Genomic DNA, 57,671 nt, shown 5'->3' on the forward strand with positions numbered 1-57,671 from the left:
ATCTGAGTATTCAGAGCGAGAATGCTCTGGATCTGTCTCATTGTGTAATTATGTGTATCCGGCTCAAAGATCAATCGTTGTAAACTGTACACCAGATCGGCGTGCTCAGGTTCTAAGGGCATGATGGACTGATAATCCAGCGGAATATGCCTGTCTATGTCATGAATATGGGAAGCCAGATCGTTAAGAAGGCTCGATAGATTGATGCCCGGAAACTGCCGGAGTCCTGTTGCAATCCTTGCCAGTACGGTCTGATTATTTCCCGACGCCGCGTATTGATTCATGTCATCTATCAAGCCAGCTATAAATGTTTCCCGCTGTCGGCGATCGGATGAAAACAGACTGTCTTTAAAGCGATAGCTATGATGTCTATTCGTGCTGTACGCTTCCAGCGATTCGCGGAATGCCTGCACACAGGCCTCGCGGGCCTGGATGCGCTGCAACAGCGCGCTATAAATATTTTGTTGCAGCGCCAGGCGATTCCGAATGGCCTGCTGCCGTGCCTTGAGGGCCTGAGTATGCTCGTTGCTGAACAGATCCAGATGTTCATCTGGAGAAAACGCCGCTATATCGTGACTAATACTCTCCAGAGCAGCAGCAATCCGGTCTCGAGCCATCAACGTCTCTTCATAATTCAAGGCGCTCAGCTGGGTTTCCCGCGCTTCGCAGACGTTGTCGAGCTGGCATAGGGCCTGAGCGCGTCTCGCCAGAATTTGCTCTGAGAGGTTGAGGCTCAAAGCCTGCAATTCCTGCACGGAGTTATTCATGTCCTGTATGACCTGGTCATTTGTAGAAACATGCAGGCTGGTCAGCGCGCTGTTCAGATTCTGAATCAGCAGGGATTGTTGCTGCAGAGCAGCCGGTATGGGCCGCATGGCAGTCAGCCACTGGTTAATCAGCAATAGAGAAGGAGCGTCAGTCTCAGCCTGTTCTCGTCCTATTGCATTGAGGCTTGACGCCAGAGCAGCCAGCTCATCGCGGATAAGCGTATTGCTCGAGTGTATTTTACTTTGTATTTGCTGTGTAATTTGATCTTTAATGTTTGACAGCAGGGGGGATATTGTTGCCAGTCTTTGTTCCCATGCATTTGCCTGCGTCAGGCCGGACACGTGTTCGGTCAGCGACTGCAGCTGAGTGGACAGGCTCTCTAGCCTGTCGTTAAATGAGATGAAGGTATCGGGTAAGGACGGGGCATTGATAAAATCCTGTGGGTCGTCTGCTGTTGTCGTTAGCTCGTTTTGCAGGGTTTCACTGTCTTTGAGTAAGGACCGCAAACGCATTAATGCCTGGATATTACCCACGGTTTCGCTGGTTTCCGTGGGGATGATTTTGTTGCGTCGCTTCATTTCCTTTTGTTGACTGATCAGCTCATTATACAGTTTTACCGCTGAGCACCGTTGCTTTTCGTTGCAGAGCCTGTCATTTTGCAGCCCCTCGCTGGCGGCCAGTACGTCAGCCAGACCTTGTCTTGCCTCGTCCAGACTGATTTTTTTCTGCTTGAGATCAATTTTCTGCTCAAGCGCCCTCTGTTTATGGACAATGTGAGCGCGCAACTGGCTGAGAGCCTGCTGATATTCGTCTTTTGATGGGCGGATCCTAAGGCGTGAGTCCTGCCGGCTTTGAAACTCTTTCCAGTCAATGCCATGCGCTTCAGAGGAGCTGGAAGAGGAGCTGGAGCTGGAAGATGAGCTGGCTGAACGCTGAGGGCCCGTTGCATCAAGACCGATCATAGACAGCAACGCATCAAAATGCGCGCAGGCCAGTTCCCGTCCGTTTTCCCTGAGGAATGTATCGATGCCCTGAAACGGTATCTGGGTTTCGTCCTGGAGCATGTCGAGAACCTGGCCAAGCAGACGGATTAGCTTATCCGGGTGCTCAGGCAGGCTCTGCAGCGACTCGACCTGTTCATCTCCTGTGCCTGACAGCATAGCGGCAAGGGCTGTTTGAGCCACTGTTACGTCTTCCTGCCGGCTTACTATCTGGGGTTGCAGTGCACGGATACGCTCGGTCAGGTCGCTTTCGGCAGCCGTCAGCTTATCGATCACCGTCAGCTGCGATTTAATTTTATCGTTAATCAAAAGAGATTCTGCTTTCAGCGTATCCTGTTCCGTGCGAAGACGATTCAAATGCGCTTCCTGTTCCCGCTGCAGCTCCTCCAGTTTATCGGGTGCGGCGGATTGCATGCTGCGATAAAACGCTTCGTCCGCCTCAGCCCTTTGCAGGCGATTCTGCCAAAACTCCCGGGTTCGCAGCAGGGCTGTGTGCGAGGCATCGCAGTGCTGCAGAAGCAGACCAATGCGGCTGTCCACTTGATGAGTGAATTGCATCAGCTCGTTCTGCAGGTTTTTTTCCGCATCATGTGCGACAACGGCTTCTGGCAGCTGCGTTTCCTGGTCGGCATGCTGAGCCAGATCATTTAAGGTCAGTGACACTTGAGCCAGCTTGTCAATCAAGTCATCCACAATGCTGAGCTGAGTCCGTATCTCATCGATGGATATGACCTGATTTCGAGCATTATTAGCCTGATTTTGATCAATTTCTATAATCCGTTCCTGCTGTATTTCCAGGGTGTCATGAAGTTGCTGAATGTTGGTCTGGCGCGCGAGCTTAACCTTATCTTTCCAGAGCGTTATCGCCATCTCCAGGCGTTTATCGAGGTCAGTCCATTCATTCCGATTACACTGTGCAAGCTGTGCCAGTGTCTGCAGAGAGGCTTCTGCGTAATGCGTCAGATGGTTTTTGACTGGCGTTATGGACAAAGTATCCGAGCCGCTCTGTTCAACAAAAATTACCGAGGGTAATAGAAACTGGCCATATTCCGCCTCCATTCCTTCGCTCATCCCGGCATGGTCAAGCAATAAATCCCGCACCAGCTTCGTTTGAACGGCATTACGCTTTTCTTCGATGAGCTGACACAGGCTGAGGTTTTCTTCGGCCAGTTTCTGTCGCCGACTCCGCTCGGCCTGCAGGTTTTGAACATAAACTTCCGTATCTGGGGAATAAAGGGGCGGATAGTGATCGACGGCCGTCATATGACGGCCCAGGCGAGTGCCAATATCTTCCAGCTCAGCCTCGTGAAATGCCTTCAAAACGCAGGCATGTTTTTTTTGGTATACAACTTCTTCCGCTTCTGGATACTCGCGGAACCAGACTTCAATTTCCCTTAGAATATCCTGAGGCAGTCGATTGTAAACGTACTGAAAATTTACGGTCTTCGGGCCAGAGGCCGATTGTATGGCATATCGATAGGATGTCTGCTGTGGATCATGGCTTTCCAGACGCTGGATATCAATAATATATCCCAGTTTGGCCAGAACAGATTTCAGTCTTTCGGACTGGAGATGATGGGTCAAAACATCGGGGTTGAAAAAGGGAATAACACGCTCAAGTTCCGGTGGCAGTTCACCCAGATGCTGAAGGAGGCTGTTCAGCAGCTCGAAGGTCATTGGGTGGGAAATCCGGACCTCATGGGTATAAGGCAGATTATCGCCGCAATCAAAAAATCCATCCTGTAGTTTTTTTAACAGGCCGTCTATGACGTCGGAATCGCTCAGGTTGCTCTGATTATCCAGCTCGAGGGAGCGTATCTGGTGTATCAGACGCGTCAGCAGGCTTTCCATATCGGGGCCGGGAACTTTTTTGGCCCTGGCAGACACCTGGTCTTTATGCGACTGTAATTTATGGATAATCCTGTCGGTTACTGAAGAAGTGGACGAACTGCTGGAAGGGTAGCTCTGTTTCAGAGTTTTTTTAATCAGGCTCTGTGCGGACTGAAGCAACAGATATTTTCGACTCTGGGTCACAGATTTGAGCTGACTGAGTGAGTGGATTTTGCGCGCGATGGCTATCATGCCAAATACACTGGGAATCGCCTGCTCGTCGAACTCAGGTAGAACATTCCTGTGCATTTCTGTCAGCATGGTTTTGAACATGGCCATGATTTTTCGGGCATGTCTGGTTTCCATGCTCTCGTTCCGCTGCCGGGGATATTTTGCCTTGATTGTCTTTATGTCCCTGAGAACGGAGACGATAGTCTTGCCAAGCAGACTGTATTGATAAGTATTGTCGCCCATGATTGTTACCACCTGATCACTGCATCGGAATTAAAAAATCGAAATATGACTGTTTCTTCAAAAACAAAGGAATAATTACCGTTGTACCTCGTGGTGTCAAGCAGGATTTGCAGGCGCTTCCACGACAGTAATGTGGCATAATGGAATACTGTTGAAAACACACCCGGAGCCGATTGATTTATGGATGAAACGAAAGCGGTCATTAAAGCGTGCCAGTCTCTTGTATTTGCGGGTTTTTTATTGAGTTCATGCAGCGTAAATGCTTCCTTTATTGAGTCAACAATCGGTGCCGCCGTTGTGAATGATGCGACAGCGGCGTATTTTAATCCGGCAGCATTAACCCTGTTAAAAAACACTCAAATTATAGCGCTCGAATCGTTTGCTGAGTCTCATGGCAGTTTTTCAGGCCGTACTATTCGTGCAGGCACCGGTTTTACCCAGACGGGGATAGCCAATTCCAAATCGAATTATTTTTTACCCTCGGGTTATTGGGGACGACCATTAAGTAATACGGTGAGTCTTGGTCTGGCCATCGTTGCCAACTCGTTTAACAAAAACATTGAGGAGAATTCTGTCCTGCGTTACGACCAAAGTGGCAGCCGTGTGCACAGCGTGGATCTGGTGCCGGCGGTGGGGGTTAAAGTCAATGACTATCTGTCCCTGGGGGCGGCCATCAATCTCACCTGGGCTGATATTCTTCTGAGACCTCTGACCGGTTTTCCTGAGCTGAATATTCCTGACAGCCAGAGTCGCAATGACAGCCGTGGCGGCGGGGTGGGAGGGGATGTTGGTATGCTGATCAAACCCTCGTCATCAACCATTATGGGATTGAATTATCGCAGCGCCATCACCTATCGGCTCAACGGAAAAAGCGTCTTTGAAGGCAGTAGAGACGTTGTATCAAGGCAGTACGGCTTTCAATTCTGGACGCCGGCAAGGACGGTGTTTTCCATTAATCATATCCTTAGCCCGAAGCTGGGTCTGACGGGAACTGCGCAGTATCTGCAATGGGATATTTTTAAACAGATTACCATTCGTGGCATTGCCAGCGAAGTGGGTACGCAAGCGCTGATTCTTAATGCCACGGTCCCTTATCATTTGCATAACGCATGGCTGCTGACCCTGGGCGGTCAGTATCGAATGACCCCGGAATGGGTTATTCGTGGGGCCGGCACTTTTAGCCAGTCACCCGGAAACCCACGTGAGCAACTCAGCAACGGTGATACGGTTATCGCTGGTTTATCCAGTGGTTACACGCTCGGTCAAAATCTTTCTATTGATGCCAGCTACGCGCATGCGTTCATTCAGCAGCAAAATATTCATATCAGTAATGCCAGGCATCGTATCGATGGAGTCAATACCGGAGTCAGAGATTCGGTATCGTTAAAACTGACGTTTAACCTGGGGTAAGAGTCGATCAAAATCTCAATGGTTTTTGATGCCTGTGTCCGGCAAAAATTTTCAGGCCGTCTATACTCAGAAAACATGCTCAAAAATAAATCAAAATCGGGGCGCATTTTATTTTGCCGGAGGTAATTCCCATGTTTAGATTTTCTGTCCTGGACAACATCAATATTATTTCTGAGCAGGCCTTGAGCACTCCAGAGCAAATTAAAAAAGAAATCAATCTGTCAGATAAACTGAAGGAAGCCATCTGTCTGGATCGGCTGGAAATATCGAGAATTATTCAACAAAAAGATAAACGATTACTGGTTATTTGTGGACCTTGTTCTATTCACGATATCAAAGGGGCCCTGGATTATGCCGAACGTCTGGCCGCACTCAGGAAAAAGTACGCCAAAACCCTCAACATCGTGATGCGCTCCTATTTTGAAAAACCTCGAACAACCATAGGGTGGAAAGGGTATATCAACGATCCGCATCTTGATGGCAGCTTCGATATTGAGTACGGCTTACGCAAGGCTCGCTCATTATTGAAATCACTGGCGGAAATGGGATTGCCCCTGGGTACCGAGGCGCTGGATCCCATCAGTCCTCAATATATTTCTGAATTCATTTCATGGTCGGCTATCGGTGCCAGAACGTCCGAATCGCAAACGCATCGGGAAATGGCTTCCGGGTTGTCTATGCCGGTCGGTTTCAAAAACGGAACAGATGGAAGTGTTACGGCTGCTCTGAATGGAATCAAGGCCGCGTCTAAATCTCAGGTGTTTATGGGGATTAATCAACGCGGTCAGGTTGTCCTGCTGACCACCAGGGGAAATCTGGATGGGCATCTTATTTTGCGGGGTGGCAGTCAGCCTAATTATGATGAAACCAGCATCAGAGAGGCTGTACATGCCATGGAGGCTCAAAATCAAATGCCATCCATAATTGTTGATTGCAGCCATGAAAACTCAAAAAAAGATCACCGTCAACAGCCGCTTGTTGCTGAACATGTTCTGAAACAACGACGTGATGGGAATGAATCCATCATTGGAATCATGCTGGAATCCAACCTTTATGAAGGGAATCAGAGCAGTACCATTCCAAAGCACGAGATGAAATACGGTGTTTCTGTTACGGATTCCTGCATGAGCTGGGAAACAACAGAGGGTGTTTTAGCCATGTGTCATGACTATATGAAATAACAGGGTGGGATATGAACACAAAGCTACTCCAGCTTCGCAGCGAAATAGATGCAATCGACAGACAACTGTTGGATTTAATTGAGCAGCGGTTGAAACTGGTCAGTCAGGTTGGTGAACTTAAATCCATGGAGGGTCTGTCTTTGCACGATGCTGAGCGCGAAGCCAACATGATTGCTCATCATCGTCAAATGGCGATTGCACGACATATTTCTCCGGATTTCTTTGAAGACATTCTCAAGCGTCTGATTCAGGAATCCTATGAAAATGAGCTGGGCTCTGGCTATTCTCAGGTAAAGCCAGACGCCGGTAAAATCGTTGTTCTCGGTGGTCGGGGTAAAATGGGGCGCATGTTATGCAGGCAATTCGAGCTGTCGGGATATACGGTTGATGTTATAGAAAAGGAAGACGAACCCTATGACGCGATGCGTTTTGCGGATGCCGCCCTGGTGCTTGTCTCGGTGCCTATCGCGCTGACCCTGGAGGTCATCAGCAAACTGCCAAAGCTGCCTGAGTCCTGTATTCTGGCTGATTTAACCAGTATCAAGGAAAAACCCCTGCAGGCCATGCTGCAGACGCATTCCGGCCCGGTTCTGGGCCTGCACCCGATGTTTGGCCCTGGCGTTAAAACCTTTGTCAAACAGCTCATCGTTCAATGTGATGGCCGCCTGGCTTCCGAATACGAATGGCTCATCAGGCAGATTCGGATATGGGGTTGCCGTGTGGAGGTCTGCAAGGCCGTGGAGCATGATAAATCCATGGCTTACATTCAGGCTCTGCGGCATTTCATCACTTTTGTCTATGGCAGCTTTTTGTTGGATGAGCAGGCTGACCTGGATATGCTGATGAAATTCAGCTCACCCATTTACCGTCTCGAGCTGGCCATTGTAGGGCGAATGTTTTCACAGTCTCCGGAGCTTTATGCGGATATTATTCTGGCTTCAAAAAACAATATCACGGTCATTAATCGTCATTTTCATTCCTTCTCAAAGGAACTGAGCGAGCTGACAAAAGAGGACCGCGAGCATTTTATTCAACGGTTCCAGTCGGTTGCTGAATATTTTGGTCATCACGCTGATTTATTTCAGGCGGAAACGGACTTTATGCTGGAAAAATAAATGGAGTGCTATTGTTCACATGTGATACAATCCGCTCGATTTAACCGAAATATCAGGAGTCAGCCATGTTCAGTATGTTTAGAAAACTCGATAGCAGGCGAGGTGAAGACACAAGAGACCAATCCAGAGAGGCGAGCAGATCTGTCATTAGCACCACATCCTCCGCAGAAGAAAAACAGGCCAGAAAAAAGAGCGCGGATGAGAAGCTTACCGAGTCTATTAAGTGCACTTTTTAAAGCGTGGTTTACAATCAACAAGGCTGCTGATTTTTATAATAATAAGAAGGATCAATTCCCATGCCCATGACCATAGAGATACTAAACGACAGCGTTCTTAATTACGCAAAACGACAGTTACTGTCGTCACTGCAATTGCCCTCGTCAGGTGAGCAGAATGTTGAATTCATTCGTCAGGTTGTCGACAGAATAGAGCGGCGCGAACTGTCTGATATACCCAGTCTTTTTGCCGCTCTCGGCATTAATGCGCAGGTGAAGCCTGAGATCTCAGACCGTGTAGCCAATGTTATTTATGCCTTCCTCCGGCAGTGTCTGACCGATCAGGACAAGCTCTGTCATACGTATCTGATGTACGCCGTGCAGGAGCGGGTCGACACATTGTCTCAGGTCATGGCCGTCTACGAGTTGCTGCAACCGACAGATCTCTATGATGCACTTGTACTGATGGATAAGAAGGGTGTCAATCCGCATGAGTTCGCATTCAAAAACAAGCCAGAACTGGCCTGTCTCTTACTCCCGTTATCTGATCGCCTGACGGAAGCGGATCAAATCAGGTTTCTGGCGCAGAACAAGGCTGCTATCTGCCATCTTGCCTTTGAAAAAACGGCGGAAACAGGTGAGGCTTTGCTGCAGCGATTACAGCATCTGGCAGAGGATCACCCAGCTGAGGTTCGGCAGATAACTGAGACGGAGTCAGACCAGGCACGCCTGTTGCTGGCTACGGCCATTTATCACCAGTCTGCAATGACCATGGGTCTTCTGACACTGATTTATGGACTGGAAAATAAACTGAATCAGCCACTGATAAGTCACCTGTTCAAGGCATCAAGACTCAGGCTGCTTGATACAGCGATTCATCACCATCCCGACATGGTGGATCCTTTACTGAGCTATTTTGATCATTTAGGCGAAACAGACAGGCAAAAGCTGCTGGCACATCGCGATGGTTTGTGCCCTTTGAGTGTCGCTGTTCTGAATCAGCCCGCTCTGATCATGCCGGTTCTGCAAAGGGTGATTGAGCTGAGGCAGCACGCAGGTCATTCTTTGCTGCTGGATGTTATCCGGCAGGTATTTCTTCAGCAGGAGGTTCCATCAAGGGATCGCTGGCTGTTTATCAAGCCGGTGATTGAAGCGCTGATATCTCTGGAGGAGAGACAATCCGTTATACTGACTCGGACTTTTGAAAACACTGTTCTTTCCTTACTTGAGAATCTTAATTTCACACAACCTGGCCTACTGGATTTATTGAGTCCGCTTATCAATAAAATCATGGAAAAGGCATGGTTAAAGACCGAGTATGGCCCCAGACTGATGCGCAATTTTCAAGGAAATTATCCTGTATTGTTGCCGGCCATGCAGGCGCTGGATGCCGAGTCAAGGCAAACTCATCTTCCCAGACTGATAAGTGGCATACTTGAGGCTGGCAACACTGGTGTTTCAGCTGTCTTCGCCGCCAGTCTGGATTCGCAACAACAGAAGCACTTCAACAACATACTGCGTTTATCGCTGTCGAGGCTGTTATGGGCTGCCCTGTTTGAAAGGAAAGCGCACTCCATCAAGTCATTTCTTGACGAGTTCAAACGCTTTTCGCAGGAAGATCAGCGCGACATTATGTTAAGACAAGATCTGAATGTTACGAGATCAGGCGCGTCTTTATTTGAGCAGATTGCCGTGGCTGACGATAAGGTATCGGTTAATCAAAAGCTGCTCTGCCAGTTACTGGTCACAGTCCGGAAATCAAATCAGGGATTGTTTAACGAGCTTTGCGAGCTGGTTGAAAAGAACAGTAAGTATTCTGTGGGGGAGTTCCTGAATAAATATAAGCTGGAGCCCATGCAGCAATACAGCCAGGCAAGCAGCAGTGAGAGCGGTACAGAGGAGCAGCCAGATACGGTAGTAGAAGTTCCTGAGCCCCCCTTGCCTTCGCACGTAGCTGGCACAGCGTCTGCCCCTTCACGCTGGTTTGCTGGAGGAATGAGCCTGTTTAATAAGCTGCCACCCGTGGCTACAGCCTTGTCGGCGTTGAAAGAGGCGACTTCAAATCCATCACAGTCAATCTAGATCAGCAGGGTGGGCGTAGGAGCCGTAGGTTGGGCCAAGGCCCAGCCTGCCTTTATGCGCATTATCAATGCCATTCTGTCAGGATGTATAAAAAAACGTTGCTTCGTGCTTGTTGTAAAACATATTCACAATGCGCGAGTCTGGAATTGACTGAAACTGGCGGATGGTTTCCAAATCTGTCTTGCCCTGCAGTTTAATGGTAAAAATCATGTGTCTTGCTTTGGCGGATTTAATCCATTTCAGAATAAGCGCGTAGGCGCGATCCGGGTAACAGGCCACGTCTGAAAGAACCCAGTCGTAAGCTTCGTCCAGCTTGTCCGGCTCTATTGAAAATGCACTTTGCTGCAGGCTTGTGACGCCGGGCAGGCTGGCAATATCGGGGTTGAGCGGCGCTTTATCGACGGCGGTGACACGTGCGCCGAGCGACTGCATCACATAGGTCCATCCTCCCGGCGAGGCGCCCAGATCCAGCGCGCTGTCACCTGCACCAGGATACTTATCCAGCAAAAACAAGGCTTCCCATAACTTGAGATAGGCCCGGTTGGGAGGGTTGACTTTGTCTTCAATAAAAAAGCTTTTGCCGTCCGGCCATTTCTTTTGCCGATGCGTGCTGTAAATCAGGGTATTTTGATCCAGCAGGCAGAAACCGCCAATGTCTGGAACCTGTATATCCCTCGTAAAGTGGGTCATCAGGGAAGGGGGCCGTCTCAGCTGCTCTTCAATCAGGCGGGAGCGTCTCACTTGATTGAGGGGGTGGAGATACCAGTATTTTCCAGCCTGGCGCAGAATTTTCACCGCCTCAGAAATGGATTGAAACGAAACAATCTGTGGTTCCTGCCAGACATCCAGAGCAAAACAGGCCTGAGTATCTGGCTGGGATGAAAACACCATGTCCTGCTCAACGTGGGTTTTCCCCTGCAGTTCGCTGCAAAGCTCGCTGATGAACTCGGGTTTGGCGATATAAATACTGGCGGTGTTGTCTGGCAAGGGCATGGCGGTCATTCAACTGGGTAGTCACATCATATTAACCGGCGATTGTACCTCATCTTGAACCATAATAGGAATCAGCAAAAAAATACCGTATGATTTTTCAGGTTCAGGGGATTATTTTGCCAACGCGCAGGATGGTCGGAACAATTACTCATACTTTTAATTAAGGTGCGCTCAATGAAAAGCCTCAATGCAAGGAAGTTGCTGAATAAGTCGGTGTTATCAGCGCTGGTTATATCTCTGTTACCTGCCACCTCATCACTCGCGGCTACGTCCTGGAGGGGATTAATTGGAGTGGATTATCAGCCAAACCATTATCCGACCAACAATGCCTTTAATTTTCATAACGTTTTTTACGTTGGAATGAACAGCAAAAAACAGGCAGTTACCAACGTGTACGCAGAGCTGTCGCAATTAAAGGCGGCGGGTTTTAACACGGTTCGCTCTTACCAGACCACCGATTACTCCTGGATAGACATCATCAACCAGGCGCACACTCTAGGCATGAAGGTGGTGTATGAAGCAGTGATACCTCAAAACGGCAGCACAGCCGATATCAATGCTGCTACGGCACTTTTAAATACCGTGATCACTAACGTAGGCCAGTCAACATTCAACAGCACCGTAACCCTGGTGCTGGCCGGTCACGAAAACTACTGTGATACCTGTGGGCCGGGAGGTGGGAGCAACATTGCCTATCTAACCCAGGCGGTTTCTGCATTACAGACTGTTGTTCCCACTATTCCGGTGAGCTCGGCGCTGGTCAGCGGGGATTTGGTAGCACCTCCTTCAAGCGATATCACCACTCTGGTTAACAGTTATTCACCTACGGCACCACTGGGTTTTGATCCTTACCCCTTCCAATGGGGGGTTCCCGTTGCCCAGTCGGTAGAAACGGTCAGCAGTGGTTCAACACTTAACTCAATAGGCTGGGACTATTACCAGGTCAGTCAGCAGAGTTATTACGTGCCGCCACGCCCGGTCTTGATGGCCGAGTCAGGATGGGCATCGGCTGGAACAACCAACCCCGGCTATGCCTGTGGTAATAACTGTAAGCCCAGCATCGCAAACGAGGCCACGTACCTGACAGACCTGTATAAATTTGTGCGTGTGCCGGGCAATAACAGCGGTCTGCTGGTGTTTGAAGCCTACGATGAGCCGGCCAAGGTTCCTGGTGGTACCAGCATGGAAAATTACTATGGCATGTTTGACAGTAACTGTAATTTAAAGGGACCCAATAATACCGCCTTATTGCCGAACACCCGTTATTCTCCGACAGCGAATCATGGATGTCAGGGCTACAGTAAAGGTGCGCTGATGACGATAGTCGGGTTTGGGCATCCTTATACGCTTATCATCAGCCAGAAAAACCCGGTCACAAAAGAAGATGCCAGCATCCAGCTTAAAAGTAACGGGATTGCCGGGCCTCTGGCAGACGCACCGTGGCCTGAGTATCTGGTTTTCCCCGGAGCCACCATCACCATCAGGGGAAATCCCTCCTGCACCAGTAAGATAGCCTCCATCAACAGCGCGCAGCAGATCACATTTTCTGGCAGCTGTAACTGCACCAATGATAATTTGAATAATTGTTATTATTAAGGTGACATTAGTGAAACAGCAGTGTATATACGCTGCTGTTTTACTGAATTTTTATGGAGAGTTACCATGCAACACATCGGATTGCGTTTGTCTGCTTTGAGCCTGTCGAGCGTCATGTCTTTTGCCTTTGCAGGCACAATGGGGCCGATAGCCTCTGAGCCTGTCAATCTGACAGGCTTTTATGCCGGTCTTGGTGGCGCATACAATTCCACGCGGGTGGAGACCAGTACCTCAGCGCGCCTGAGCGCCGTGTCTGGATTCCCACCTCTCGGTACGTTCAGAGGACGTACAGGAAATTACGCACGAACGCAGCAGGTTTTTTCACCTGAAGCTCAGATTGGTTATTTTGAACACATCCAGAACAGTAACTGGCTGTGGGGACTTGAGCTGGCCTATCAATATTCCGGTATCGAAGAAAAAGCCAGTGGCGATGCGCGTGGTGCACACATTACGGTGAGTAATCCCAACATTGCTCTCAGCAACGATATACGTTTCAGCGGCGTGAAAACCAGCGTTGACTCAGTTCTGATGATGCCTGCCATACTGGGCCATTCATTTACCAACGGCTTTGTTTATGCAGGCTTTGGCCCGTCCTTGTTCCAGACTAAGCGGCAGGTTGGCGCGGCGTCAGATGAATTGTCGGCTCTGTATATTGGCAGTGCACCTGGGTATTCTCATACTCAGTGGATGTGGGCTGGTGCGGCACAGGCTGGTGCGGCTTACTATCTGAACCCATCATGGTTCCTGAAACTGCACTACACTTATGCGGAAACAGGTCATTATTCGAACCGTCATACAACGTATTTCAACCCTGCGGTAAACGGTGGGCTTAACACTGGCCGGGTTACATATAACAGCACGCAACGCCTGGTTGCGCAGGAGCTGTCGCTGTCGATTAACAAGGTGTTTTCACTGTAACTGCATCTCTGTACAGGACAAAAACTCCGGTCTGTCATTCCCGCACAGGCGGGAATCTACCTGAAGCTGGCCCCGAGCCAGATTTGACCATGGTCCCCGCCTGTGCGGGGAAGACAAAACAATGTAAATCCATGCCCAGATTATGCTCTGCGAATCCGGGTGTCTGCTGTTTTGACTTTGCCTGTTAAACCCTACACAATAACTTCGCTTTAAACGCTGCTAACAACAGGGAGTTATATCTGATGAGGAACATGGTCAAAGCGAGTCTGCTTCTTTTGTGCACCCAGACGTTTTCCGCTCCCGGTCTCCACTATCCCGCGTTGAATTTTGAATACGGTATGGCCATGGATTATTTTGACTGCAATGATGAAAAGCCAGTCACCAGCGACATGCAGCAGGCCATGTATAAAAAAATACCTGAATTTCAACAGTTCTGGGCAGACAATGGCCCGGAATTACTGGAACAGGTAGTCGCGATATTTGGTAAGGCCCTCGAAGAGAATCACCAAAACATTCATGTTGGTTTGATTTTATGTCAAAAGAAGGGATCGTTTAGTTTTCCTTTTATCGTGAACGCTGCCCGGTATTTTTCTTCAGCCGATCGAGAGGCTTATCCCCTGACTGATTTCACCTATACTGTTTTTCATCTGATGCTGCATCGCTTTTTATGGCAAAACTATCCTGAGCTGGATGTGCAGTCATCGCTTTTGCAGCACTACAAAAACGAAAGCCCGACCGTCAGGCAAAACCTGCATCTGCAATCCATTATCAAACAGGTTTTTATGAATTTACATAAAGAGAACGAACTGCAGGCGCTGATTAATGACTCCGCCAGCTATACCGACCCTGGCTACAGTCGGGCCTGGTTTATCATCAATAACGAGACGGGACATCAGGCCTTTATTAATGAACTGTTGGCTTATCAGTAATACCCGTCATGAATGCTCTTATTTCAAAGCAGGGCCTCGCGCCACCAGACCCATTTCCTCTTGTATGCTCTTGACCATTTCCTTAGTATTGTCGGACATGTTCTCCAGGTTTTTTTTGGCAAATCCAGTCATCTTCATGCTTTCATCCATTCGAATCTTGAAACATACGGGCCTGCCACTGCTTTGAAAACCTGCCAGTTCGATTTCATGATGCTTAACGCCTTTAGCTGGATTGGCCATGCGAACATCTGTAAGAAACAGATTGTCGGCGGCGCGCATATCACGCAAAAGGGCAAACTTGAGATCGGGCCGCTCCTGATGCTTGTTAAGGTAAGCACCGACTGCCGCGTCAAAAAACATTACAGCACCCCTCATGAAATGATCATCACCGTGTATTTTTATTCCGGGCATGGCTGCTCCATCTGGTAATATATTGTACTTAAAGTATATGCATAAATTAAATAATTAAAAATCTGAACAAATATTTGGGTGAAAAAAAGAAACATAAATTCCAAAATATAATCAAATAATGTACAATATGCTCCTTTGTGGCCGAGCGGCCAGTTTTGAGGACCATCCAGATGCCAGACGATTTTAAAATGACGCGCAAAGATATATACAAGGCGAGAAGGGCTGCGGCCTATCAACAGAACAAGAGTGCGGGCCTACCTGTTTGCGCCGGGACTCTGCAGGCGATCATGCGGGGCGGCCTCTCTCAAGAGGCTACCCTGGCCATCTGTCTCCTGCTGGTGGCAGGTGCCTGTGTGGGTACGTATATGCATATGCAGACGCAAGGTGATGCCGGCAGACGCCATGCGCTCGTGCCTCAGCCGCCTTCGGCCGCTTCGAGTTCATCAACGCAAAGTGCTTTTGCCTTTTTTAATACCGTCGGCGGTGAGAGGGTACTCTGGAAGCCTCAATGGTATCAGGACGTCATCCAGAGTGTTAACGCAACCTGCCATAAACTTAGAACAACCAGTGGACTCAGGCCCTTCAACAATGCACCTTATTTCCGCGAGGAAAGATACCCCGGCTTCAGTGGTAAGCGCTGGGTCTCTTTTCCTAAGGAAATAGAGACATCAATCACAAGTATTCACAGACAAATCAGAGACATTAAGTTCCGTATGACAAATACCGTGGCGAGTACTTTTAAGGAAGAGCTTGAGCGAAACAGACGGAAAATAGAGAATGAATTGGCGTCGCGGGTCGATATAGAGGGTTGTTCCCAGGAAGAATACGACATCAACTATGCTGTTTGGAAAGCTCCCGTTTATGAGTACTTTCGCCTTATCTTAATGCTGATTGAGCTTCACGTGAACGAAGCCGTGGTTAAGCTCATAGGGGGAGGCCTTTCCCGCGAGTTTGCCAGCCTGTCCGCTCTTGCGATTCTTCGCGACCTTGATGAGCTCAGCCTCCCCAGGATGCCGAGCATAAACATCACCACATTATCCCATGTCTATGGCGAAGATACGCCACATGCCATGGTACGTGTTCGCCAGGAAGAGCCGAAGGATTATCCGGAAGAAAAACCTTTCTATTGCGATCCATGGCTGCACCCCGAGCAGGGTCAGCCTTTTTTCGAGGGGATGGAAAATCATTTCTTCATGAGGGGCGGAGTCGGAGAAATAACCGTTGAGGCTGGCGCGGAGGTTGGACGCACGCCAGACCTGAGTGCTCATCCTGCCTTTATCAGGGAGATCTTTGAGCGCTGGCGGAAGCGTTGCATTCATGAGTCTTTCCAGATTCCTAAAGAGGAAATGTCACAGCTGGAAAAGCTTGGCAGTGCGTTACGATTCAACATGGGCAAGGCAGATGCCCGCTTTGATCAGGATAAAAGTCTGAGTACCGTACGGGAGAAGCGCATGCGTTAGGGAGTGTGACAGGTTCATTGCAATTCCTTCTAAATTATGGTAGAATTTTCTACAATTTGTAGTATTAAATCAAAGGATTCCAGGCATGGCAACGGCAAAAAAACCAAGTGTGACGAATGATGGTAAGATTGAAGGGCAGGTTACCAATGCGCAGCAGGCTCTTGTTGATTCACCGATTTTCCAGTTGTCTCTGGGCTTATTCAAAATCGCCGCAGCCAAACAGTTTCAGACAGCAAAGGCTCAGCAGGAAGAGCTGCAGAAAGCACTGGATGCCGCTGGCTCTTCGCTGTCGCCAGCCCCCAGTACATAAAACAGTAGCTTGGGCCTTGGCCCAACAAAGAATATCTCTCCAGGTCTATTGTTGGGCCAAGGCCCAACCTACATCTGCTATCTCGCCCTGGTCCCGGGACGGGCCTGCATTGACAAACACCCGGTCCCTGCCTAGATTTAAAGTGTCAGAGTCTGGTGTGTAATGTGTGTTGGAGAACATCATGATTGAGTTCAGAATCAATGCCCAGCCGGATGATGAATCCTGTGGGCCAACCTGCCTGCATTCCATCTACAGCCATTACGGTCTTGATATTACCTACGATCAAGTGGTTGCAGAGGTTGAGCGTTCTCTGTCTGGCGGCACGCTCGCCCCCTTTCTGGGCAAGCACGCTTTGCAGAACGGATTTAAAGTGACCCTGTATGTTAACAATCTGCAGCTCTACGATCCAACCTGGTTTAATGAAGATGGCTCATCTGATGTCAATGTTCTTAGAGAAAAACTGAAAGAGCAGATGCGTTTTAAACGTAATCGTTTTCTTGCGCAGGGAACGCACTCGGTATTGGATTTTCTGACGCTGGGTGGCAGCATTCGCTTTCAGACCTTAACCGCTGAATTGTTGATGCACTATTTTGAACTGGGCATCCCGGTGTTGACCGGTTTGAGCTCGACGTATCTGTATAATTCCAGCCGGGAGCTGTTTAAGGACGGCAAGTCGGTTCTTGATGATATCCGTGGTAATGTCTGCGGCCATTTTGTTGTTTTATGCGGATTCGACAAAAATAACCAGATCGTTGTTGCAGATCCCTTCCGGGAAAACCCAGTCTCAGGCAATCACTATTACACCGTGACCTGCGAGCGCCTGATTAACGCCATCCTCCTTGGTATTACTACCTTTGATGGTAATTTATTAATTATTGAGCCTCAAACTGCCCTTTAACCAGTTTTTTCCTTCAACCAGTCGCGCAACCAGCAAGGCTGAAATACTGTTGCCCGTGACGTTGAGCATGGTAGCCAGTGGATCGATGATCATGCTGATGGCCGCGATGATAATCAGTACCGATGACGGCAGTCCGTATATTTTCAGTATGAGAAGCTCACCCAGCATGCCGCCGCCGGGGATAGCGCCCATGACGGTTCCCACCATCAGCGAAACAACAAAAGCCGTGCTTAAAACGCTCAGCCCACTAAAACTTAAATGAAAGAGACCAAAGAGGAAGGCGATTTTGAACATGCCGCCAATAATCGACCCATCTTTATGAATAATCGTTCCCAGAGGCGCCAGCGTTTCACTGATTTCGGCCGGTACCTGCATGTTTTTCATGGCTGCCAGATTAGCCGGGATGCTGGCCGCGCTGCTGCACGTGGCCAGGGCTGTCATGGCAGGAATAAGCACGTGTTGCCAGAACAGTCGTATCCCGCGGGTTTTGGCCGAAAGATACGCGAACACAGTGTAGACAACCAGGAAATACACAACCCCGGCCGAATAATAAATCATGGCCATGCGCAGATACGATCCCATCAGGCGGCTGCCAAAATCATCGACCAGAATGGCAAACCAGGCGAAAAAGCCAATCGGGGCAAAATACATAATCAAGGAAAAAACGCGCATAAAAATCACTTCGCCGGCTTTCAAAAAACCGGCAAACTGTCTGCCTTTGTCATCGCCAGACGTGGCTGTTGCCAGTCCGATAAGTGCTGCGAACACGATAAGCGCGAGTATGTGCTGTTGTGAAAACAGATCAGAAAAGTCGGCAACACTGAAAATACTGGCCAGCTGGTTAAGCAGCTCTGGACGTTGGGTGCTTTCAGGCGCAGGCAATACGATCGATACGCCAGTCGCAGGAGGGAACAGCTTGACCACGCAGAGCGCGTACAAGGCTGCCACAGAACCGCTCAGCAGGAAAACGAGAATCATATAAAACAGTATTTTCCCCAGTTTTTTTATCGATTGTGCGTTGGCAATGGCAGATGAAACGGAGAAAAAAACGAGCGGCACGATGGCGCTTAGCAGCAGGTTTAAAAACAGATCAGCCAGCGGCTTGAGGTATTGTGCGGCGGGTCCCAGCCAATAGCCCGTTAGTCCGCCGAGGCAGATGGACAGCAGCAAGAGCAGGGTAAAAAACCAGGTTTCTGACATGCGTGCACGAATACTCACAATATTAACCTCTATGACGGGTGCTGCCTTAATGTAACATGAGTCTGTTTTCTGTGCTAAGCTTCGCGATTATTAAATTTGTGAGCAAAGACATGATTCAGGCAGGTCAATTTAATCGATTACTGGTGATAAAAGAAGTACCTTTCGGGGTTTACCTGCAGGGAGGGGAGCTGGGTGAAATTTTACTGCCCAAAAAAGTCGTCCCCAAAGGCACCGAGCCCGGCGATCGTCTGGATGTCTTTGTTTACCATGATTCCGATGACAAAATCATCGCCACGACCGTTGCGCCGCGGGTGAAGCTGGGTGAATGTGCTTATTTAAAAGCCGTGGACGTCAACCGGGTCGGAGCCTTTCTCGACTGGGGACTGGACAAGGATCTCCTCGTACCAGGACCTGAGCAGCAACGGCCAATGGAAAAAGGCAAATCCTATATTGTTTATGTTAAACAGGACAACCAGGGGCGTCTGATTGCCTCGACCCGACTGGATCACTTCCTCGATAAAACCCCAGTCGATTTTCAACGGGGTGATGAAGTCAGCCTGCTGATAGCTGAACGAACCCATCTGGGATACAAAGCGATAATTAACCACCGTTACTGGGGATTGATTCATTACGCCGACGTCTTTCAAAACCTGGGTTATGGCCAAAAAATTCCCGGTTACATCAAGACGATCCGTGATGACGGCAAAATCGATTTGGTATTAAGAAAAATGGGGCAGGACAATATCCACGATCTGGCCACCCGCATTCTGGCAGAGCTGGCTAAAAACACCGGCTTTTTGCCTTTGCACGATAAAAGCCCGCCGGAGGACATTCAGCGAGTGTTTGGTGAAAGTAAAAAGAGTTTTAAGAGTGCCATAGGTCAACTGTATAAGCGTGGTGAAATCACGATTGAAGAAAACGGAATTCGTCTGTGTAAATAAGGCGGCATCCTTTATTTGCTGTTTTTTAACACACAAAATAAAAAAATCAAACTATACTGAGGGATGAGGAACGCAGGAAAATCAGAAGGAGATCATTATGAAAGTACAAGCTGTCGGTTCATCAACCTTAAAAGCGGTCTTGTTATTCGGCTCCATGGCTTTATTCGGACTGACCTGGTCGTCAACGTCCAGTGCGGCTCAGGGCTGCGGATATGGTTATCACATGAACCCATGGGGTCGCTGCCTGCCCAATGCTCCCGGTCCTTATGCGACATTCATTCCCGGGCGGCCAAACTGCTGGCGTAACCGCTGGGGTGCAGTGCGCTGCTATTGATAAGGCTGAGCATTGCGCTTGAAGCGCAATGCTCAGAAAAAAGTTAAATACCTGATAAGGTCTGGTTACAATTCAAAATTCGTAACTCTCAAGGTACGTCATCCTGAGCGTAGCGAAGGATCTCAAACGGCCTGGAACCGAGCCAGATTCCGGAGATCCTTCACTTCGTTCAGGATGACGTGAGTACATATTGGTTTCATTAAGACCAATATTATCAAAAATCTGGAAAGTTATCAAAATTCTGTACTATTTCAATATCAGAGTCTTCGGAGTCGTAAACCGGTCCTGACTGAGCTGCTGGTGTACTGCTGCTGGCTGGTGAAAAGAATCCTGCCGCGCCAGGTGCCCGGGGCGCAGGGCTGCTTTGCCCAAAATGTTGTCTATGCGTTTCAAGGCAATTTTGGATAACCTGTTCGCATTTAGTCCATATTTCAGGATTAATACCAGTCTCTTTAGCTTCCTTCCCGGCACGTACTGTTTTGAGTATCGATTCTATGTGGGCTTCGCATTCTTTCGTTTTAGAAGAAAAGCGGGCTTTCATGTCTTCAAGCTTTACGTTAAGGTCATTTTGTCTGCTTTCTAAAGCCTGCTGGTTTTCGCGTGTCAATTTTAATAAGTTGTCTGAAGTAATTGCTCCGCGAGAAAACATATCATGCAGCTCTGAAGAGCGGCTTCTGTACTCATTAAAGGAGCCTTGAAGCATATTGAGTAATTCCAGTTTGGTTGCATGACTCTCTTTCTGTGCTTCTAATACCGAATTCATCATACCAAGAACGGCCCTCAATTGAATGCTGAGCCCTTGAAGGGTTTCGTAATCGTTTTGATGGTTTATCCTCATGGACTCTGGCAGTTGAATTGCATTCTCCCGCAGAATTGCGTGATGGCGCATGGCATAAAAGGCAAGCGATTTATAATTAGCCAGCTGAGTGGAGATCATGGGGTTGAGCTCACCTGAATATGCGAAAATCAAAGTGGCATCCTTTATGGGTTCAACATGAAACGCGGACAGTGCCGGCAACCACTCTAATGCATTATCGTATGAATTTACCTTGACTTCAGGCTTGTGCCCCTGAGCCCAATCGCTGTTTTCGAAAAGGTTGAGGAGTGCCTGACTGGTAACGGAGTCGGAGCTGCTGATTATAATTTTGAAGTTTGACATCTATGTTCTCACTGGTTTAAGGCTCAAAAAAGCATTTATAAAATTGAAATACAAGGAACATATTTCAGACAGATTTTGTTAATTTAAGCTCCATATGAGTGTTCATCCTGACATCTCGGGCAAATCGTATCCAAAACCATTTTTAAGTGCAAGAGGATTCGCTCTCTCGTCCTGTTTTACAGATTTTCTCTTATCCACAAATTCTGTGGATAAACTTGTGCATACCACGTTGAATACCATGAATTACCGGGCTAAACACCGCTGAGCACGCATTCTGCAATCCTGTGTTTCAGAATGCAACATGATACTTGAGTAAAGCATCATGCTGTAAATAAAAGCCAATTGAATTCAGGATTGGTACGTCTCCGAACCGTGGCCGTCAGGGAGCGGAAGGGGTGGGGCGGCCTGTCTCTGAGAGATCCACACGAAATATAAACCCCTACGTACCGCGCTTTATGCGCGGTATCCAGTACGATGGTCCGCGTAAACCATAAGCGTCATGCCTCAATAAGCCTGCTCTGGATACCGCGCATAAAGCGCGGTACGTAGGGGTTTTTGTATAATTTATTTAAAAACATCAAGTTATATAAAATATTCGTGTGGATCTCTCAGGGTCTGTCTGCTACGGTCGCGGTTCGGATTATGTGTTTCAATATTGATCAATATGATGTATTATATATGCATTACACCAAGAGAATTGCTATGCCCAGACACATGCTTTCTACCGATGAGATACCGTCGATTATCAGACCTTATTTTGCAGACAACTCAGGCTGGGTTGAACGTTCGGTTGCTTATGGCCCACCGCATCTTGAGCTGACGGTGCCGTATTTCTGGAACAGTACCAGGCAGGCTGTTGTCATGGTCAATCCTTTAGCGGTGAGTGGCGTTCAGGGTGACGATGCGCTGGAGCCTGTTTGTTCTGAAACCCTTGCTGCCATTCAAGAACAGCTTGGCACAAATGATTTCAGCTTCTCTGCTTCTCTGCTGGGCAAAGGCGGTGGTGAGCGTCATTATGTGGCCTATTTCCGTGGACGTGACCAGCAGCAGCTGATTTTCGATTCGAAAAACAGCAATGTTGACAGATTTCTCCGTTCAGCGGACAGCCCGTCGCTGCAAGAGCGGATACTGAATTTTTTTCTCGCGCCCTTAAAAGCGCTGGCTCTCGGCCTTGGGATTGGCAGGCAGGTTAACGCCCGGTTTATGGGGCAGGAGGTCAGCGTTCACAGGCTTGATACCCAGGGCATGTTCGACGGAGTCAGCTGCGGCTATCATTCGAGTGGTGCTGTGTTGGCCATGGCGGAGTATATTGGTATGAACCATGCGTATGCCAGCGACGATATTCAGACTCTGATTCGGCACAGCAGCGGGCTTGATAACGTGGCCGAACGGATGCTGGAGCATCCGCCCATACCGAGTGTATCACCTGCCCTGACTCAGCTGGGCGCGCATGAGGGATCCGGTCGGCTTGTAGACGAGGATTTGGATTTGCCTCAGGAACCGCGCGCGCCTGAGGAGCCTTTGTTGGGCCAAGGCCCAGCTTATGATTCGGTGGAACCCTCAACCCAGTCTTTTGCCGGCAGAAAATCCTGATATAAACGTTCTTCTTCACTGCCTGCTTCGGGCTGCCAGTTGTACTGCCAGTTCACCTCTGGCGGTAATGACATCAGAATGGATTCTGTGCGTCCGCCTGACTGCAGGCCGAACAGCGTGCCACGGTCGTACACCAGATTAAACTCCACGTATCGACCACGGCGATAGCGTTGAAACGCTTTTTCCCGTTCGCCATAAGCGATGGCCTTGCGTCTTTCAACGATGGGCAGATAGGCCTTGATGAAGTGGTCACCGATGCTCTGCATCAGACCAAAGCTGTGATCAAAACCACCTTCGTTGAAATCATCAAAAAACAAGCCGCCGATGCCGCGGGCTTCATTACGGTGTTTCAGGAAAAAATACTCATCGCACCAGCGTTTGAAATGTGGGTAAATATGCTCACCAAATGGCAGGCAGGCAGCGCGTGCCGTCTGGTGCCAGTGCCGGCAATCGTCTTCAAAACCATAATAGGGTGTTAAATCGAAACCGCCGCCAAACCACCAGACCGGTTCGCTGTCCGGGCTTTCGGCCACAAAAAAGCGTACATTGGCGTGTGTGGTGGGCACATAGGGATTTTCAGGATGAATCACCAGCGAGACGCCGAGAGCGGAAAAATTACGACCTGCTATCTCGGGGCGGTGTGCGCTTGCCGAGGGAGGCAGGTGGTGGCCGCTGACTTCGGAAAAATTGACCCCGGCCCGGGCAAACACATGCCCTTTATCCAAAACACGGGTAATGCCGCCGCCTCCCTGTTCGCGCGTCCACGGGTCACTCAGAAAAGTCGCGCGGCCATCGATGCCTTCCAGAGCCTGACAGATGTTGTTTTGCAGCGACAGGAGATACTGTCTGATGAGTTGAATGGCGTTATCTGGCAGGCTGGATTTAATATGGCTCATGGTGTGGTTCCTCGATGACAGCGGAAAGCGCTATTTTACTCAAATGGCATAGCAATTGCATTATTTCCTGATATAAAACGCCATCCGGAGCAATCATGGCTACGAACAGGAAACAGCCTGTCTTCATGCAGTCAAACCAGGCTCTGCAGGCCTCTGCTTTTGTGGGTTGCCGGGTGATGGTGGTTTTGGACGCGCAAAAATCGATGATTGAACCTGGCAGCTCTGTTTTTATCGATGTACCTGAAGCCGTTCGAGACGCTCAGCTGATGATTTACGCTCTCAGCGGCAGAATGAAAGAGCAGATCTGGCTGGATTCTCTCAGCCCTGGTTTATTGCCTTTGAGTCAGTATTTACCGCCTGATGCCTGCCGTCTTGCCGTGCTGGCTACAGACAGTGAGCTGCCCATCATGCTGTCTGCCAATGTGGACAGCGTCAGTCTGGGAAAGAATGGCAGCGATTTGCGGTTGAATGTAGCTGGAGTAGGGGAAGTGGCGCTTGAGAGGCTGCGCTTTTATCATCCCGAATGCCATGAAAGGCACCCGGGATAAGAAAAAACTCCATCAGGAAGGGGTCGTCCCCGCCTGCGCGGGAATGACAGACCACCGTTTTGTCGAGTACAGAGGAAGATTAATCTTCATCATCCCAGCTTAATGTGCCGCCAGCCTGATATTCAATAACCCGCGTTTCAAAAAAGTTTTTCTCTTTCTTTAAGTCCATCATTTCGCTCATCCATGGGAAAGGATTCTCAGCCCCTGGATACTGCTCAGGCAGACCGATCTGATTGAGGCGACGATTGGCGATGAAGTGCAGGTATTCTTCAAACATATTGGCGTTCATGCCCAGAATACCATGCGGCATGGTGTCGTGAGCGTATTGATACTCCAGCTCGACCCCTTCGCGCACCAGTTTGATGATGTCTTCCTTGAATTCCGGAGTCCACAAATGAGGATTTTCAATTTTGATCTGGTTGATCACATCGATACCGAAATTCATGTGCATGGATTCGTCACGTAAAATGTACTGGAACTGTTCTGATGTTCCTACCATTTTGTTACGGCGTCCCATGGACAGGATCTGCGTGAAGCCAACGTAGAAGAAAATCCCTTCAAACACAACGTAGAATGCGATCAGATCACGCAACAGACGTTGATCATTTTCCGGTGTTCCGGTATGGAATTCCGGATCGCCGAGGCTTTGCGTAAAGGGTAAGGCCCAGGACGCCTTGCTCGCGACAGAAGGAATTTCGCGGTACATGTTGAACACCGCTGCTTCGTCCAGACCCAGGCTTTCAATGATGTATTGATAGGCATGGGTATGCAGAGCCTCCTCGAAAGCCTGGCGCAGCAGGTACTGACGGCATTCGGGGTTGGTGATGTGACGATACACCGCGAGCACGAGGTTATTGGCCACCAGCGAATCGGCTGTAGAGAAAAAGCCCAGGTTACGCATGATGATCAAACGCTCATCTTCCGTCAGACCATTGGGATCTTTCCACAGCGCCACGTCGGCGCTCATGTTGATTTCATTAGGCATCCAGTGATTGGCGCAACCGACCAGATACTTGTCCCAGGCCCAGTTGTACTTAAATGGTACCAGCTGGTTCAGGTCCGCACGGCAGTTGATGATCTGCTTGTCGTCCACGTGAATGCGCCCGGCACCCATGGCCAGGGGCTCAAGGCCCGTGGCGTGGTTTATTTTATTATTTTCGATTTGTGTTGACGTTAACATGGGTGTCTCCTTTATTGGCAGGCTTCGCAGTCGGGATCAAGAATGGAGCACACTTTGGGCTCTTCCATTTTGACCGCGTTCAGCGCGCCATCGGTAATGGTGGATTTTTCGGCATTACTGGCGCCGAGGCTGCGCAGATAATACGTTGTTTTCAGGCCGCTGATCCACGCATGTTTGTATAATTGATCCAGTTTTTTACCAGACGGTTTGGCCATATAGACGTTCAGCGACTGCGCCTGGTCTATCCATTTCTGACGACGTGAACCGGCTTCAATCAACCATTCGGGATCAATTTCAAAGGCTGTGGCATAACGGGCCTTGAGTTCCGCAGGGATACGGCTGATAGGCTGAACGCTGCCATTAAAGTATTTCAGATCGTTTACCATCACTTCGTCCCACAGATTCAGGGCTTTCAGATCAGCCACCAGATAAGGGTTGATAACGGTAAACTCACCGGACAGGTTCGATTTTACGTACAGATTCTGGTAAGTCGGCTCAATCGATTGCGCTACACCGCAAATGTTGGAGATGGTAGCGGTAGGAGCAATGGCCATGACGTTGGAGTTACGCATACCCTGTGTTCTGACCTTGACGCGCAGGCTTTCCCAGTCCAGACGCTGTGAGCGATCCTGTTCCAGGTACTTGCTGCGGGACTGTTGTAACAGGTTGATGGAGTCAATGGGCAGAATGCCTTTGCTCCACAGCGAACCTTCGTAGCTGGAATAACTGCCGCGTTCTTTGGCCAGCTCGCAGGAGGCTTCGATGGCATAGTAGCTGATCAGCTCCATGGAGGAGTCAGCAAATTCGACGGCTGCTTTCGATGCGTAATCCATCTTCAGTTCATACAGAGCATCCTGGAAGCCCATCAGACCCATACCAATGGGGCGGTGCTGCAGGTTCGAGTTACGAGCCTGGGGAACCGAGTAGTAGTTGATGTCGATGACGTTATCCAGCATGCGAATGGCGGTGCTGATGGTACGTTTCAGCTTGGCTTCGTCCAGTTTGCCGTTGACGATATGAGCGGGCAGGTTGACGCTGCCAAGGTTGCACACGGCGATTTCATCTTCTGACGTGTTCAGTGTAATTTCAGTACACAGGTTTGAACTGTGAACCACACCGGCGTGCTGCTGTGGTGAACGCAGATTGCAGGGATCCTTGAATGTGAGCCATGGATGGCCTGTTTCAAACAGCATCGACAGCATTTTGCGCCACAGCTTTAAGGCAGGTACGGATTTGGCGCTTTTGATCTCACCACGTCGGGCGCGTGCTTCGTACTCAGCGTATTGCGTTTCAAAAGCCTTGCCGTACAGATCATGCAGATCAGGTACTTCGTCGGGCGAGAACAGGGTCCATTCGCCTTCTTCAAATACCCGTTTCATGAACAGATCAGGGATCCAGAGCGCGGTATTCATGTCGTGCGTACGGCGGCGATCGTCCCCGGTATTTTTACGCAGCTCGAGGAACTCTTCCACGTCACCATGCCAGCATTCCAGATAGGCGCAGACCGCGCCTTTGCGCTTGCCGCCCTGGTTAACCGCAATGGCCGTAGCATCCGCTACGTTCAGGAAGGGAACGATGCCCTGGGATTTGCCGTTGGTGCCCTTGATGTGTGAGCCCATGGAGCGGACCGGTGTCCAGTCGTTACCAAGACCGCCGGCAAATTTGGACAGCAGGGCATTGTCTTTGATGGCGCTGTAAATACCGTCCAGATGATCAGGAACCGTGGTCAGGTAACAACTTGACAATTGCGGTCTGACTGTACCTGAATTGAACAGTGTGGGGGTGGAGGCCATGTAATCAAAGGACGAAATCAGCGTATAAAACTCAATGGCTCTGGCTTCCTTGTTGTGCTCCCGCATGGCCAGTCCCATGGCAACGCGCATGAAGAAGGCCTGTGGTAATTCGTAGCGAACGCCTTTTTCGTGGATCACATAACGGTCATAGAGAGTCTGCAGACTTAAATAGGTAAATTTCATGTCGCGTTCGGGCAGCAGGGCCTTGCCCAGCGTGTCGAGATTGAAATCAGCCAGTTTACTGTCGAGAATACCCTGTTCAATACCATGTGCCATGTAGGCTTTAAAGTAGCTGGGGTACAGCTGGGCCATTTCATCGAAGGTGGCTTCGTTCTGAATGTTCAGTTTGGTCAGGGCTTCTGAGCGCAGGCTGTCGAGCAGCAGACGGGCGCTGACAAAGCTGTAGTTAGGTTCTTTTTCGACCAGGGCGCGCGCGGACATGATCAGGGCTTTGTGCACATCATCCAGTTTGGCCTGATTGTAGAGGTTGCGCATGGCATCTTTGATAACCGGCTCAGCTTCTACGTGTTCCAGATCGCGGCAGGCCTCTTCAACGATGGTTTGCACGCGGTTCATGTCCAGTGGCTTGAGCTCGCCATTGGGCATGGTGATCATGAGAGTTTTGTCATCGCCACTTTGGGGCGCTGCGCTTTCGGCGCGTGCCTTGCGGTGTTCTTCGCGATACAGAACGTAGGCACGGGCTACTTTGTAGTGTGCGCTGCGCATCAGAGCCAGTTCCACCTGATCCTGAATGTCTTCAATATGCAGGGTACCGCCAGTGGGGAAACGTCGCTTGAATGCCTGGGTCACCTGTTTGCAGATGTCATCGATTTGCTGATGAATGCGTTCGGATGCCGCAGCGGCAGCGCCTTCTTCTGCAATAAAGGCCTTGGTAATGGCAACCTTGATTTTGTTATCGTCGTAACTCACGACCTTGCCATTGCGTTTGATCGTTTTTAAAAGACCAGGCGCATTTGTTGTCAATTCCAGTTGACTGGTGTACGAGGGTGTCGTTACGGCATCAAGTAGTTCTGACATGATTTCTCCAGTGACGTTATATTTTTATTTATGCTTTAAGTATAGACCAGCAGACTCATGGATTTCTACGATATATTGATTTATTTTTTATTTTTTTATCTACATATAGTGTTTTGTTCTGAAATCAAGACAACAACCTGAGTGTAAGCTGTGGATAAGTTGTGGAAATAAAATGATCAGAATAAACGATGGGCAGAAAGCGGTTTTCATTGGCATGGAGTCGGGGCATCAGTTTCGTGCTTTAACCGTGATGGCATCGCTGACATTGGAAAAACCATGCACATCCAGACCAAAGGATTGAATCTCTGCGTGAAGCTGGGTGGAACTGCCGCCATCGAGGTTCAGGGCGTTCACACAGTTCAGCGGTTCGGATTTCATGATCGCCGCCAGTTCACCGGTGGAAATGGGGTAGTTATCGGTGATCAGAATGATGACACGGCCATCGCGGGTAATGCCCAGGGCTGAGCGTTCGGCACGGCCGGCCTTTAACGCGGGTATCTGGCCATTAATCAATAGCCTGGGGCCACTCTGGACGGCAAAATCAATGTTTTTGTCGGCTGAAAACTGATGCACTCCAGAGACATGGGCTTTGTTGTTCCGGACGTAAAAAACACCCCACCAGCTTATTTTTTTCAGGGGGCTGTGTTGTTTGCCCTGGCTGATACGCAGGCCGAGGGGCTGATAGTTTTTATCAAAAAAACCGCCATTAATGGTAATCAGTGCCTTACTGTGTTCGGCGAACTCATTGGCTGAGGCATGTTGCCCGGCCAGATCCGGGGCCATGACCAGACCGAGCTGATTGTACTGAAGATCGATGCGAAAGGCGTGAATATGGGACCAGGGGGTCAGATAACTACGATCCAGATCCTGATATTCAATGCCCTTATCGAGCTGACGCCAGCCGGACGACGCCATGGCATAGCCGAGAATAAACAGCCCACACAGGACGACCAGAGGTTTCCAGATTCGTTTCAGCCATGTGTGTGTATTCGTCGTCTGCATCGACATGCTTCTCTTATCGTATGGATTGAGACAGGGTTATTGTTGCCTAAGCTACCATATCCTGAGAGATTATAAAACCTCGACGTATCTCACGGATAGGGTTGTACGGTACAGAGAAAACACGTTCATTCTCTGACTGAAGTTAAGAATGCCTTAATTATTGTCATGTATCATGCGCTCAGTCCGAATCATTTATAAACATCGAGGTTGGTTATGGAACATCAGGATTTTTTGCAGACAGTTGAATATGCTATACAACGCTGGGCGGCAGACAATGCGCCCCCTCAAGACTCCGATGACGGCGAATCAGATGATCTTCAAGGCCAGCTTCCCGAAGAACTTTACAGACGTGCTTTTGAATCAGCCACTGGTGATCGGAGCACCTTCATAAATGAGTTTGTTCGCCTGCTCAATGAGCAGGAGGGAACATCACATCCATACAACCCGTTAATGGATGAAGATTCTGATGACGAAGAATTGCTGCCCGTTGCACCTGTACATTATCAACCCATACTGACCCCGTCTATGCCCGAGCAGGCCGATGTAGTAATTGTTGGTGGTGGCCCAATAGGTCTGGCACACGCCTGGGCATTAAAAAAGCTGAATCCCAATCCTGATTTTAGCGTGGTTGTTCTTGAAAAATACCAGGAATATCAGCGCAAACATACCCTAATCATGCAGCCAGCGCAGCTGGAGCGATTGATGAAGGCCACAGAAACGGAGCAGGACCCTGCGCTGTGTCAGTTGCTGGCCGATTTAAGACAGGACAAGCACATTCGTACCAACGAGCTCGAAACACGCTTTAAGAATCTGGCACGTGACAGTGGCGTGACCCTGGTGCATCAGGAAGTGGGTTTTGGTCTGGTCAGATTGACGCAGCCATTGCCTTTTGAGCGTATGAACACACTGTTCAGACAGCACGATGGTTGCTTCCTGTATCAAAATGATTTGTTTTACTTCGATTACAGTCAACAGTCTGTCAGGCCGATTGATGAGGTGGATGAAGATGATTATCGTGCCATTCATGACTTTATCAGTCAGCTTGATGAAGAAAACCGCGTCACGCCAGCTTCAGGTTCGCAGTTTGCCCAGATTGAGGCAATCACCGGCGTCAATCCGGTGGCGGAACAGTTGTTGCGCCTTAAGCCTAAAATGATCATCGGTGCTGATGGTACGCACAGCGTGATCAGTGATGCCCTGTTTCCTGCCGGCAACCAAATCAAGCATCCCTTTGATTACGTCCTGCAGCTGCGCTTCGAAATCGAAGGGGACACGCGGGCCGCTGAAATGGAAACCATCGATTTTTATCAGCAAATGGCACGTCGTGGCATCATTGCCAACGAATACGTTGGTCGTTATGACGAAAGCAAACGTACAACGCCGGTTACCATGCAGATGATGATAAGCCCGGAAGCCTTTGAGGCCTTACGTTCGGCAACATCCAAAAATCCCTTGCTGCCTTTTGCGCCCGTCAGCAAAGACGGAATGACGCTGGATCAGGTACCCACAGAATTTAGAGATTTCATTAATCGTTACGTGTCTGAAAAAATCAAGGCTGGGAGAGTAGCCGGCATGAGGCTGGACCGCAATTCCATCCGTATCAGTGTGAACGAAGCGCCAGCAACCAACGCAGCGCACGTCAGTGGCAAATATCGAGATGTTCCGGTATTGCTGGCAGGCGATGCGGGTCTTGGGCTGTCCTATTTCAAAGGTCTGAATGCCGGACTGGAATCCACGGCCAGACTGTTCACGCATCTGGCACAGGCGGTTAAGGCGTCATTGCAGCCTGAGCAGACGATTGATGGGCTCAAAGAGTATCAAACCTGGTTTGCCGGTTTCGCCGAGAGAAAAGTAAAAGAAGTGGAAAGCTACAGTACCTGGCGAATCAGAGCGGCCATGAAGGCGGTCAAAGTCGTACGCGCCTTTAAGAACAGTTCCATGGTTGAGGAGGATGATGATATCAAGCCTGTACTGGACGATTATTTTAATCTGATGGACGGCGTCTCGCCGGGCGAGACAAGGGCTTTCCGCCTTTATCCTCACCGCAGTTATGATCCGGTGAATCTGGGGCAGTTTCAACACGTACCTATTGAGCACTCCTTAAAGAAAACTGGCAAAATGTTCGCCGATTATGTCAAGCCGTATAAAACGTTCAGGCAGTTCAGACAGGATCTGGCTCAGCCACTTGTTGGTATTGTAAACGTGAGCATTGGGATTGTTAAAATTGTGGCCGGTGTGTTTGGCCTGAATGGCAGGCGATTGGGTGATGGTATATTTACCCTGCTGCGCGGCACGCTTGAGCTGGTGACCGCACCGTTGTCTATGCTTGTCAAACCGTTAACCCGCTCGCTGGTCAGTCTTGTTGCGGGCAGACCCTTGATTGAGCATGGCCTGGGAATGCGTCAGTTAGCGGAACTGGGTGAGCAAAAATTAAACGAGCACGAGCTGGACGATGAATTTTCACCCCTGGAAGTTTATGAGGTGAAGGCCGTGTGCAATGATTTGCACAGAAAGTTTCTGAAAGCTGACAAGCGTGGACAGCCTACGCGACTGAAAGCGGAAGAGGAACACCTGTGGCGCCAGATGGGCAGCGAAGGACCCTACGTGTCCAGAGAGTCGGTGGGACGGTATTTTTCACTGTTCAGACCAGCACCGGCAGTCGGCGTTGAGCCAGCTCAGGCTGACCCCGTCAGTCAGATGTTACCCTGACAATCGTAGCCCGGATTAGGCGAAGCCGTAATCCGGGAATCACAAGGCCGATCCTGCGCCACAGATTTTTCTCATGGAATCCAGTCCACCCAATGGCAGGTCTCTTCGTAATCTTGTATCCTTGAGGCATTCTAATTCTTGACAGCGAATTCATTATGCCAACATCATCACATCAGCTCGTTCGATCCCCCATGCGATCCGCATCGGACTTATCCACTTTGATGCAGGACGTGTTGAGACGCGCCCGGGCTCAGGGAGCAACGGATGCGAGTGTGTCGGTTAATCACGACGAAGGTTATTCGGTAGATGTACGCATGGGGCAGGTTGAAACCGTGTCCTTCAATGAAGACAAAGGCGTCAGCCTGGTCGTTTACGTTGGTCATCGCAAAGGCGGCGCCAGCAGTACAGATACGTCACCTGAAGCTCTCGATGCGCTGGTCAGCGCCGCCTGTGATATAGCCCGCGTCAGCGCCGCCGATCCCTGCTTTGGTCTGGCTGACCGCGAGTTGATGACGAACGATTTCCATGATTTGGATCTTTATCATCCATGGGACATTGCTCCACCCGATGCCATTAAACTGGCGCTTGACTGCGAAGCCCAGGCGCTGGCGGCGGACAAGCGTATCAGCAACTCCGATGGTGTCAGCCTCTCGACCTATAATTTTATTCATGGCTTTGCCAATACCTATGGTGGCGAAGGCACCATTCAAGGCTCCCGGCACAGCATCAGCTGTTCCCTGATTGCCCGCGAAGGAGATTCCATGCAGCGGGATTACGATTACACTACCGCCCGCAGCCAGGAAAGCCTGCGTGACCTGCGCAGTCTGGCACAGAGTGCCGCGGAGCGGGTTACCAGCCGTCTGGGGGCGCGGCAAATCAAGACTCAAAAGATACCGGTACTGTTTTCTTCGCGCATCTCCAGTGGCATCATTTTCAATTTTATCAATGCCATCAGCGGGTCCAATTTATACCGTAAAAATTCTTTTTTGCTGGATTCGGTGGGTAAGCGTGTATTTCCATCTGGTTTTCGCATTTACGAACGGCCTCATTTGCACGCGGGCCTCGGCAGCTCAGGTTTTGATGGTGAAGGAGTACCAACTCGAAATAACGTATTCGTGGACGATGGTATTGTGAATCAATACGTGCTGGGCAGTTATTCGGCGCGTCGTATGGGGCTGAAAACCACCGCTAACAGTGGTGGCGTGCACAATCTGACCGTTGACTCCAACGCCGGCGACCTGAGCGATTTACTCAAAAAAATGCACACTGGTCTGCTGGTCACGGAATTAATGGGGCAGGGTGTGAACGGCCTCACTGGCGATTATTCACGTGGTGCCAGCGGTTTCTGGGTTGAAAACGGTGTAATCCAGTATCCGGTTGAAGAGGTAACCATTGCCGGCAACCTGAAAGACATGTTTTTGGGTATTCAGGCCGTGGGTACCGATATCAATCCTAATCTCGCCGCTCACTGCGGCTCCATTTTGATCAATGAAATGATGGTCGCGGGGCACTAGCACCATTTCCATAGCAGGTTGGGCCAAGGCCTGACCGCCCCGGCGCCTTAAATAATACCAGAGCAGCTCATGCCTCCTGATGTCAACGCTGGCTCATCATCGTCGCTGGACGGGCACTGGGTTACAATGCGCTGACTAAAAAACCGCCGCCTGACCACACGGGGTTTTGAGGGCGGCGCCAGAATCCGAGAGGGTGGCTGCAGGATGGGCTCTCCTTCGGAAGACGAGGCCGCGCTCTGACTCAGCGCCACGATGGGCTCCAGCATTCGCATTCGTTGAGCCGCTTCACACGCTGATGGACGCCTCTCGGCAATGGGATCCAGCATGTCGCGTATAAGCTTTCTGACTTCGCGTTTAAATTCCCTGCTTATCCCGGATGCGTTTTTGAGAAGCTCGCCAAGGTGTAAGCGTAAATCGAAAGGTTTTCCCATCCTGCGGGCGTCGAATGAGTTTAGCAGCACCTCATTGGGAAAATTAAGTGTTTGAAGGAGGACGATAGCCATGGAAAACACGTCCGTTGTCGCACTTTGCAAAAACCATTCTCCACGCAGGCACTCAGGAGCAGCATGGGCGATCGAGCCAGGACAAATTCCGTCAAGGTGGTCTGCGTCTATTGAAAAGCCAAAGTCGATGATATGGATCCGGGGAGGTTTATCAGGATGAAACTCTATCAGAATATTGTCTGGTTTGATGTCGCGATGGATAAGTTTATGCTGTGCGACCTGCTGATCCAGAGCCTCCAGCAACGCCAGGCATATCTGGAATCGTTGCAGATAGTTTAACTTAGCCCCTGGCCTGGAAGCTGAGCCGTACAAAAAATTTTCGAGGTTATGCCCTGGCAGCTTTCTCATTGTCAGGAATGCGGTATCTTCTACAACGGTAGGGCGCTTTATGCCTGGCATACCAGCTTTTGAGGCACTCTGGTATTCGTTAATAATCAGACTTAACGGATCCTCATCCGTTATTTTCTGGTATTTGATCAGCCTTTGGCGGGGAATCCCTGTTTTGCCCCTCTTCCCACAGGGTTTAAATTTATCCTGGCTCAGGGTTCCTGCGATGCGATAGACGCGATTCTTACTGCGACCGTTAATTCGTTTGCTGGTGTCCACGAATTCGTAGCAAAATCCCGGTTTATCTTCTTTTTCCTCATTATTGTTCTCTTTTTTTTTAACACGGCAGACCACGTCGTGGTTACGGAGGATACGACCGCCTATCGTGCTTCCTTTTGGCCAAAAGAACGTATTATGGGCTTTTCGTTCCTGTTCCAGATCAGCGAACAGTGCTGTTGCAGTGCTTTTAGTCAGATTTAAAGAAAGCATAATTTGGCTTATCAGGAAAAATTATTGTCATTCTAAACCAAAATACTGCAAATCACGATAGAATCGTTCCGATCTTACATGAGGATGGTTTATAGCATGAAAATTGTTATCAAGGTTGGTACACAAAGTATTTTATCATCAGATGGAACGCCCTTCGAGCCGGTCATACGTCATCTGGTTGAGCAGATTGTCGGTCTGCAGCAGGCCGGACATCATGTGGTTCTGGTCAGTTCCGGGGCTGTTTCCTCGGGACGCAAGGTTGCCCGCCAGTTGCTCGGGCGCGAATACGGCAGCTCTCTCGGCGAAAAGCAGGTCCTGGCGTCGCTTGGGCAGCATGAATTGATGGCGATGTATGCGGCCATGTTTCGTGAGCATAATATGCTGGCTTCACAGATTCTGCTTACCAGACAGGATTTTCAGACCCGCCAGCATTATCTGAACATTGCGCGTCTGTTACGCGAAATAGTCGAACATAAAAACATCGTTCCCATCATTAATGAAAACGACAGTGTGGCCGTTGAAGAGTTAATGTTCACAGACAACGATCAGCTGGCTGGCCTGATAGCGGCACAAATGAATGCAGACAAGTTGATTATCCTGAGTAACGTAGAAGGGGTCTACACCGGGCACCCAGATGAGCCGGGTTCTGAATTAATTTCAGTAATTGATCCTAAAACCGGGTGGCCGGATGTATCATCTGAAAAAAGCACGCATGGGCGTGGGGGGATGATCAGCAAGCTTGGTACAGCCAAAACCATGTCAAGTCTGGGCGTTGCAACACACATTGCCAGTATGGCTCATCCGTCTGTGATTACACGCATTATAGCAGGCGAAGCACTGGGAACGGCCATTTTGCCGAGCAAGAAGCAATCGAACATCAAGCGCTGGATTGCCTGGCAGAATGATAAAAAAACAGGCTATATTTCAATTAATCCCTGCCTGTTGAACATTCTGAAAGAAAACAAACGGGTTTTAAGCCTGTTACCCATCGGGATAGAAACCTGTTCTGGCGAGTTTAAACGAGGCGATCTGGTGGATATTCTATCATCTGATGGCCATAAAATTGGTGTGGGTGTTGCCCGGTATGACGCCGCAAGGTTGCGCGAGTATATTGGCCAAAAAGGAAAACCTGAGTTTATTCACTATGATCATTTGCATGTATTTCAGGAGCAGATTAAATGAATGATGTGATGGCACAACTGAAAAAGGTCAGGCTCGCTGCCCAGGGGCTGCAGTGCCTTTCCGAAGAAACAAGGCGTGAGCTGCTTTTGGACCTGGCTGCCTGTCTGCGAGCGGCTACAGCAGAGATTCTTTCTGAAAATGCCAGAGACCTGTCGCTGATGGATCAGGCTGACTCCAAATATGACAGGCTTTTGTTGTCTGAACAACGCATTCAGGCCATTGCCGATGAGCTTGAGCATGTTGCCGCACTGGCTCATCCCCGCTCGGCCATTCTGGAGGAAAGGGTTCTGCCTAACGATCTCGTGCTGCAAAAACGCTCGGTTCCACTTGGTGTGGTCGCGGTGATTTATGAATCCAGGCCCAACGTTACCATTGATGTATTCAGTCTGTGTTTTAAAACGGGTAATGCCTGTGTCTTAAAAGGCGGTAAAGAGGCAAAACACAGCAATCGCCTGTTTGTTGCCCTGATTCAGAACTGTTTAATCCGACATGGGATAAGTCCCGATATTATTTACCTGATGCCACCTGAGCGCAGTGCCATGGACAGCCTGCTCAACGCCACCGGTCTGATTGATGTGTGCATTCCCAGAGGGAGTCAGGCGCTGATTGAGTTTGTGCGTACGCATGCACGCATTCCGGTTATTGAGACAGGCGCCGGTATCGTCCACACCTATTTTGATGCCAGCGGGAACCTTGAAAAAGGGCGCGCCATCGTCAACAACGCGAAAACCCGCCGCGTCAGCGTCTGCAATGCCCTGGATACTCTGATTGTCCATGAACAGCGATTAGGTGACTTGAGCGTACTTGTCGGTTTACTGGCAGATAAAAACGTGGAGATTTATGCTGACGATCAGAGCCATCATGCCCTGGCTGGGTTTTATCCTGAGCCGTTACTGCATAAGGCACGGGAAGAGGATTTTGGGCGTGAGTTTCTGGACTACAAGCTGTCGATTAAAACCGTAGCGTCGCCAGAAGAGGCGGTTCGTCATATTCAGTCGTACAGCTCTGGTCACAGCGAGGCGATTATCGCTGAAGAGCCGGCGGTTATTGATTATTTTCTGGATGTAGTGGACGCAGCGGCCGTGTATGTTAATGCTTCAACGGCATTTACTGATGGCGCGCAGTTTGGTCTGGGGGCAGAAATTGGCATCAGCACACAAAAGCTTCATGCACGCGGGCCAATGGCCTTGCAGGCTTTGACCAGTTACAAATGGGTTATTCTCGGTAATGGGCAGATCCGCCAGTAAGCGCGGCGTCCCGTATTGAAGTTGCGCAATACGGGACAGTTCGAATCAGTTTTTATCGCGGAAAATAATACGGCCTTTGCTCAAATCGTAAGGCGTCAGCTCGACTTTGACTTTATCTCCCGTCAGAATGCGGATGTAGTTTTTGCGCATACGACCAGAAATGTGTGCAGTAACAACATGGCCATTTTCCAGCTCTACCCGAAACATGGTGTTGGGCAGGGTATCAATAACGGTGCCCAGCATTTCAATATGATCTTCTTTTGCCATTGTTCTCTCAGGAAATTAATTGTAATCAAAGAGGCAGATAGTGCACTAAATTCGACTAAATGGCAATCCTCCCAAGGCAAAACAGCAGGCCTGTCCCATCTTAATTTGAACGGAAGTTAATCAGTTGGCACGATGTGCTCCCTTCTCCCTTGAGGGAGAAGGGCCGGGGATGAGGGTGGTGGGTGTGGCACGGCCCGAAGAAATAGATTGATATACGGTACCGGATTGGTTTATCCGTGGCGATTATATCGCCGATTTCGTGTGCCGTGAAAAAAACTGGTTATTGAGATTGATGATGGTCAGCATATGGATGCTATTGAGTATGATTTGCTACGAACCAAATATTTGGAAAGCTGTGGATATCGAATTTTGCGAATATGGAACCATGAGATATTTTAAAAATATACAGAGTGTGGTGGACGGCATTCTTGATTTACTCGAGACGGCGCCACACCCTCCACCCTCATCCCCAGCCCTTCTCCCTCAAGGGAGAAGGGAGCAGATGGTGCCAACTGATTAACTTCCGTTCAAATTAAGATGGGACAGCCCCGGGCGGCAGGGATTATAATGCCGCCAGGCCTTTGCTGATGGATTCGGTCATCACTTTCGCATCACCAAACAGCATGTAGGTATTGTCCCGGTAAAACAGTTCGTTTTCCACGCCGGCATAACCAGGCGACATGCCGCGTTTCAGGAACAGAACCGTGTGTGCCTTTTCCACTTCCAGAATCGGCATACCATAAATAGGCGATGACGTATCGGTTTTGGCTGCCGGGTTAGTGATGTCGTTGGCTCCGATGACAAAGGCAACGTCACAGGTGGTGAAATCCTGATTGATTTCACTTTGCTCAAAGACCTTATCGTAAGGAATATTGGCTTCAGCCAGCAGTACGTTCATATGACCAGGCATACGACCGGCAACCGGGTGAATGGCAAAGCGAACACGGATCCCGCGTTTTTCCAGCGCGTCAACCAGCTCTTTGACCGCGTGCTGCGCATGGGCAACAGCCATACCATAACCAGGAACAATGATGACATCACGTGCGTTGCTGAGCAGAAAGGCCGCGTCTTCGCCGTTAGCCTGACGCACCGGCTGCCCTGTTCTGTCCACGCTGCTTTTCTGTTCGTCAGCGTTGCTTTGCAGGCCGCCAAAAATCACATTGAAAATAGAGCGGTTCATGCCCACACACATGATATAACTCAGAATCGCACCACTCGCGCCCACCAGCGCGCCGGTAATGACCAGCAGGTTGTTGCTCAGAGTAAAACCGATACCGGCAGCCGCCCAGCCCGAATAGGAGTTCAGCATGGAGATAACCACAGGCATGTCCGCACCGCCAATGGGAACAATCAGCAGTACACCAATTAAGAACGACAGCAGAGCCAGCGTGATGAACAGAGCCAGAGACTGCTGCATCACAAACATAACGAGTAAGGCCACAATCGCTGCGCCGAGCAGCAGATTAACCGCTGCCTGACCGGGAAAACGCAGTGGCTGACCAGACATGAGGCCTTGCAGCTTAAGAAAGGCAATGATAGAGCCTGAAAAGGTAATGGCACCGATAATCAGACCCAGACTCATTTCAATCAGACTGGCTTTTTCAATCGCGCCAGGCTCACCTATATGGAAGGCTTCCGGCGACAGGAAAGCACAGAAAGCCACCAGAACCGCAGCAAGACCAACCAGCGAGTGGAAGGCTGCAACCAGCTGTGGAATGGCGGTCATGTTGATTTTTATCGCGATAAGCGTACCAATGATACCGCCCGCGATGATAAGGCCGATCAGTAACATATGATGGTGAGTGGAGGGCATCATCAGCGTGGAACCAATGGCTATCGCCATACCGAAAATACCCAGCCAGTTACCGCGCCGGGATGTAGCCGGACTGGCCAGTCCTTTCAATGCCAGAATAAAGCACACAGCGGCAATCAGGTAAAACAATGAAATCAATGACGTCATGACGATTTCCTTTTTTTGTTATTTTTTATACATGCGTAACATGCGCTGCGTAACCACAAAGCCACCAAAAATATTGATGGACGTAATGAAGATCGCCAGCCCGCCAAGCCAGGTAATGCTGCCGGTCAATTGACTTCCTGCGGCAATCAGCGCACCCAGAATGATGATACTGGAAATGGCGTTGGTAACGGACATCAGGGGCGTATGCAAAGCCGGCGTCACTTTCCATACAACGTAATATCCTACGAAGCAGGCCAGAACGAAAATCGTCAGGATGGCGATGTAGGGGTTGGTAATCGAAGCTGAGTCCAGCATGTTAGACCTCCGCAGTGGTTTGAAATGGCAGGTAACGACCGTCATAACACAGCATGGCCTGTCTGATGATGTCGTCGTCCGGGTTAATGTTCAGCTTATCGTTTTCGGGTATGAGCAGGCGCATCAGGTTGACCAGATTGCCGCTGTACAGTTCACTGGCGGTAGCCGGTACATAGCCTGCCATGTTGCTGTAGCCAACCAGGGTTACTTCATTGTGTCTGATCACTTTGTCGCGCTGGCTTAACTCGCAGTTACCGCCACGTGAGGTTGCCAGATCCACCAGAACCGAGCCTTTTTTCATGAGTTCAACCGTGTCCTTGCTGATCAGGACTGGTGCAGGGCGTCCAGGAATAAGAGCGGTACAGATAACGATATCCGCAAGCCGGGCATACTGCTGAATCAGTTCGGCCTGTTTCGCCTTGTATTCGTCACTCATTTCCCGTGCATATCCGCCACTGGTTTCGTTGTCCTGTGTGTCGCTGACTTCGATGAATTCAGCACCGAGACTTTCGACCTGTTCCTTGGCTGCACGCCGGACATCAAAGGCGTATACCACGGCTCCCAGTCGTTTAGCGGTTGCGATGGCCTGCAGACCCGCCACACCGGCACCCAGAATCAAAATTTTGGCGGGATGAATCATCCCGGCGGCGGTCATCATCATGGGTACGGCTCGATTGAAATGGCTGACGCCTTCCAGAACCGCACGATAACCGGCAAGATTGGCCTGTGAAGACAGGCTGTCCATGCTTTGTGCGCGGCTGGTACGTGGGATCATGTTCATGGAAAACAGATTGATTTTCTGCTGTCGGCACCAGTCGATTAAGGCACTGTCCTGGCTGTTATCGGCGTGGGTGATAATCAGGGATTGTGCCGGCAAACCTGCGAGGTCAGCTGGTCTGGGTTCGCTCACACAAACCAGTATATTGGTTTTTGCCAGCAGCTCTGCCCGTTTTGCAACGACGGTTGCGCCGGCTTCCTGATAGTCGTAATCATGGAATCCGGACGCCAGGCCTGCGTCTTTTTCGCAAAAGACCTGTACACCCAGCTTGTTGTAGTGCCTGACGGCATTAGGTGTAATCGCGACACGAGTATCCTCAGGGTGTTCATTCAATGCTGAAATGATCATGAGTCATATCCATCTTGATAAGGTTAATATATATCTTATTGTATATAAGTATTTTTTGCCAGGTTAAACTACCGGGACGATAGCATGGGTGTGTTATATAAAATATATGACACGGCGCGTCATCCGTGTTGTGAGCATATTTAAAAGGATTCCATGATGAATAAAACACAGATCATGATTTACGGTTCATACGGCTACACGGGCAAACTGATTGTCGAGCAGTGTCTCAGACAGGGGCTGAAACCTGTTCTTGCCGGACGTAATGAGCAAAAGCTGCTTGAGCAGGCCCAGACGTTACAGCTTGAGCATCGGGCCTTTCCGATTGAAGACGGCGGGCAATGCGAAGCCGCCTTACAGGACTGCCTGGTGCTGGTCAACTGCGCCGGACCCTTTGCTCATACCTGGCAGGCCATGGTGAGTGCCTGCCTCAGCAGCAGGACACATTATCTTGATATAACCGGAGAATATCAGGTTATTCAGGGGATGAGCGCCTGGCATGAAAAAGCGCTGGCGGCCGGTGTCATGCTGTTGCCCGGTGCTGGATTTGACGTCGTACCCAGTGATTGCCTGGCCTTTTTTTTAAAAAACCGGATGCCGGACGCCATCGAACTGACCCTGGCCATTGCAGGTTCGCAAAACAAGGGGGGGACGGAGCTGGGACTGTCCAGAGGAACGGCCAGAACAATGCTGGAGGGGCTGTCAGAAAGCAGTATGATTCGCCATGATGGCAAAATACAGGCTTATCAGGGGCCACGTGGCCGTGAGTTTCAGTTTACGCCACAAAAAAAACGCCTCTGCGCGGCGATATCCTGGGGCGATATTGCATCGGCCTGGTGGAGCACGCGCATTCCGCATATCGAAGTCTGGATGGTTTTTCCCAAAAACCTGATACGTTACGGGCATTATCTGAATCCGTTTAAACGCCTGCTTAAATGGCCGCCCATCATGCGTTATCTGCAAAACAAGATAAACCATCTGCCAGAGGGGCCGAGTCCCGCGGCCAGACAACAAAGCGAAGCCCTTATTCTTGGCATTGCCCGTAATCCCGGTGGTCAGGAGGCGCGGGCGCTGCTGACGACCATTAACGGCTATGATGTGACCGCACAGGCCGTGGTATTAATCCTGCAGAAAATTATCGCGGGGCAGCTCAAGGCCGGATTCCAGACGCCCGCGACTGCCTATGGCGCCGATCTGGTGCTCGGTATACCGGGAACGCGTATAGATCCAGTGTAAGATGTCTTTCATCCGGGGCTGTCCCATCAAACTGCGCCCTTCTTCCTTGAGGGAGATTGGCTGGGGATGAGGGTGTGTGCTATCGCTTCATATCGGTTTTGATGGGGCTTCCCTGGTCTTTATTTTCCATGCTTGTGAAGCGATCCGGGTTGCGCTACAGTAGCGACCCAATCGAACGTCCAACTCGAACTCATGGAAATTCTCTGCTTTCTGGCCGGGACTGTGTTTGCCTGCGCGCACTCACCGTATCCGCTGCTCTTCCTGCTGTCCGCTCTGTTTTTAAAGGCAGACTGGCGTATTCTTCTCTGGTTTGCAGCCGCCATTCTCTGGGTGCTGCTGCACCAGTGGTGGGTCAGCGATCGCGCCATGCCTGATACGGACTTGATTCCCAAAGCCCGTGTCACAGGCCGCATCGCCTCACTTCCTGTCGTCCGTGATGGCAGCGTTCAGTTTGGGTTGTCTGTAAGCAGGCTGAATGCGGATCCTGTTCAAGCCAGGGTGTTGCTGTCCTGCTACCGTCATTGTCCTGAGTTTTCGATTGGTCAACGCTGGCGTTTACAGGTTAAATTGAAGAAGGCGCGGGCAGCAGGAAACCCGGGGCAGTTTGACTATCGTCGCATGCTGTCTGCCCGTCACGTCCATTGGACAGGTTATCTGAAAGGCGGACAGGCCGTTTTGCTAGAGGACGCGACGCAATCATTCACGCTGCCTGCCCTGCGGGCGCGCCTTGCTGAAAAGCTGGAACATATCCTGCCAGACCAGGGCACCCTCGGCATTACTCAGGCACTGGCACTGGGCCTGACGCAGCACCTTAATCAGGCGCAATGGGATTTGTTTCGGCGCACGGGGACAACGCATCTGATGGTTATCTCCGGTGCGCATATCAGCCTTGTGGCTGGTCTGGCCTCGTGTTTCGTCTACTGGTTGTGGTTGGGCTCCAGCCGTTTGTGCCTGTATCGTCCGGCCGTGCAGGCTGCCGCGGTTGCCGGGATTGTTACGGCGCTTACCTATGCCTTGCTGGCCGGGTTTTCTGTGCCGGCTCAGCGTGCCTTGTTTGCCTTTTGTCTGGTGCTGCTGCGGTATTTTTTCAGCCAGCGCCTGAGCGCGTGGCAAACCTGGCGTTACGCCTTGCTGCTTGTCATCATCATCGAACCGCACGCGGTGTTGCTGTCTGGTTTTTATCTGTCGTTTCTTGCCGTAGCGGTTTTGATTGCCTGTGGCCAGCGTTTTCCAGTCAGCGGATATAAAAAAGCACTGGTTCTGCAACTGGCCTGCCTGATCGGGCTGATGCCCGTCACCTTGTTTTTCTTTTCTTATGGTGCCGTAGATGGATTATTGGCTAACCTGGTTGCCATTCCACTGGTGGGCTATGTGATCGTACCCCTGTCTCTGACTGCGTTGTTGCTGAGCCTGTTTTCACCACCAGCCTGGACCATGCTGCCACTGACATACGCCATCAAAATACTGATGATATTTCTGGCCTGGGTGGATCGTCTGTCAATGATTAATCTGGACGTAACGCTGGCCAGTTCTCTGTCGTTGCCGGCGTTGATGATCTCATTGTTTTTATTCTTTTTTTTACCGATTTCCTCCCTGCGTCCCTACGCATTTGTTCTGTTAATAACGGCTGTTCATCCGGCTTATTACCAAAGCCGGGCAGGGGAGGCGCGCGTGCGGGTTCTGGATGTAGGTCAGGGCTTATCCGTGCTGATTACAACAGCTCATCACAGTCTTTTGTACGATACGGGGATGAAGTTTTATAAGGGGAGTGATATGGGAAAGATGGTGATTATTCCTTTTTTAGCGACGCAGGGGATAGGGAAACTGGATAAGATTGTGATAAGCCATCCCGATATGGATCATCGTGGTGGACTGGCGTCACTGGAAAAGCGCTTTCCTGCGGCGGAACTGCTGGTTGACAATCCTTCGTTTTATCGGCGGGGCAAGAGCTGTCATGAATACCCTGCCTGGACATGGGATGGCGTTTCCTTTCGCTTTCTGTCTATCAGGAATGTGTTTCGCGCTAAAAACAACTCCTCCTGCGTTTTGCAGGTTCGCAGCGCAGGGGGTTCGGTTCTTCTCCCTGGCGATGTAGAGTCACGGGCGGAGCACTATCTGGCCTCGACCTGGGCAGACGAGTTGATCTCAGACGTGCTGATCCTGCCGCACCATGGCAGCAAAACCTCGTCAACACCAGAATTCATTCAACAGGTTTCTCCCCGTTACGCCATTATTTCGGCCGGATTTGATAATCGTTATCATTTTCCTCATCAGCCAGTAACGGAACGAATGCAGCAGGCGCACATTGCCATGTTCAATACGATGGATTGTGGCATGATAACGGTAGATTTACCCAGCAGGGCGCCGATGGACAAACCGCTTTGCTATCGTTGAGCCTGTTACAGGAGAAATGGAATTAATCCGTTGGCACCATCTGCTCCCTTCTCCCCTGGGGGAGAAGGGCTGGGGATGAGGGGAGGGTGGCATGGTGCCAACGGATTAATTTCGTTCAAATCAAGACGGGACCGCCCTACAGCCAACTGTTAAATTGATTGACATAAAATTGGTCATAATGCATACTGTCGGCACTTATCTTCGGCAGAGTCTATTTATGCGCTATCTGATGTTTTTTCTAGGTTTGTCGGGTTTTTCCTTTCAGGTAACAGCACAGACGCTGTCAGCAGAATGTCCACAGCAGTACTGCGTGGCGGTGGTTGATGCCGGGAGTACCGGATCCCGCCTTCACGTATATTCCTACGACCTCGACGCTAATCAGGCGCCGGTGAATATTACCGAGCGCTGGTCAAAAAAAAGCACCCCAGGCATCGCTTCACTTGAGAGCCAGAAAAGCGCCTTAGATGCCAGTCTGGACAGCCTGTTTACAGGCTTGACCATCCACAATATTCCCGTCTATTTTTACGCAACCGCCGGTATGCGCCTGTTACCTCAGCCGAGACAGCAAAAAATGTATGCACTGATACGGGACTGGTTTGACCATCAATCCGATGTACAACTGGTGCAGGCCAAAACGATTACAGGTTCTGATGAAGGTTTATTTGGCTGGCTGGCTGTGAACTATCAAACGGGAGGGCTGACGAATGAACGTGCCCTCGTTGGCGTCATGGACTTTGGTGGTGCATCGGTACAGATTTCCTTTCCTGTAACAGACAGCAGCAGCCTGGATCCGGACAGCCTGCGTCAGGTTCATGTCAATGGTCAGCGCCTCACCTTGTTTGTCCGTAGTTTTCTGGGACTTGGTCAGACGGAAGTAGCGCATCAGTTTCTGAACTCCTCGCCTTGTTTTTCAACCGGTTACGAGCTGCCTGATGGTCAGCTGGCCCAGGGTAATGCCTACGCCTGCGAGCGTAACGTGTCCACATTAGTGAAATCAGTTCACCAGGTGGATGGGGTGGTTCAGCCAGGTATATCCCGCACTACCGTGTCAGACTGGTACGCAATCGGTGGCATGGTTGAGATGGCAAAAGGACCACTGTTTTCTTTTCGTGAGCAGCAGTTTACCTCCGAGCAATTGTTGAACAAAGGCGATGCTCAGGTGTGTCAGCAACCATGGTCCAGTCTGATCGCCAGTTATCCGAGCGATGATTATCTGTATGGCGATTGTCTTTTTTCTTCGTACTATTATGCGTTGATGGTGGAAGGATACGGTCTCAGGCCTGATCAAAACATCCAATACCTGTCTGCTAATCAACAAAGCGACTGGACTCTGGGCGTTGTGCTGAATACGCTGGCACCGGGCTAGAGCGCCAAATGATTTAAAACAACGCATGTATTTCTATTGCGGGCTGGATTGAGCCAATATCCATCACAACGATCCTGCCATGACGCAGGTTAGGCCTTGGCCCAGCCTGCTGCTTATGTCTGTCTCACATGTCAAAACTAAATGGAAATAGTAATAGTACCGTTGGCATGGCCGATTTTTTTCAATTATACTTCCAGTCTACTGGACTTATTGAGTTGCCATGACACATACAACAAGCATTGATCCTCAGGAAATCGCAAAATTTGCTCAGATAGCCAATGAGTGGTGGGATACCAATGGCGCCTTAAAAACCCTTCATGACATCAATCCAGCGCGTCTTGATTTTATCCGTCAATATGTCGATCTCCGTGATAAACGTGTCCTGGATGTCGGTTGTGGCGGAGGAATTCTGTCTGAGTCCATGGCGGCCTGTGGTGCCGAGGTCAGTGGCATTGATGCGGAACAGTCGGTGATCGACTGTGCAATAGCGCATGCCCGAGAGACCTATCCTGCGATTAATTATCAATGTGTCAGCCTCGAAGACTATCAGGCTGAGCCCTTTGATGCGATCACCTGCATGGAAATGCTGGAGCATGTACCCGATCCTGCTTTGGTTATTGAGCATTGTGTGCGACTGCTGAAGCCAGGCGGGTTTCTCCTGTTGTCGACCATCAACCGGACCTGGATGGCTTATGCCACCGCGATTGTCGGGGCGGAGTATCTTCTCGGCCTGCTGCCTCGGCAGACACACGATTACAATAAATTTATTAAACCTGGCGAGCTCGCCGCTCAGGCACGGCGCTTTGGTCTGGATGTGGTGGGCCTGCGAGGCATGTCTTACAACCCATTGAGTCGTTCAGCCAGCCTGCAGGAGTCCGTAGCTGTTAATTATTTGATGTCCTGCTTTAAGCCCTGAGTCTTTTTCTCGACATAGCGCTGCTGGTAGCGTTGATGGGCGTATTTGGCCTGTTCTTCGTTGACCACGTCCACTTCGTTACCATACAGGTCAATGCGGGCGGTGTTGACTTTCTGACACAGCAGGTAGGCTGGCGATGAACTGTAATAACTTAATGCTTCCCTCAGGGATTTTTTACTGAAGGCAGGGGAGTCGAGTCGCTCGTAAAACTCTATAATCTCATCAAAAATACCAATCTGTAATGGTTTAACCTGTTTACCCTTTTTGAAAAATGCATTTGGAAAATGCTCAATTAACCAATCGATAATTGCTTGTTTATCTTTTTTAACCAGTTCGTTTTGCTGATTCATGTTGTTAACTCTGAAATGATGGTCCAGATGGAGGCAGGTTATATACAATTATGCTATAAATTATCACAATCATGGCGTTTAGCAAGCAGCAAACAGGCTTAAAAGCGGCGCTAAAACCTATCACTATGATTTGTCAGGTTTTTTTATTTTTTTTGCCGGCATCTGGCCCTGTTTTTTCTGAGGTCTGCCTTGATCTTTCTGACTAAATGGATGAATCGATGTTTCAGGCAGCAGGAGGTATCGATTTGATGCGTCCCGTCTTAAATATACCCAAGAAATATCTCAAATTTCATTGAGAAATACGTATATTTTCGCGTGGGTCACAGGAAGAAAAAACGCAACTCATTGAATTTAATATCTTAAATTTTCTTTGCGCGCCCTGTTTCGATTTATTTTCGGGCAAACTGTGCCTTGATTACTTTGAGAGGGGTTGATAGATTGTGGAGGTGGCTTCAAAGGATTTGGGGCCATGCAAATGGATTTGTTAGCATACGGAAATGATTCTCACGGATGAGATACGCGAACAGGACGTTCGTACAGGATGACTGCGAAAAAAGCCAAGGCTTTTGCCTTGGCTTTTTGTTTTTTAGCCTCAGGCCATTGCGTAGCCTGAATGTGACAGATAGTACTTGTCAGGATAGTAGGCGAATACAACAGAACCGTCTTTGATGGTGTTGATCACCGGTTTGGCCAGTGTCTGGGCAATGGAAGGGCAGCCCCAGCTGCGGCCGGCACGTCCCGTTTTCTTAATAAAATCAGGTTCTACATACCATGCGCCATGAATAACGACGCGGCGGTTATACGCGTTATCGTTAATTCCACGCTCCAGACCTTCCAGATTCAACGATAAACCTTTTGAGCCGATGTAGGTATCTTTGGTAACGTAGGTTCCCAGGCTGGTTTCCCGGCTGGACATTTTATTGGAGAAATGTCTGGGGATGTTCGTGCCGGAATTTGTGCCGTGGGCAACGTATGTGTTGTAGAGAAGACGCTCTTTACGAATATCAAAAATCCACATGCGCTGTTTTGAAGATGGCAAAGAGTAATCGATAACGGTTAACACCGGCTTTTTAACGGTTCCTTTGGATGACGCTTTATTGTATGCAACAAGAGCAAGCTTGAGTACGCGTTTGTCCAGTTGAGGAGCTTTTTGACTCAGGTGTTGTACTTGTTGGTTCACGTTTGCATCTGGCTGCGCTGAGTGATTGACAGGCGCAGGGTTGCTGGATGTCAAAAAAGCCGCGGCTAAAATATTCAGAATAGTATTCATAACTCTCCATTTTTTCGTGTCAAAACATGTGAAACAGGTTCCACCGAAGAGTGAGCATTATATTGCCAATTGAGACAAATGTAAAATTAGACGGATTGGTCTTGCTCAGAATGAATTAAATATAGTTAAATCAGATACTTGTCTTTGGAGGCTGATGCCGCATATGGTCTTTCGTGGCCCAATATGTGCAAAAATAAATCAAAAAAGAGCGGATTTAAGGGGATCTTTAGGTTAAAAAACAGTCAATAAGTCTTATATTTGTTTAGTTTTTAGCCTGAATCATGGGCTGTCTGACACGCATTTTTCGATAAAATGTTATCATATCCTGGTTTCTGATATCATGCTTTTTTAGTATTCCACTGGAGGTCATTATGCTGGAAAGAAGTGCAGCGGTTCATCTGCAAGGCGATCGTGCATTAATCAACAAAGCTTATCGAGCCGATGAATCAGTATGGGTAAGTGAACTTATCGAGAAAGCCAGCCTCAGCGATGAACGGGTTCACGCTGTACGCAATCGGGCTACCCGTCTGGTAGAGCAGGTTCGTTCTGAACGTAAAAAAACGACAGGTATTGATTCTTTTTTGACGGAATACTCGCTGTCCAGTGATGAGGGTATCGCTCTGATGTGTCTTGCCGAAGCGTTGCTGCGTGTTCCTGACAACGCCACCATCGACCGCCTGATCAAAGACAAACTGACCTCTGCCGACTGGCAGTCTCACCGCGGTCAAAGCGACTCCTTTTTTGTAAACGCAACAACCTGGGCCTTGATGCTGACAGGTAAAGTGCTGACACCTGAGCGGGCAGACAACACGCTGAGCAAAGCTGTGTTCAAACTGATTAACCGTAGTGGGGAAGGCGTAGTACGGAAAGCCGTAGAAAAGGCCATGCGCATTATGAGCCGACAGTTTGTGATGGGGCGCACCATCGATGAGGCTTTGTCCCGCGCCCGCAAAAAAGAAGCCCAGGGGTATCGATATTCCTACGACATGCTGGGCGAGGCGGCCTTAACCAAAGCCGATGCGGCCCGTTATCTGCAGGCTTACAAAAATGCCATTGAAGCCATTGGAAGCAAAGCCGACAGACACGCGACCATTTATCAGCGCGCCGGCATCTCCATTAAACTGTCTGCTCTGCATCCACGTTATCAGGAAGCGCATCGTGTGCGCGTTCTGGATGAGTTGCCGCCCAAACTTCTGGAATTAGCGCAGGCCGCGAAGAAATACGATATATCCCTGACCATTGATGCTGAGGAATCAGAGCGTCTTGATTTGTCGCTTGACGTCATTGAACGGGTATTTCTCGATGACAGCCTCGGTAACTGGCATGGGTTTGGTATGGCCGTTCAATCCTATCAGAAACGTGCTTTCTATTTGCTCGACTGGATTGCCGCCATGGCCCGCTCGCGCCAGCGACGCATGACGGTTCGCTTAATCAAGGGCGCTTACTGGGACAGTGAGATCAAAAAGACGCAAATGCAGGGATTATCAGAATACCCCGTGTTTACGCGCAAAGTATTCACAGACGTGTCCTTTCAGGCCTGTGCCAAAAAACTGATGACCATGACAGATGCCATATATCCGCAGTTTGCCACACATAATGCCTACACGGTTGCCATGGTGCTTGATCTGGTCGGTGATTATCGTGACTTTGAGTTTCAATGCCTGCATGGTATGGGCAACGAACTGTATGAGCAAATCGTGCCGGCCCGGCAGCTGGGGATCCCCTGTCGAATTTATGCTCCAGTCGGCAGCCATGAGGATTTACTGCCTTACCTGGTGCGTCGATTGCTGGAAAACGGTGCGAACTCGTCCTTTGTCAATCGCATTGTGGATGAAAAGGCGCCTATCAGTTCCCTGGTTGAAGATCCCGTCAGTAAGGCGCGTTCGTTGCTCGATAAGATGAATCAGAACATTCCCTTGCCACGCGACATCTTTATGCCTGAGCGTAAAAACTCTCAGGGCATCGATTTCAGCGATCGTGAGGTGGTGTATCAGTTGAAGGAAACCTTTGCCACGATGGAACTGGCACACTGGCAGGCAAAACCCTTGCTGGCGAAGGGGCAAAAAACCGGGCAGATTATTGATAGAAGTGTGAGTTCACCGCAAAAGCCCTCTCGAACCATTGGCCGGGTTATCGATTCTACTCAGGAAGATATTGACTGGGCACTGGAGCAGGCTGTTCTGGCTTTCCCTGCCTGGAGCAGGAAAAGCGCTGATGAGCGGGCGCAGTGTCTCGAGCGTTACGCCGATTTACTGGAAGCAAATCGCTCCCAGCTATTGGCCATGCTCTGCCTCGAAGCAGGTAAAACCTGGGGCGATGGCGTTGCCGAAGTCAGAGAGGCCATCGATTTTTGCCGTTATTATGCGAGCCAGGCACGTGCCTTGATGAGCAGGCCTCGAAGTCTGACGGGCTATACCGGAGAGTTAAACGAATTAACCCTGCATGGACGTGGCCCTGTTTTGTGCATCAGTCCGTGGAATTTTCCGCTGGCTATATTTACAGGTCAGGTTGTGGCGGCTCTCGTCTGCGGAAACTGTGTGCTGGCTAAACCAGCAGAGCAGACTCCCTTGATAGCGGCGTATGCTGTGGAATTAATGCGTCAGGCCGGAGTGCCAGACGCTGTTGTGCAGCTGTTACCGGGATCCGGTGAACTGGTCGGCGCGCCACTGGTGTCGGATAAACGAATTAAGGCAGTACTCTTTACCGGCTCTACTCAGACAGCCAGTCATATTAATAAAAGTCTGGCCAGTCGCGGTGGTGAAATCATCCCGTTTATTGCCGAAACCGGTGGCCAGAATGTGATGCTGGTTGATTCCTCCGCCCTGTTGGAACAGGTTGTGGTTGACGTCATGACCTCAGCTTTTGGCAGTGCGGGTCAGCGATGTTCTGCCTTACGTGTGCTCTACGTACAGGAAGACGTTTATCCGCGCATGATTGAATTATTGAAAGGCGCCATGGCTGAACTACAGCCGGGTGATCCGCAATGGCTGAGCACGGATCTGGGTCCGGTTATCGACGCAGACGCTTTGGCCATACTCAAGGAACACGTAGCCAGAATGCGCATGACCTGCGACATTATTTATCAATGCGAATTGTCTGAGGAATGCGGGGCAGGGTATTTCATGCCACCAACCGCGATAGCGATTGACTCTATCAAGGCTCTTGATAAGGAAGTGTTTGGTCCAGTTCTACACGTTGTTTCTTATAAACGTAAAGAACTTGATAAGGTGATTGATGACATTAACAGCACCGGTTATGGGCTGACTCTGGGTATCCACAGCCGTATTAACGGGCAGGTGGATTATATCAAAGACAGAATTCACGCGGGTAACTGTTATGTTAATCGTAACATGATTGGTGCGGTGGTAGGTTTACAGCCTTTTGGTGGCGAAGGATTGTCAGGCACAGGCCCCAAGGCCGGAGGCCCGCATTATCTGCTGCGCTTGTGCCACGAGCGAACCGTGACCATTGATACAACCGCGGCAGGTGGTAATGCCAGTCTGATGTCGATTCCAGAAGCTTAGCCAAGATCCCGGATTACGGCTTCGCCTAATCCGGGCTACGATAAAACACAGCACGTAGCCCGGATTAGCGTAGCGTAATCCGGGAACAATCTACCTCAACGCACGTCGCAGAATTTTACCAACGTTTGTTTTTGGCAACTCATCATAAAACGCAATGATTTTTGGTACCTTATACGCGGTCAAATGCTCCCGGCAATGTGCCACAATCTCTTCTTCTGTCAGCGCCGGATCCCGTTTGACAATACAGGCTTTTACCCGCTCGCCACCGTCTGTTTCGTCAATCACACCGATCACGCCGACCTCAAGCACACCAGGCATCATGCTGATGACCTGTTCCACTTCGTTGGGATACACGTTAAAACCTGAAACAAGAATCATGTCTTTTTTACGATCGACCAGATATATATAGCCTTGCTCATCTATCTGTGCCATATCTCCGCTTCTCAGGAAACCGTCTTCAGTCATAACGATGGCCGTTTCGTCTGGCCGCTGCCAGTACCCCTTCATCACCTGCGGTCCCCTGACGCACAGCTCTCCAGTCTGTCTGATACCAACTTCCTTACCGTTTTCATCTCGAATGGATATTTCGGTTGAGGAAATCGGCAGACCAATGCTGCCATTGTACTTATCCAGATACATGGGATTAATCGAGACCGCAGGACAGGTTTCGGTCAAACCATAGGCTTCCAAAATGCGTGATTTGGTCTTTTCCCGCCATTTCAGGGCAACACTTTTCTGCAGTGCCATACCACCCGCCAGAGCCAGTTTCACATGGGAAAAATCAATCTCATGCAGTTTGGGACTATTGAGCAGTGCGTTAAACAGCGTATTGACACCTGTGATGGCCGTGAAGCCGCTGTTTTTGATTTCATCGATAAAATGAGGAACATCCCGTGGATTGGTGATGAGAATATTCTGAGCACCAGCCTTCAGGAAGGTCAGGCAGTTGGCGGTCAGCGAGAAGATGTGATACAGCGGCAGGGCTGTTACGATGATATCCTTTTCGGATAAGCCAATGGGTCTAATCCAGTAATAGGCCTGCAGCACGTTGGCTACCATGTTCCCGTGGCTGAGCATGGCGCCTTTGGCCACACCTGTGGTTCCACCCGTGTATTGCAGATAAGCCAGATCGTCATGCGTCACTTTGACTGGTTCCAGCTTTTTGCCCTCTGCCGATTTCAGGCAGGCATTAAATTCAACGGCATTAGGAATATGCCATGCGGGTACCATCTTTTTGATGTATTTTACCACCGCATTAACGATAACGCGTTTCACAAACGGGAACATGTCGCCAATCTGCGTTACGATAACGTGTTTTATCTTGGTGTGTGGCAATGCTTTCTCGACAGTACTGGCAAAATTGGCGAGCACAACAATGACATCCGCTCCCGAGTCGTTCATTTGATGAACCACTTCATCAGCTGTGTACAGGGGATTCGTGTTAACCACAACATAGCCGGCACGCAGTACGCCGAACATTGCAATGGGGTATTGAAGCAGATTGGGCATCATCAGGGCCACTCGGGCACCTTTTTTTAAACCCAGCTGCTGAAGATAAATGGCAAACGCCAGGCTTCGTCTGTCAATTTCTTCATAGGTCAACGCGCAACCCATATTGGTGTAGGCCTTGTTTTTTCCAAATTGCCTGCACGAGTCTTCAAACAAGGCTACCAGCGAGCTGTGTTCGTTTATATCGATCTCATGCGGAACGCTTTCCTGATAGTGATCCAGCCATGTTTTATCCACGATGATATCCTTTTGTTATGTATCCCCTCATGATAGTATATATCATAAAACGGGATTTTGGGTACCGCCAGATGACAGAAAAAGTAATGAAAGAACAAGCATTTAAACTCAAAGGCAGATTATACACCTTTACCGTGCTTCAGCTTCTTGCAACAGACAGGAGCGCATTTATCAGGCAATTAGATGATATCATTACCAAGGCGCCCCGGCTGCTCCACAACACGCCTGTTGTGCTTGACTGCAGTGCGGTACAGGATCAGGAGCTTGATCTGGATGGTTTTTGTCAGAGTATGCGTGCGCATAATCTCTTTCCTGTTGCAGTTCAGGGGGCCAGTCCTTTCTTATCCACCCTGGCGCATGCTAATGGCCTTGCTGTCCTGCACGCTTCGTCTACACATGATAAACCGATGCTGGAGGAGCCTTTGCCAGAGTTGCCCCAGCATCACAGTGTTGAGGGGCACAGCACGAAGATGTTTACGACGCCCATACGCTCAGGTCAGCAGGTCGTGAGCAAGGAGGGCGATTTGGTGATTGCGGCATCGGTCAGTCATGGTGCTGAGCTGCTGGCTGATGGCAATATACACGTATACGGTGCTCTGCGTGGGCGGGCGCTGGCTGGAATTTCTGGCGACCGCAGCGCACGGATTTTTTGTCAGTCTCTGGACGCTGAGCTGGTCTCGATTGCCGGTTTTTATCGCTTGAGTGACGCCATTGAGCCGCCTCCAGGACCCTGTCAGATTTACCTGCAGGGCGAGCACATCTGCATTGAACCTATTGCATAGGTCTGGTTTTTATGACGGCATCTACCTCGAATGAACCCAGGCTGGATGCCGTATTTATTTCTGATTTACATCTTCATCCGAACAATCCTGAGATAAGCGAACGATTTAACGCCTTTATTGACTGGGCTGCCGCTCATACCAGAGTCGTCTATATTCTGGGTGATTTCTTTCATGTCTGGCCCGGGGACGATGGACTTACTGACTGGAGTACGGATATAGCATCGCGTCTCGCTTCGCTGAGCGGGCAGGGCGTGCAACTGTATTTTATGCCAGGAAATCGTGACTTCCTTATAGGTCAACGCTTCGCCGATCTGGCCCGGATGACCTTGCTGACAGAACCCACGGTTATTCAGCTTGATGATTTACCCGTGCTTCTGGTTCATGGTGATCGCTATTGCACCAAAGATCGTGGGCACCAGTACCTGCGTGCTCTGACACGTAATCGATTATTCACCCGCCTGTTCCTGTCCTTACCCCTGGCATTACGAAACAGGGTGGTAGCCGGCGTTCGCAGATTAAGCACCTCCAGAACCTGGGATCCGGTCGCGATGGATGTTGTTCCTGAAGTTGTGCTCGCCCATATGCAGGCCTGCCAGGTACAGACACTGATTCATGGTCATACCCACAAACCAGGTGTAAGTCAGTATGAGCATGCGGAAAAAATTTTTTCGCGTTATGTGCTGAGCGACTGGGATGACAAGCCAAAATTATTGTGTTATCATAATTCAAAAGGACTTTATTTTGTTCATGATTCTTTTCTATAAAGGTGAGCGCTATGTCTAAAAATATTCACGTTGATTCCGCTGCAGTTGAAAAGATGGTCAGCGATGAGAGCGCTAAAAACACGCTTAAACTAAAAGAGACGACCGTTCGCTTTAAACAGTCCCTCCTTGATGACGAACGTCGTCGTGCAGAAGCGATTCGTAGAGAAGACCTTGAGGAAAGGAACCGCCAGAAATGCATTCATGGCAAAGATAAAGATGGCAACGATGTTACCTATTGGGACCTGGTAAGGGATAAGGCCAAGGAATTTAATGATCCTGGTGGTCAGATGTCCTACATCGAATGGTCAACAGCCATGATGGATATCTTTCAGGCTTTCACCTATCTCGCAAAGGCTCATTACTATAACAGCACCCTGAGCAAAGGCCTGGGCGATCTGTATGACAACACGGTGAAGATGGCCTGGCATAAGGCGGTTGGCAAGCGAGCCCTCGGACAGGCTCTTGAAAGCAACCTTTACAGTGTCAAGGAAACTCCACGAATGCTTGGCAGGGGCTTGCTGAAGTTATTCGGTAAAGAAGGTCCGCTACCCGAAAGCCTTAATTACGATGTGACCATCGACGAAAACGGTAAGCTGAGCACCAGCCTCAAAACGGATGGCAAGCTGGCGCCCCTTGCGCTTGAGCAGATGTTTGATACCGGTCTGGTAGCCTGGCTCCAGATTAAGCATGGCTGCCAGTTTGATCCGGCTACCCAGAAAGTGACCGACCGCGATGGTAATCTGCTGACGGCCGCACAAATCCAGGATATGGCACACGACAATGAGAATGGTCTGAACCACTTTTTCTCCACGCGGGAAAATATTGAGGTGGAAAGCACGCTCTCCAGTATCCCCACACCACGGCCTTGATTTAGTCCTGATTTAACATGGTATTCCGCTGTGAAAGCGGAATACCGTATCCTTTTTTAGAACCAGTTCGTTCTCTACGACGAGGAAGCTCTCAAGGCGGGCGTCGATGTCCTCACCATACAGTCTTGCCAGCCCCAGATAATCCTGAAAATGTCGCGCCTCTGACTTCAGCAGCGAGGAGTAAAAGCGGGCCAGCTGCCTGTCTTCCAGCAGGGGAACCAGTGCCGAGAAGCGTTCACATGAACGGGCTTCTATGATGGCGCCAACCAGCAGCTGATCACGCAGCCGGGCGTTGCCTGGTTTTTTACTGATCAGGGCATGCAGCGTCTGGCCATAGTCCGATGGCGTGAGGGCTTCAAAGTGAATATTCCGCTCGTTCATGATGGCGATTACTTTTTCAAAATGAAGCAGCTCTTCCCGCGCCAGCGGTGACATCAACTGCACAAGCTCAGGATAAGCCGGGTATTTGCTGATAAGATTAACGGCTGCGGTTGCCGCCTTGCGCTCGCAGTGTGCATGGTCAACAAGGAGCAGAGGCAGGTTTTTAAGCGCGGCATTCAGCCAGCCTTCGGGCGTTGGCATCCTCAGAAAATCAAGTAATGTTTGTAAATCGTTGTTGGCAGAACCTGTCATGTCATTATATTCTATAATTTCAATGACGGCGTTATATCACAAACGCGAGCGATGTTACAAAAATTACCCTGCCTGTAACGGGATACAACTGGATAAATAATGAAAAATGATCAGCCAGAAAATGAATTATCAGGATGGTTTTCCACCTACGGTCAAATAACGGCTCAACGAATTTATGAACACTATAAAATCGTCCTGTCGCAGGACGACCTTATCTACACACTGAAAACGCCGGGAACCCTGTATCATAGTCTGTTAACAGTACCCTTCAATAATGTGTTCAACGGCATCATATTGCAGCAGGCGACGGATTATCAAAAATATGCGCAAAAGCTGTTTATCGACTACCTCGTTTCCGGAGACAGTGGAAAGGAGGACGGCTCACCGGGTTCAGGAACCCGCGACGATCTGGAGCAACAGCGTCTGCAGCTGGTGGATATTAACAAAGCCTTCCATGCACTGGAAATTGAACACGAGCGATTAATCGCTGAAAGTCAGGCTGCTATCATGAAAAATACCGCGGAATGGCGGTCTATCATTCAGTCCCTGGCGAAAAAAATTAAAAACGGCATTATCCCGACAGCCTCTGATGCGACCATTATCAATGCGTTGCAGACCCTGCTTGTTGAGTATCAGATAAGCACGCCCTGTACGAAGCAGAATTATACCTGGTCCAAAGTAGAAGAAATTCTGGGGGTAGGCCTTTCCTCCGAACAGCGGGAGCAGATGATGCAGGAAATGAGTGTGCTGGCGTCAGCCATTGAGGAGATGGGCGACATGATAGCGCACTATAATCGACAGGTAAAAGAGATTGGCCAGCGTTTACGGCAGTTTCGCAGTGAGTTGCAGGCCTTTATTTTACGGGCCAACGAATTATTCTCATTATTATCGGATTATCGACCTGATCAGC

Annotated in this window: 46 protein-coding genes (2 of these 46 cut by a window edge); 28 read left to right on the forward strand and 18 right to left on the reverse strand. The window is 49.7% G+C overall.

The genetic code is table 11. The features are described from left to right. Positions 1-4,073, reverse strand: partial view of a hypothetical protein gene (locus ACQUTA_RS03255; RefSeq protein ID WP_444986767.1) — the 5' portion only. The gene continues 406 nt to the left of window position 1, outside the view; 4,073 of the gene's 4,479 nt are visible here — the first part of the coding sequence; it begins with the start codon at positions 4,071-4,073; its stop codon lies off the left edge, out of view. 180 nt (positions 4,074-4,253) lie between these two features. Here ACQUTA_RS03255 and ACQUTA_RS03260 point away from each other — a divergent pair, with 180 nt between their 5' ends. The 4 genes from ACQUTA_RS03260 (at position 4,254) to ACQUTA_RS03275 (ending at position 10,076) form a co-directional block, all read left to right on the forward strand. Beyond that, a complete protein-coding gene (locus ACQUTA_RS03260; RefSeq protein WP_444986768.1) occupies positions 4,254-5,483 on the forward strand; it encodes an OmpP1/FadL family transporter in 1,230 nt (409 codons plus the stop codon). A gap of 131 nt (positions 5,484-5,614) precedes the next feature. Beyond that, positions 5,615-6,664 (forward strand): 3-deoxy-7-phosphoheptulonate synthase, encoded by a 1,050-nt coding sequence (locus ACQUTA_RS03265; RefSeq protein ID WP_444986769.1) that lies wholly within the window; start codon positions 5,615-5,617, stop codon positions 6,662-6,664. A gap of 11 nt (positions 6,665-6,675) precedes the next feature. Continuing rightward, on the forward strand, positions 6,676-7,779 hold the full coding sequence (tyrA, locus tag ACQUTA_RS03270; protein ID WP_444986770.1) for a bifunctional chorismate mutase/prephenate dehydrogenase: 1,104 nt from the start codon (positions 6,676-6,678) through the stop codon (positions 7,777-7,779). A 296-nt stretch (positions 7,780-8,075) separates the two neighbouring features. Beyond that, positions 8,076-10,076, forward strand: a complete 2,001-nt coding sequence (locus ACQUTA_RS03275) for a hypothetical protein (RefSeq protein ID WP_444986771.1) — start codon at positions 8,076-8,078, stop codon at positions 10,074-10,076. A gap of 78 nt (positions 10,077-10,154) precedes the next feature. Here ACQUTA_RS03275 and ACQUTA_RS03280 read toward each other — a convergent pair whose 3' ends face one another. Next, positions 10,155-11,069 carry an SAM-dependent methyltransferase gene (locus ACQUTA_RS03280; RefSeq protein ID WP_444986772.1) on the reverse strand — a complete coding sequence of 305 codons (915 nt, stop codon included), beginning with the start codon at positions 11,067-11,069 and terminating at the stop codon, positions 10,155-10,157. Between the two features lie 174 nt (positions 11,070-11,243). Between ACQUTA_RS03280 and ACQUTA_RS03285 the strand changes: the two genes are divergently transcribed. The 3 genes from ACQUTA_RS03285 to ACQUTA_RS03295 all read left to right on the forward strand — a co-directional run bounded on the left by ACQUTA_RS03285 (position 11,244) and on the right by ACQUTA_RS03295 (position 14,512). Beyond that, positions 11,244-12,665: a glycoside hydrolase family 17 protein gene (locus ACQUTA_RS03285; RefSeq protein WP_444986773.1), complete on the forward strand. Its 1,422-nt coding sequence runs from the start codon at positions 11,244-11,246 to the stop codon at positions 12,663-12,665. A gap of 66 nt (positions 12,666-12,731) precedes the next feature. Then, positions 12,732-13,583 carry an outer membrane protein gene (locus ACQUTA_RS03290; RefSeq protein WP_444986774.1) on the forward strand — a complete coding sequence of 284 codons (852 nt, stop codon included), beginning with the start codon at positions 12,732-12,734 and terminating at the stop codon, positions 13,581-13,583. Between the two features lie 242 nt (positions 13,584-13,825). After that, complete coding sequence (locus ACQUTA_RS03295; protein ID WP_444986775.1) at positions 13,826-14,512, forward strand: hypothetical protein; 687 nt, start codon at positions 13,826-13,828, stop codon at positions 14,510-14,512. An 18-nt stretch (positions 14,513-14,530) separates the two neighbouring features. Here ACQUTA_RS03295 and ACQUTA_RS03300 read toward each other — a convergent pair whose 3' ends face one another. Continuing rightward, complete coding sequence (locus ACQUTA_RS03300; RefSeq protein ID WP_444986776.1) at positions 14,531-14,923, reverse strand: hypothetical protein; 393 nt, start codon at positions 14,921-14,923, stop codon at positions 14,531-14,533. Positions 14,924-15,093: 170 nt separating this feature from the next. On the opposite strand from ACQUTA_RS03300, the gene ACQUTA_RS03305 reads away from it, so the two are divergent. The 3 genes from ACQUTA_RS03305 (at position 15,094) to ACQUTA_RS03315 (ending at position 17,591) form a co-directional block, all read left to right on the forward strand. Further along, a complete protein-coding gene (locus tag ACQUTA_RS03305; protein ID WP_444986777.1) occupies positions 15,094-16,383 on the forward strand; it encodes a hypothetical protein in 1,290 nt (429 codons plus the stop codon). 85 nt (positions 16,384-16,468) lie between these two features. Further along, on the forward strand, positions 16,469-16,693 hold the full coding sequence (locus ACQUTA_RS03310; RefSeq protein WP_444986778.1) for a hypothetical protein: 225 nt from the start codon (positions 16,469-16,471) through the stop codon (positions 16,691-16,693). A gap of 181 nt (positions 16,694-16,874) precedes the next feature. Beyond that, positions 16,875-17,591 (forward strand): C39 family peptidase, encoded by a 717-nt coding sequence (locus ACQUTA_RS03315; RefSeq protein ID WP_444986779.1) that lies wholly within the window; start codon positions 16,875-16,877, stop codon positions 17,589-17,591. Here ACQUTA_RS03315 and ACQUTA_RS03320 read toward each other — a convergent pair. Then, positions 17,562-18,791: a dicarboxylate/amino acid:cation symporter gene (locus ACQUTA_RS03320; RefSeq protein WP_444986855.1), complete on the reverse strand. Its 1,230-nt coding sequence runs from the start codon at positions 18,789-18,791 to the stop codon at positions 17,562-17,564. The genes ACQUTA_RS03315 and ACQUTA_RS03320 overlap by 30 nt on opposite strands. A 56-nt stretch (positions 18,792-18,847) precedes the next feature. Here ACQUTA_RS03320 and ACQUTA_RS03325 point away from each other — a divergent pair, with 56 nt between their 5' ends. Then, entirely contained in the window at positions 18,848-19,732 is an 885-nt protein-coding gene (locus ACQUTA_RS03325) for a CvfB family protein (RefSeq protein WP_444986780.1), read from the forward strand. Positions 19,733-19,829: 97 nt separating this feature from the next. Next, a complete protein-coding gene (locus ACQUTA_RS03330; protein WP_444986781.1) occupies positions 19,830-20,066 on the forward strand; it encodes a GCG_CRPN prefix-to-repeats domain-containing protein in 237 nt (78 codons plus the stop codon). 214 nt (positions 20,067-20,280) lie between these two features. Here the strand turns inward: ACQUTA_RS03330 and ACQUTA_RS03335 are convergent, their stop codons facing one another. Continuing rightward, complete coding sequence (locus tag ACQUTA_RS03335; protein WP_444986782.1) at positions 20,281-21,225, reverse strand: hypothetical protein; 945 nt, start codon at positions 21,223-21,225, stop codon at positions 20,281-20,283. Between the two features lie 702 nt (positions 21,226-21,927). Here ACQUTA_RS03335 and ACQUTA_RS03340 point away from each other — a divergent pair. Further along, a complete protein-coding gene (locus ACQUTA_RS03340) occupies positions 21,928-22,818 on the forward strand; it encodes a hypothetical protein (protein ID WP_444986783.1) in 891 nt (296 codons plus the stop codon). Here the strand turns inward: ACQUTA_RS03340 and hemF are convergent. Then, positions 22,767-23,714, reverse strand: a complete 948-nt coding sequence (gene hemF / locus ACQUTA_RS03345; RefSeq protein WP_444986784.1) for an oxygen-dependent coproporphyrinogen oxidase — start codon at positions 23,712-23,714, stop codon at positions 22,767-22,769. The two genes, ACQUTA_RS03340 and hemF, sit on opposite strands and share 52 nt — an antisense overlap. A 95-nt stretch (positions 23,715-23,809) precedes the next feature. Here hemF and ACQUTA_RS03350 point away from each other — a divergent pair, with 95 nt between their 5' ends. Next, positions 23,810-24,262: an FLgD tudor-like domain-containing protein gene (locus tag ACQUTA_RS03350; RefSeq protein ID WP_444986785.1), complete on the forward strand. Its 453-nt coding sequence runs from the start codon at positions 23,810-23,812 to the stop codon at positions 24,260-24,262. A 79-nt stretch (positions 24,263-24,341) separates the two neighbouring features. Here the strand turns inward: ACQUTA_RS03350 and ACQUTA_RS03355 are convergent, their stop codons facing one another. From ACQUTA_RS03355 to ACQUTA_RS03365, 3 genes are all read right to left on the reverse strand, one after another. Next, complete coding sequence (locus ACQUTA_RS03355) at positions 24,342-25,442, reverse strand: ribonucleotide-diphosphate reductase subunit beta (protein ID WP_444986786.1); 1,101 nt, start codon at positions 25,440-25,442, stop codon at positions 24,342-24,344. Positions 25,443-25,453: 11 nt separating this feature from the next. After that, positions 25,454-28,273, reverse strand: a complete 2,820-nt coding sequence (locus tag ACQUTA_RS03360; RefSeq protein ID WP_444986787.1) for a ribonucleoside-diphosphate reductase subunit alpha — start codon at positions 28,271-28,273, stop codon at positions 25,454-25,456. 228 nt (positions 28,274-28,501) lie between these two features. Next, entirely contained in the window at positions 28,502-29,281 is a 780-nt protein-coding gene (locus ACQUTA_RS03365) for a phosphodiester glycosidase family protein (protein ID WP_444986788.1), read from the reverse strand. Positions 29,282-29,488: 207 nt separating this feature from the next. Here ACQUTA_RS03365 and ACQUTA_RS03370 point away from each other — a divergent pair, with 207 nt between their 5' ends. Together ACQUTA_RS03370 and pmbA are read left to right on the forward strand one after the other, a co-directional pair. After that, positions 29,489-31,984 (forward strand): FAD-dependent oxidoreductase, encoded by a 2,496-nt coding sequence (locus ACQUTA_RS03370; RefSeq protein ID WP_444986789.1) that lies wholly within the window; start codon positions 29,489-29,491, stop codon positions 31,982-31,984. Between the two features lie 155 nt (positions 31,985-32,139). Beyond that, on the forward strand, positions 32,140-33,498 hold the full coding sequence (gene pmbA, locus ACQUTA_RS03375; protein ID WP_444986790.1) for a metalloprotease PmbA: 1,359 nt from the start codon (positions 32,140-32,142) through the stop codon (positions 33,496-33,498). 47 nt (positions 33,499-33,545) lie between these two features. Here the strand turns inward: pmbA and ACQUTA_RS03380 are convergent, their stop codons facing one another. Continuing rightward, on the reverse strand, positions 33,546-34,817 hold the full coding sequence (locus tag ACQUTA_RS03380) for a protein kinase domain-containing protein (RefSeq protein ID WP_444986791.1): 1,272 nt from the start codon (positions 34,815-34,817) through the stop codon (positions 33,546-33,548). A 96-nt stretch (positions 34,818-34,913) separates the two neighbouring features. Here ACQUTA_RS03380 and proB point away from each other — a divergent pair, with 96 nt between their 5' ends. Both proB and ACQUTA_RS03390 read left to right on the forward strand, forming a co-directional pair. After that, positions 34,914-35,999: a glutamate 5-kinase gene (gene proB, locus ACQUTA_RS03385; RefSeq protein WP_444986792.1), complete on the forward strand. Its 1,086-nt coding sequence runs from the start codon at positions 34,914-34,916 to the stop codon at positions 35,997-35,999. After that, a complete protein-coding gene (locus ACQUTA_RS03390; protein WP_444986793.1) occupies positions 35,996-37,246 on the forward strand; it encodes a glutamate-5-semialdehyde dehydrogenase in 1,251 nt (416 codons plus the stop codon). The genes proB and ACQUTA_RS03390 overlap by 4 nt, the downstream gene beginning before the upstream one ends. 45 nt (positions 37,247-37,291) lie before the next feature. Here ACQUTA_RS03390 and infA read toward each other — a convergent pair whose 3' ends face one another. Next, a complete protein-coding gene (infA, locus tag ACQUTA_RS03395; RefSeq protein ID WP_028388397.1) occupies positions 37,292-37,513 on the reverse strand; it encodes a translation initiation factor IF-1 in 222 nt (73 codons plus the stop codon). 282 nt (positions 37,514-37,795) lie between these two features. On the opposite strand from infA, the gene ACQUTA_RS03400 reads away from it, so the two are divergent. Beyond that, the gene (locus ACQUTA_RS03400; protein ID WP_444986856.1) at positions 37,796-37,912 is read left to right on the forward strand and encodes a DUF559 domain-containing protein; all 117 of its coding nucleotides are present in this window, start codon (positions 37,796-37,798) and stop codon (positions 37,910-37,912) included. Positions 37,913-38,075: 163 nt separating this feature from the next. Here the strand turns inward: ACQUTA_RS03400 and ACQUTA_RS03405 are convergent, their stop codons facing one another. The 3 genes from ACQUTA_RS03405 to ACQUTA_RS03415 are packed head-to-tail and all read right to left on the reverse strand — an operon-like array spanning position 38,076 to position 40,914. After that, a complete protein-coding gene (locus tag ACQUTA_RS03405) occupies positions 38,076-39,473 on the reverse strand; it encodes an NAD(P)(+) transhydrogenase (Re/Si-specific) subunit beta (protein WP_444986794.1) in 1,398 nt (465 codons plus the stop codon). An 18-nt stretch (positions 39,474-39,491) separates the two neighbouring features. Further along, positions 39,492-39,788: a proton-translocating transhydrogenase family protein gene (locus ACQUTA_RS03410; protein WP_444986795.1), complete on the reverse strand. Its 297-nt coding sequence runs from the start codon at positions 39,786-39,788 to the stop codon at positions 39,492-39,494. 1 nt (position 39,789) lies between these two features. Further along, positions 39,790-40,914: a Re/Si-specific NAD(P)(+) transhydrogenase subunit alpha gene (locus ACQUTA_RS03415; RefSeq protein ID WP_444986796.1), complete on the reverse strand. Its 1,125-nt coding sequence runs from the start codon at positions 40,912-40,914 to the stop codon at positions 39,790-39,792. Between the two features lie 153 nt (positions 40,915-41,067). On the opposite strand from ACQUTA_RS03415, the gene ACQUTA_RS03420 reads away from it, so the two are divergent. The 4 genes from ACQUTA_RS03420 to ubiG all read left to right on the forward strand — a co-directional run bounded on the left by ACQUTA_RS03420 (position 41,068) and on the right by ubiG (position 46,823). Then, positions 41,068-42,147, forward strand: coding sequence for a saccharopine dehydrogenase family protein (locus ACQUTA_RS03420; protein WP_444986797.1), 1,080 nt, complete (start codon positions 41,068-41,070; stop codon positions 42,145-42,147). Between the two features lie 192 nt (positions 42,148-42,339). Further along, entirely contained in the window at positions 42,340-44,541 is a 2,202-nt protein-coding gene (locus ACQUTA_RS03425; protein ID WP_444986798.1) for a DNA internalization-related competence protein ComEC/Rec2, read from the forward strand. Between the two features lie 217 nt (positions 44,542-44,758). Next, positions 44,759-45,907, forward strand: a complete 1,149-nt coding sequence (locus ACQUTA_RS03430; RefSeq protein ID WP_444986799.1) for a multidrug DMT transporter permease — start codon at positions 44,759-44,761, stop codon at positions 45,905-45,907. 220 nt (positions 45,908-46,127) lie between these two features. After that, positions 46,128-46,823 carry a bifunctional 2-polyprenyl-6-hydroxyphenol methylase/3-demethylubiquinol 3-O-methyltransferase UbiG gene (gene ubiG, locus ACQUTA_RS03435; protein WP_444986800.1) on the forward strand — a complete coding sequence of 232 codons (696 nt, stop codon included), beginning with the start codon at positions 46,128-46,130 and terminating at the stop codon, positions 46,821-46,823. Here ubiG and ACQUTA_RS03440 read toward each other — a convergent pair. Together ACQUTA_RS03440 and ACQUTA_RS03445 are read right to left on the reverse strand one after the other, a co-directional pair. Next, a complete protein-coding gene (locus tag ACQUTA_RS03440; protein ID WP_444986801.1) occupies positions 46,796-47,173 on the reverse strand; it encodes a ProQ/FINO family protein in 378 nt (125 codons plus the stop codon). The genes ubiG and ACQUTA_RS03440 overlap by 28 nt on opposite strands. Positions 47,174-47,765: 592 nt before the next feature. Further along, positions 47,766-48,443 (reverse strand): murein L,D-transpeptidase catalytic domain family protein, encoded by a 678-nt coding sequence (locus ACQUTA_RS03445; RefSeq protein ID WP_444986802.1) that lies wholly within the window; start codon positions 48,441-48,443, stop codon positions 47,766-47,768. 371 nt (positions 48,444-48,814) lie between these two features. On the opposite strand from ACQUTA_RS03445, the gene putA reads away from it, so the two are divergent. Next, positions 48,815-51,967, forward strand: a complete 3,153-nt coding sequence (putA, locus tag ACQUTA_RS03450) for a bifunctional proline dehydrogenase/L-glutamate gamma-semialdehyde dehydrogenase PutA (protein WP_444986803.1) — start codon at positions 48,815-48,817, stop codon at positions 51,965-51,967. 90 nt (positions 51,968-52,057) lie between these two features. On the opposite strand, the gene ACQUTA_RS03455 is transcribed toward putA, so the two are convergent. Beyond that, a complete protein-coding gene (locus ACQUTA_RS03455; protein ID WP_444986804.1) occupies positions 52,058-53,713 on the reverse strand; it encodes an AMP-binding protein in 1,656 nt (551 codons plus the stop codon). 71 nt (positions 53,714-53,784) lie between these two features. On the opposite strand from ACQUTA_RS03455, the gene minC reads away from it, so the two are divergent. Genes minC through ACQUTA_RS03470 form a run of 3 tightly spaced genes read left to right on the forward strand, consistent with a single transcriptional unit; the run spans position 53,785 to position 56,128 of the window. Next, positions 53,785-54,495 (forward strand): septum site-determining protein MinC, encoded by a 711-nt coding sequence (minC, locus tag ACQUTA_RS03460; protein ID WP_444986805.1) that lies wholly within the window; start codon positions 53,785-53,787, stop codon positions 54,493-54,495. 11 nt (positions 54,496-54,506) lie between these two features. Next, entirely contained in the window at positions 54,507-55,259 is a 753-nt protein-coding gene (locus ACQUTA_RS03465) for a UDP-2,3-diacylglucosamine diphosphatase (RefSeq protein ID WP_444986806.1), read from the forward strand. 11 nt (positions 55,260-55,270) lie between these two features. Continuing rightward, positions 55,271-56,128: a hypothetical protein gene (locus tag ACQUTA_RS03470; protein WP_444986807.1), complete on the forward strand. Its 858-nt coding sequence runs from the start codon at positions 55,271-55,273 to the stop codon at positions 56,126-56,128. Between the two features lie 12 nt (positions 56,129-56,140). Here ACQUTA_RS03470 and ACQUTA_RS03475 read toward each other — a convergent pair whose 3' ends face one another. Continuing rightward, positions 56,141-56,761: a MiaE family protein gene (locus tag ACQUTA_RS03475; protein ID WP_444986808.1), complete on the reverse strand. Its 621-nt coding sequence runs from the start codon at positions 56,759-56,761 to the stop codon at positions 56,141-56,143. 99 nt (positions 56,762-56,860) lie between these two features. Here ACQUTA_RS03475 and ACQUTA_RS03480 point away from each other — a divergent pair, with 99 nt between their 5' ends. Continuing rightward, on the forward strand, positions 56,861-57,671 hold the 5' portion of the coding sequence (locus ACQUTA_RS03480) for a hypothetical protein (RefSeq protein ID WP_444986809.1). Its footprint extends 65 nt past the window's final position; the window shows 811 of its 876 coding nt (coding positions 1-811); the start codon lies at positions 56,861-56,863; its stop codon lies off the right edge, out of view.

Source organism: Legionella navarrensis (assembly GCF_052527415.1).

Coding starts and splice junctions, on each gene's coding strand:
- ACQUTA_RS03260 (WP_444986768.1), top strand. CDS start 4,254: ATGGATGAAACGAAAGCGGTCATTAAAGCGTGCCAGTCTCTTGTATTT.
- ACQUTA_RS03265 (WP_444986769.1), top strand. CDS start 5,615: ATGTTTAGATTTTCTGTCCTGGACAACATCAATATTATTTCTGAGCAG.
- tyrA (WP_444986770.1), top strand. CDS start 6,676: ATGAACACAAAGCTACTCCAGCTTCGCAGCGAAATAGATGCAATCGAC.
- ACQUTA_RS03275 (WP_444986771.1), top strand. CDS start 8,076: ATGCCCATGACCATAGAGATACTAAACGACAGCGTTCTTAATTACGCA.
- ACQUTA_RS03280 (WP_444986772.1), bottom strand. CDS start 11,069: ATGCCCTTGCCAGACAACACCGCCAGTATTTATATCGCCAAACCCGAG.
- ACQUTA_RS03285 (WP_444986773.1), top strand. CDS start 11,244: ATGAAAAGCCTCAATGCAAGGAAGTTGCTGAATAAGTCGGTGTTATCA.
- ACQUTA_RS03290 (WP_444986774.1), top strand. CDS start 12,732: ATGCAACACATCGGATTGCGTTTGTCTGCTTTGAGCCTGTCGAGCGTC.
- ACQUTA_RS03295 (WP_444986775.1), top strand. CDS start 13,826: ATGAGGAACATGGTCAAAGCGAGTCTGCTTCTTTTGTGCACCCAGACG.
- ACQUTA_RS03300 (WP_444986776.1), bottom strand. CDS start 14,923: ATGCCCGGAATAAAAATACACGGTGATGATCATTTCATGAGGGGTGCT.
- ACQUTA_RS03305 (WP_444986777.1), top strand. CDS start 15,094: ATGCCAGACGATTTTAAAATGACGCGCAAAGATATATACAAGGCGAGA.
- ACQUTA_RS03310 (WP_444986778.1), top strand. CDS start 16,469: ATGGCAACGGCAAAAAAACCAAGTGTGACGAATGATGGTAAGATTGAA.
- ACQUTA_RS03315 (WP_444986779.1), top strand. CDS start 16,875: ATGATTGAGTTCAGAATCAATGCCCAGCCGGATGATGAATCCTGTGGG.
- ACQUTA_RS03320 (WP_444986855.1), bottom strand. CDS start 18,791: ATGTCAGAAACCTGGTTTTTTACCCTGCTCTTGCTGCTGTCCATCTGC.
- ACQUTA_RS03325 (WP_444986780.1), top strand. CDS start 18,848: ATGAGTCTGTTTTCTGTGCTAAGCTTCGCGATTATTAAATTTGTGAGC.
- ACQUTA_RS03330 (WP_444986781.1), top strand. CDS start 19,830: ATGAAAGTACAAGCTGTCGGTTCATCAACCTTAAAAGCGGTCTTGTTA.
- ACQUTA_RS03335 (WP_444986782.1), bottom strand. CDS start 21,225: ATGTCAAACTTCAAAATTATAATCAGCAGCTCCGACTCCGTTACCAGT.
- ACQUTA_RS03340 (WP_444986783.1), top strand. CDS start 21,928: ATGCCCAGACACATGCTTTCTACCGATGAGATACCGTCGATTATCAGA.
- hemF (WP_444986784.1), bottom strand. CDS start 23,714: ATGAGCCATATTAAATCCAGCCTGCCAGATAACGCCATTCAACTCATC.
- ACQUTA_RS03350 (WP_444986785.1), top strand. CDS start 23,810: ATGGCTACGAACAGGAAACAGCCTGTCTTCATGCAGTCAAACCAGGCT.
- ACQUTA_RS03355 (WP_444986786.1), bottom strand. CDS start 25,442: ATGTTAACGTCAACACAAATCGAAAATAATAAAATAAACCACGCCACG.
- ACQUTA_RS03360 (WP_444986787.1), bottom strand. CDS start 28,273: ATGTCAGAACTACTTGATGCCGTAACGACACCCTCGTACACCAGTCAA.
- ACQUTA_RS03365 (WP_444986788.1), bottom strand. CDS start 29,281: ATGTCGATGCAGACGACGAATACACACACATGGCTGAAACGAATCTGG.
- ACQUTA_RS03370 (WP_444986789.1), top strand. CDS start 29,489: ATGGAACATCAGGATTTTTTGCAGACAGTTGAATATGCTATACAACGC.
- pmbA (WP_444986790.1), top strand. CDS start 32,140: ATGCCAACATCATCACATCAGCTCGTTCGATCCCCCATGCGATCCGCA.
- ACQUTA_RS03380 (WP_444986791.1), bottom strand. CDS start 34,817: ATGCTTTCTTTAAATCTGACTAAAAGCACTGCAACAGCACTGTTCGCT.
- proB (WP_444986792.1), top strand. CDS start 34,914: ATGAAAATTGTTATCAAGGTTGGTACACAAAGTATTTTATCATCAGAT.
- ACQUTA_RS03390 (WP_444986793.1), top strand. CDS start 35,996: ATGAATGATGTGATGGCACAACTGAAAAAGGTCAGGCTCGCTGCCCAG.
- infA (WP_028388397.1), bottom strand. CDS start 37,513: ATGGCAAAAGAAGATCATATTGAAATGCTGGGCACCGTTATTGATACC.
- ACQUTA_RS03405 (WP_444986794.1), bottom strand. CDS start 39,473: ATGACGTCATTGATTTCATTGTTTTACCTGATTGCCGCTGTGTGCTTT.
- ACQUTA_RS03410 (WP_444986795.1), bottom strand. CDS start 39,788: ATGCTGGACTCAGCTTCGATTACCAACCCCTACATCGCCATCCTGACG.
- ACQUTA_RS03415 (WP_444986796.1), bottom strand. CDS start 40,914: ATGATCATTTCAGCATTGAATGAACACCCTGAGGATACTCGTGTCGCG.
- ACQUTA_RS03420 (WP_444986797.1), top strand. CDS start 41,068: ATGATGAATAAAACACAGATCATGATTTACGGTTCATACGGCTACACG.
- ACQUTA_RS03425 (WP_444986798.1), top strand. CDS start 42,340: ATGGAAATTCTCTGCTTTCTGGCCGGGACTGTGTTTGCCTGCGCGCAC.
- ACQUTA_RS03430 (WP_444986799.1), top strand. CDS start 44,759: ATGCGCTATCTGATGTTTTTTCTAGGTTTGTCGGGTTTTTCCTTTCAG.
- ubiG (WP_444986800.1), top strand. CDS start 46,128: ATGACACATACAACAAGCATTGATCCTCAGGAAATCGCAAAATTTGCT.
- ACQUTA_RS03440 (WP_444986801.1), bottom strand. CDS start 47,173: ATGAATCAGCAAAACGAACTGGTTAAAAAAGATAAACAAGCAATTATC.
- ACQUTA_RS03445 (WP_444986802.1), bottom strand. CDS start 48,443: ATGAATACTATTCTGAATATTTTAGCCGCGGCTTTTTTGACATCCAGC.
- putA (WP_444986803.1), top strand. CDS start 48,815: ATGCTGGAAAGAAGTGCAGCGGTTCATCTGCAAGGCGATCGTGCATTA.
- minC (WP_444986805.1), top strand. CDS start 53,785: ATGACAGAAAAAGTAATGAAAGAACAAGCATTTAAACTCAAAGGCAGA.
- ACQUTA_RS03465 (WP_444986806.1), top strand. CDS start 54,507: ATGACGGCATCTACCTCGAATGAACCCAGGCTGGATGCCGTATTTATT.
- ACQUTA_RS03470 (WP_444986807.1), top strand. CDS start 55,271: ATGTCTAAAAATATTCACGTTGATTCCGCTGCAGTTGAAAAGATGGTC.
- ACQUTA_RS03475 (WP_444986808.1), bottom strand. CDS start 56,761: ATGACAGGTTCTGCCAACAACGATTTACAAACATTACTTGATTTTCTG.